At 70.8% G+C, this 57,671-nt stretch carries 45 protein-coding genes (1 of these 45 only partly in view); 32 read left to right on the top strand and 13 right to left on the bottom strand.

Annotated elements, in window-relative coordinates; genetic code table 11:
- Positions 1–5 precede the first annotated feature (5 nt).
- Entirely contained in the window at positions 6–896 is an 891-nt protein-coding gene (locus tag F4558_RS12185) for an AurF N-oxygenase family protein (RefSeq protein ID WP_167944067.1), read from the top strand.
- Between the two features lie 148 nt (positions 897–1,044).
- Here the strand turns inward: F4558_RS12185 and F4558_RS12180 are convergent, their stop codons facing one another.
- Positions 1,045–1,611, bottom strand: a complete 567-nt coding sequence (locus F4558_RS12180) for a winged helix-turn-helix domain-containing protein (protein ID WP_312877322.1) — start codon at positions 1,609–1,611, stop codon at positions 1,045–1,047.
- A gap of 288 nt (positions 1,612–1,899) precedes the next feature.
- Between F4558_RS12180 and F4558_RS12175 the strand changes: the two genes are divergently transcribed.
- Positions 1,900–6,309, top strand: a complete 4,410-nt coding sequence (locus F4558_RS12175; protein WP_167944065.1) for a S8 family serine peptidase — start codon at positions 1,900–1,902, stop codon at positions 6,307–6,309.
- Between the two features lie 135 nt (positions 6,310–6,444).
- On the opposite strand, the gene F4558_RS12170 is transcribed toward F4558_RS12175, so the two are convergent.
- Entirely contained in the window at positions 6,445–6,951 is a 507-nt protein-coding gene (locus F4558_RS12170; protein ID WP_053653721.1) for a winged helix-turn-helix domain-containing protein, read from the bottom strand.
- Positions 6,952–7,253: 302 nt separating this feature from the next.
- Here F4558_RS12170 and F4558_RS12165 point away from each other — a divergent pair, with 302 nt between their 5' ends.
- Genes F4558_RS12165 through F4558_RS12150 form a run of 4 tightly spaced genes read left to right on the top strand, consistent with a single transcriptional unit; the run spans position 7,254 to position 10,912 of the window.
- Entirely contained in the window at positions 7,254–8,237 is a 984-nt protein-coding gene (locus F4558_RS12165) for a phosphatase PAP2 family protein (RefSeq protein ID WP_167944064.1), read from the top strand.
- A 16-nt stretch (positions 8,238–8,253) separates the two neighbouring features.
- Positions 8,254–8,949, top strand: coding sequence for a response regulator (locus tag F4558_RS12160; RefSeq protein WP_167944063.1), 696 nt, complete (start codon positions 8,254–8,256; stop codon positions 8,947–8,949).
- Positions 8,946–10,409: an ATP-binding protein gene (locus tag F4558_RS12155; protein ID WP_167944062.1), complete on the top strand. Its 1,464-nt coding sequence runs from the start codon at positions 8,946–8,948 to the stop codon at positions 10,407–10,409. The genes F4558_RS12160 and F4558_RS12155 overlap by 4 nt, the downstream gene beginning before the upstream one ends.
- Complete coding sequence (locus F4558_RS12150) at positions 10,406–10,912, top strand: hypothetical protein (RefSeq protein WP_312877321.1); 507 nt, start codon at positions 10,406–10,408, stop codon at positions 10,910–10,912. The genes F4558_RS12155 and F4558_RS12150 overlap by 4 nt, the downstream gene beginning before the upstream one ends.
- Positions 10,913–10,991: 79 nt before the next feature.
- Here the strand turns inward: F4558_RS12150 and F4558_RS12145 are convergent, their stop codons facing one another.
- Genes F4558_RS12145 through F4558_RS12135 form a run of 3 tightly spaced genes read right to left on the bottom strand, consistent with a single transcriptional unit; the run spans position 10,992 to position 14,304 of the window.
- Entirely contained in the window at positions 10,992–12,002 is a 1,011-nt protein-coding gene (locus tag F4558_RS12145) for a D-alanine--D-alanine ligase family protein (protein WP_167944061.1), read from the bottom strand.
- Positions 11,999–13,132, bottom strand: a complete 1,134-nt coding sequence (gene alr / locus F4558_RS12140) for an alanine racemase (RefSeq protein WP_167944060.1) — start codon at positions 13,130–13,132, stop codon at positions 11,999–12,001. Before alr ends, F4558_RS12145 begins: the two co-directional genes overlap by 4 nt.
- Positions 13,129–14,304: an acyltransferase family protein gene (locus F4558_RS12135; RefSeq protein WP_312877320.1), complete on the bottom strand. Its 1,176-nt coding sequence runs from the start codon at positions 14,302–14,304 to the stop codon at positions 13,129–13,131. The genes alr and F4558_RS12135 overlap by 4 nt, the downstream gene beginning before the upstream one ends.
- 148 nt (positions 14,305–14,452) lie before the next feature.
- Between F4558_RS12135 and F4558_RS12130 the strand changes: the two genes are divergently transcribed.
- Positions 14,453–15,328 (top strand): LLM class F420-dependent oxidoreductase, encoded by an 876-nt coding sequence (locus F4558_RS12130; RefSeq protein ID WP_167944059.1) that lies wholly within the window; start codon positions 14,453–14,455, stop codon positions 15,326–15,328.
- Positions 15,329–15,400: 72 nt separating this feature from the next.
- Here the strand turns inward: F4558_RS12130 and F4558_RS12125 are convergent, their stop codons facing one another.
- On the bottom strand, positions 15,401–17,662 hold the full coding sequence (locus tag F4558_RS12125) for a catalase (protein WP_053653734.1): 2,262 nt from the start codon (positions 17,660–17,662) through the stop codon (positions 15,401–15,403).
- A gap of 175 nt (positions 17,663–17,837) precedes the next feature.
- Between F4558_RS12125 and F4558_RS12120 the strand changes: the two genes are divergently transcribed.
- The 11 genes from F4558_RS12120 to F4558_RS12070 all read left to right on the top strand — a co-directional run bounded on the left by F4558_RS12120 (position 17,838) and on the right by F4558_RS12070 (position 29,974).
- Positions 17,838–18,737 (top strand): alpha/beta hydrolase family protein, encoded by a 900-nt coding sequence (locus tag F4558_RS12120; protein ID WP_312877319.1) that lies wholly within the window; start codon positions 17,838–17,840, stop codon positions 18,735–18,737.
- 156 nt (positions 18,738–18,893) lie between these two features.
- Positions 18,894–19,694, top strand: a complete 801-nt coding sequence (locus F4558_RS12115; protein WP_167944057.1) for an ABC transporter ATP-binding protein — start codon at positions 18,894–18,896, stop codon at positions 19,692–19,694.
- Entirely contained in the window at positions 19,691–20,413 is a 723-nt protein-coding gene (locus F4558_RS12110; RefSeq protein ID WP_306271699.1) for an ABC transporter ATP-binding protein, read from the top strand. Before F4558_RS12115 ends, F4558_RS12110 begins: the two co-directional genes overlap by 4 nt.
- A gap of 29 nt (positions 20,414–20,442) precedes the next feature.
- Positions 20,443–21,321 carry a branched-chain amino acid ABC transporter permease gene (locus F4558_RS12105; protein ID WP_053653740.1) on the top strand — a complete coding sequence of 293 codons (879 nt, stop codon included), beginning with the start codon at positions 20,443–20,445 and terminating at the stop codon, positions 21,319–21,321.
- On the top strand, positions 21,318–22,430 hold the full coding sequence (locus F4558_RS12100; protein ID WP_053653742.1) for a branched-chain amino acid ABC transporter permease: 1,113 nt from the start codon (positions 21,318–21,320) through the stop codon (positions 22,428–22,430). Before F4558_RS12105 ends, F4558_RS12100 begins: the two co-directional genes overlap by 4 nt.
- Before the next feature lie 85 nt (positions 22,431–22,515).
- Positions 22,516–23,805 (top strand): ABC transporter substrate-binding protein, encoded by a 1,290-nt coding sequence (locus F4558_RS12095; protein WP_167944056.1) that lies wholly within the window; start codon positions 22,516–22,518, stop codon positions 23,803–23,805.
- A 167-nt stretch (positions 23,806–23,972) separates the two neighbouring features.
- Positions 23,973–24,740, top strand: a complete 768-nt coding sequence (locus F4558_RS12090) for an SDR family oxidoreductase (RefSeq protein WP_167944055.1) — start codon at positions 23,973–23,975, stop codon at positions 24,738–24,740.
- A gap of 94 nt (positions 24,741–24,834) precedes the next feature.
- Complete coding sequence (locus F4558_RS12085; protein ID WP_053653746.1) at positions 24,835–25,446, top strand: TetR/AcrR family transcriptional regulator; 612 nt, start codon at positions 24,835–24,837, stop codon at positions 25,444–25,446.
- A 51-nt stretch (positions 25,447–25,497) separates the two neighbouring features.
- Positions 25,498–28,284, top strand: coding sequence for an AAA family ATPase (locus tag F4558_RS12080; protein WP_167944054.1), 2,787 nt, complete (start codon positions 25,498–25,500; stop codon positions 28,282–28,284).
- A gap of 59 nt (positions 28,285–28,343) precedes the next feature.
- Positions 28,344–29,492, top strand: coding sequence for an acyl-CoA dehydrogenase family protein (locus tag F4558_RS12075; protein WP_053653750.1), 1,149 nt, complete (start codon positions 28,344–28,346; stop codon positions 29,490–29,492).
- A gap of 17 nt (positions 29,493–29,509) precedes the next feature.
- Complete coding sequence (locus F4558_RS12070) at positions 29,510–29,974, top strand: MaoC family dehydratase (RefSeq protein ID WP_053653752.1); 465 nt, start codon at positions 29,510–29,512, stop codon at positions 29,972–29,974.
- Positions 29,975–29,996: 22 nt separating this feature from the next.
- On the opposite strand, the gene F4558_RS12065 is transcribed toward F4558_RS12070, so the two are convergent.
- Positions 29,997–30,977 (bottom strand): LacI family DNA-binding transcriptional regulator, encoded by a 981-nt coding sequence (locus tag F4558_RS12065; protein ID WP_209274173.1) that lies wholly within the window; start codon positions 30,975–30,977, stop codon positions 29,997–29,999.
- Positions 30,978–31,264: 287 nt separating this feature from the next.
- Here F4558_RS12065 and F4558_RS12060 point away from each other — a divergent pair, with 287 nt between their 5' ends.
- From F4558_RS12060 to F4558_RS12045, 4 genes are read left to right on the top strand one after another with little or no spacing between them, the layout of a single operon-like run.
- The gene (locus F4558_RS12060; protein ID WP_231639989.1) at positions 31,265–32,449 is read left to right on the top strand and encodes an extracellular solute-binding protein; all 1,185 of its coding nucleotides are present in this window, start codon (positions 31,265–31,267) and stop codon (positions 32,447–32,449) included.
- Positions 32,446–33,444, top strand: coding sequence for a carbohydrate ABC transporter permease (locus tag F4558_RS12055; protein ID WP_053653758.1), 999 nt, complete (start codon positions 32,446–32,448; stop codon positions 33,442–33,444). Before F4558_RS12060 ends, F4558_RS12055 begins: the two co-directional genes overlap by 4 nt.
- Positions 33,441–34,307: a carbohydrate ABC transporter permease gene (locus F4558_RS12050; protein WP_053653760.1), complete on the top strand. Its 867-nt coding sequence runs from the start codon at positions 33,441–33,443 to the stop codon at positions 34,305–34,307. Before F4558_RS12055 ends, F4558_RS12050 begins: the two co-directional genes overlap by 4 nt.
- Positions 34,308–34,345: 38 nt before the next feature.
- Entirely contained in the window at positions 34,346–36,670 is a 2,325-nt protein-coding gene (locus F4558_RS12045) for a beta-xylosidase/alpha-l-arabinosidase (RefSeq protein ID WP_167944053.1), read from the top strand.
- Positions 36,671–36,757: 87 nt separating this feature from the next.
- Here the strand turns inward: F4558_RS12045 and F4558_RS12040 are convergent, their stop codons facing one another.
- Positions 36,758–37,618: a PhzF family protein gene (locus F4558_RS12040; protein ID WP_053653764.1), complete on the bottom strand. Its 861-nt coding sequence runs from the start codon at positions 37,616–37,618 to the stop codon at positions 36,758–36,760.
- 58 nt (positions 37,619–37,676) lie between these two features.
- Positions 37,677–38,468 carry an aminoglycoside adenylyltransferase domain-containing protein gene (locus F4558_RS12035; RefSeq protein ID WP_167944052.1) on the bottom strand — a complete coding sequence of 264 codons (792 nt, stop codon included), beginning with the start codon at positions 38,466–38,468 and terminating at the stop codon, positions 37,677–37,679.
- A gap of 94 nt (positions 38,469–38,562) precedes the next feature.
- Between F4558_RS12035 and F4558_RS12030 the strand changes: the two genes are divergently transcribed.
- Positions 38,563–39,504 carry a nucleoside hydrolase gene (locus tag F4558_RS12030; RefSeq protein ID WP_167944051.1) on the top strand — a complete coding sequence of 314 codons (942 nt, stop codon included), beginning with the start codon at positions 38,563–38,565 and terminating at the stop codon, positions 39,502–39,504.
- Positions 39,505–39,556: 52 nt separating this feature from the next.
- On the opposite strand, the gene F4558_RS12025 is transcribed toward F4558_RS12030, so the two are convergent.
- From F4558_RS12025 to F4558_RS12015, 3 genes are all read right to left on the bottom strand, one after another.
- Complete coding sequence (locus F4558_RS12025) at positions 39,557–40,858, bottom strand: cellulose binding domain-containing protein (protein ID WP_376767515.1); 1,302 nt, start codon at positions 40,856–40,858, stop codon at positions 39,557–39,559.
- Between the two features lie 168 nt (positions 40,859–41,026).
- On the bottom strand, positions 41,027–42,037 hold the full coding sequence (locus F4558_RS12020) for an acetylxylan esterase (RefSeq protein ID WP_167944050.1): 1,011 nt from the start codon (positions 42,035–42,037) through the stop codon (positions 41,027–41,029).
- A 55-nt stretch (positions 42,038–42,092) separates the two neighbouring features.
- On the bottom strand, positions 42,093–43,127 hold the full coding sequence (locus F4558_RS12015) for a LacI family DNA-binding transcriptional regulator (RefSeq protein WP_053653772.1): 1,035 nt from the start codon (positions 43,125–43,127) through the stop codon (positions 42,093–42,095).
- Positions 43,128–43,439: 312 nt separating this feature from the next.
- Between F4558_RS12015 and F4558_RS12010 the strand changes: the two genes are divergently transcribed.
- From F4558_RS12010 to F4558_RS11980, 7 genes are all read left to right on the top strand, one after another.
- Complete coding sequence (locus tag F4558_RS12010) at positions 43,440–45,842, top strand: beta-xylosidase/alpha-l-arabinosidase (protein ID WP_167944049.1); 2,403 nt, start codon at positions 43,440–43,442, stop codon at positions 45,840–45,842.
- 10 nt (positions 45,843–45,852) lie between these two features.
- Positions 45,853–46,842, top strand: coding sequence for an ABC transporter permease (locus F4558_RS12005; RefSeq protein ID WP_053653777.1), 990 nt, complete (start codon positions 45,853–45,855; stop codon positions 46,840–46,842).
- Positions 46,839–47,747, top strand: a complete 909-nt coding sequence (locus F4558_RS12000; RefSeq protein ID WP_231639991.1) for a carbohydrate ABC transporter permease — start codon at positions 46,839–46,841, stop codon at positions 47,745–47,747. Before F4558_RS12005 ends, F4558_RS12000 begins: the two co-directional genes overlap by 4 nt.
- A 39-nt stretch (positions 47,748–47,786) precedes the next feature.
- Positions 47,787–49,424 carry an ABC transporter substrate-binding protein gene (locus tag F4558_RS11995; RefSeq protein ID WP_053653779.1) on the top strand — a complete coding sequence of 546 codons (1,638 nt, stop codon included), beginning with the start codon at positions 47,787–47,789 and terminating at the stop codon, positions 49,422–49,424.
- A 109-nt stretch (positions 49,425–49,533) separates the two neighbouring features.
- Positions 49,534–51,075: a GH39 family glycosyl hydrolase gene (locus F4558_RS11990; RefSeq protein WP_167944048.1), complete on the top strand. Its 1,542-nt coding sequence runs from the start codon at positions 49,534–49,536 to the stop codon at positions 51,073–51,075.
- Positions 51,072–51,758 (top strand): DUF624 domain-containing protein, encoded by a 687-nt coding sequence (locus F4558_RS11985; RefSeq protein WP_167944047.1) that lies wholly within the window; start codon positions 51,072–51,074, stop codon positions 51,756–51,758. Before F4558_RS11990 ends, F4558_RS11985 begins: the two co-directional genes overlap by 4 nt.
- Positions 51,759–51,790: 32 nt before the next feature.
- A complete protein-coding gene (locus F4558_RS11980; protein ID WP_167947396.1) occupies positions 51,791–53,887 on the top strand; it encodes an alpha-glucuronidase in 2,097 nt (698 codons plus the stop codon).
- Positions 53,888–53,900: 13 nt separating this feature from the next.
- On the opposite strand, the gene manD is transcribed toward F4558_RS11980, so the two are convergent.
- Positions 53,901–55,109 (bottom strand): D-mannonate dehydratase ManD, encoded by a 1,209-nt coding sequence (gene manD / locus F4558_RS11975; protein WP_167944046.1) that lies wholly within the window; start codon positions 55,107–55,109, stop codon positions 53,901–53,903.
- Positions 55,110–55,424: 315 nt separating this feature from the next.
- Between manD and F4558_RS11970 the strand changes: the two genes are divergently transcribed.
- Together F4558_RS11970 and F4558_RS11965 are read left to right on the top strand one after the other, a co-directional pair.
- The gene (locus F4558_RS11970; protein WP_167944045.1) at positions 55,425–56,801 is read left to right on the top strand and encodes an extracellular catalytic domain type 1 short-chain-length polyhydroxyalkanoate depolymerase; all 1,377 of its coding nucleotides are present in this window, start codon (positions 55,425–55,427) and stop codon (positions 56,799–56,801) included.
- 42 nt (positions 56,802–56,843) lie between these two features.
- On the top strand, positions 56,844–57,671 hold the 5' portion of the coding sequence (locus tag F4558_RS11965) for a glycoside hydrolase family 10 protein (protein WP_053653789.1). The gene runs 582 nt beyond the window's last position; only the first 828 of its 1,410 coding nucleotides appear in the window; it begins with the start codon at positions 56,844–56,846; its stop codon lies beyond the right edge, outside the window.

The following is a 57,671-nucleotide window of genomic DNA, read 5'->3' as shown; positions in this document are numbered from 1 at the left end:
GCGCCATGGAGACGACGGAACCCGAGAGCACGGCGGTCGCCGATCGACTGCTCACGTCGTCGCTGCGGACCAGCTACGACCCCGTCGTCGAGATCGACTGGGACGCACCGCACACTCCGGGCGCCTACTGGCTCCCGCCGCATCGCAGCAGCCTCTACGGCACTCCACTCTGGTCGGGACTGACCGAGGAGCAGCGCGTCGAGCTCACCAAACACGAGGTGGCAAGCGCCGCCAGCGCCGGGCTGTGGTTCGAGACGATCCTCATGCAGATGCTGATCCGGCAGTACTACGACGACGACCCGACCAGCCGACACGCCCAGTACGCGCTGACCGAGGTCGCCGACGAGTGCCGGCACTCGATCATGTTCGGTCGACTGATCGAGGCGATGGGCTGCCCCGTCTACCGGGCGAGCGCCGTCGACCACTGGCTCGGCCGGTTCCTCAAGACCACCGCCAGCGGCCCTCGGATGTACGCCGCGATCCTCATCGCCGAGGAGATCCTCGACGCGTTCCAGCGCGAGATCATGGCCGACGAGTCACTCCAACCGCTGATCCGGATGGTCTCGCGCATCCACGTCGTGGAGGAGGCGCGGCACGTCCGCTTCGCCCGCGACGAGTTGGCCCGCCAGGTCGCCGCCGCCGGTCCGGTCGGCAAGGCGTACGCCCGGCTGTTGATCGGTCGCGCCGCCTACACGATCGCCAACCGCCTGGTCCACCCGAGCGCCTACGCGGCGGTGGGCATCGCGCCGCAGGTGGGCCGGGCGGCCGCCCGTGCAAACCCGCACTGGCAGGCCACCCTGCGCTGGTCGGCAGCCCGGGTGCACGACCACCTCGCGGACGCCGGTCTGGTGGCCGGGCCGGGTCGGCTGCTGTGGGTACGCGCCGGGCTGATCTGACGGCGCCGTCGCCAGCCGTCGCAGCGCTGTCGTCGCGCGCTGGCGTCGGTCGTGGTGCGCCTTCGTCGGTGCGGGGCACTGTCGTCGGCGTTGCGCGCTGTCGTCGGGCGTGGTGCCGCGCTGACGAACTGCCTACATCAGGCAGACGTCAGGCGCGCCCGATCCGGGGCTCCTGCCTGTCGCTGAGCAGCAGGCCGACGCCACGTACCGCCTCGATGGTGGCAGCCGTGCCGAGGTCGAGCAGCTTGCGCCGCAGGCGTTTCACGAGCGACTGCACGTCGGCCCTGCGCTCGCGTCCCTCGTCGTGCCAGACGGTCCGGTGCAGTTCGGCGTAGCTCCACACCCGGACCGGCTCGGTGGTCAGGCAGGTCAGCAGGTCGTGCTCAAGGCGGGTCAGGTCGACCTCGCGCCCGCCGTACCGTGCGGTGGACCGGGTCGAGTCGATGACCAGGACGGCGTCGGCCGGCACGGCGGGCGGCGGCGCGGTCGGTGACGGCGCGGTCGGTGACGGCGCGGGTGACGCGGCCGCCGGTGACGGCGCGATCAGCCGGCGCAGCTCGTCCAGGTCGGCCACCAGCAGCAACGGTGCGATGCCGTCGAGGCGCTCCGCGAGGCGGATGCGCTCGGTCGGCGACGGGGTCACCGCGATCAGCAGCGGAAAGGGTTCGTCGGCCGTCGCGGCCCCGCCCGTCGCAGCTTCGTCGTCCTCGGCCACCACACCCGCCCGGGATCGATGGAAATCTTTGCCCAACTTCAGTCATGGCCCTGACAGTGATTGGCAAGCGCGCCGCCGGCAGGGCAACCGTTAGCGACAAGTTGCTCACGGCAAGTTCTTGATCGTCCTTTCCTCTCGATCATAGTGTCCACTCGGGCAACCGGCGTGACCCGCGCGGTGCATGGAGGGGCATGAAGGGTTGGTCTGCTCGACTCCGTCGAGGCGGACCCTCCGCACCCTCACCATGGCCCATCACACCCCTGGGTCGTTCTGAGGGAGGCAGCACCGATGTTCAGACGTCCACGATGGAGGCGCACCGCCAGATCACTGGTGAGCGCCGGCGCGGCGATGATCCTCGCCGCGACGGGTCTGGTCAGTATCGGCACGGGCGCGCAGGCCGCGCCCGGGATGGGAGTGGGCACCGCTCCGGGAGACAAGATCCGGCCGGACCTCGCCAAGCAGCTCCAGGCCAAGAGCGCTGGGGACTTCTGGATCCGGTTCAAGGACCGGGCGGACCTCAGCAAGGCCAGCTCCATCAAGGACTGGACGAAGCGCGGCGCGGCCGTCGCCGAGGCGCTGCGCACCACCGCCGCAGCGAGCCAGGGCAAGATCCGTGCCGAACTCGACAGCTCGGGCACCAAGTACCAGACCTTCTGGGCGACAAACGCCATCAAGGTGAACAGCGGTTCGCTCGACATGGCGCAGAAGTTCGCCGCCCACACGGAGGTCGAGGGGCTCTACGCCCCGGTCGAGTACAAGGTCCCGGAGACCATCAAGGGCGCCGACGAGAAGACCGTCAACGCGCTCGAGTGGGGCATCGCCAACATCAACGCCGACGACGTCTGGTCCCAGTACGGCGTCACCGGTGAGGGCATCACCATCGCCAACATCGACACCGGCGTGCAGTTCGACCACCCCGCGCTTGTGAACTCCTACCGCGGCAACAACGGCGACGGCACGTTCGACCACAACTACAACTGGTTCGACGCCGCCGGAGAATGTTCGACCGCCCCCTGTGACAACGATGGCCACGGCACGCACACCATGGGCACCATGGCCGGTTCCGCTGGCGCGAACCAGATCGGCGTCGCGCCCGGGGTCAAGTGGATCGCCGCGAACGGTTGCTGCCCCAGCGATGCCGCCTTGATCGAATCCGGTCAGTGGATGCTCGAGCCGACTGACCTCGGCGGCCAGAACCCGGACGCCAGCAAGCGGCCGAACATCATCAACAACTCCTGGGGCACCCGGCTGCCGTCGAACGAGCCCTTCATGGAGGACGTGACGCTGGCCTGGACGGCGTCGGGCATCTTCGGTGTCTGGTCCAACGGCAACAGCGGGCCGGCCTGCCAGACCAGCGGTTCGCCGGGCAGCCTCGCCAGCAACTACTCCACAGGCGCGTACGACGTCAACAACAACGTCGCGGGCTTCTCGGCACGTGGCGCCGGGCAGAACGGTGAGATCAAGCCCAACATCTCCGCGCCGGGCGTGAACATCCGGTCGAGCATCCCGGGCAGCACGTACGGCAGCATCAGCGGCACCTCGATGGCAGCCCCGCACCTCGCGGGCGCCATCGCGTTGCTGTACTCGGCCGCGCCGTCGCTCGTCGGTGACGTCAACGCGACCCGTACCCTGCTCAACGGCGCCGCCATCGACAAGGCCGACAGCCAGTGCGGTGGCACCGCGGCGGACAACAACGTCTACGGCGAGGGCCGGCTGGACGCCCTCGCGCTGCTCGACGCCGCACCGACCGGCGACGTCGGCACCCTCGCCGGCACTGTCACCGACGCGGCCACCGGCGCCCCGATCGCCGGCGCGACCCTCACGCTCACCGGCCCGGCCGCACGCGAGGTGACCACCGGGGCGGACGGGACGTACTCGACGCAGCTGCCGACCGGTGACTACCAGGTCGTCGTGTCCGCCTTCGGCTACGGCACCACCACGAAGTCGGCGACTGTCACCAACCGCGCCACCACGACGCTCGACGTCGCGCTGACGGCGGTGGCGAGCGTCAACATCACCGGCGCGGTCACCGACGGCTCCGGTCACGGCTGGCCGCTCTACGCCAAGGTGACGGTCACCGGCGTGTCGGGTGTCTACGACTACACCGCGCCGTCAACCGGCCGCTACACCATCAAGCTGCCGGCCGGGCAGACGTACACCCTGAGGTACGAGTCGCAGTACCCCGGCTACCCGGCAGTGACCAAGGAGGTCGTGGTCGGCACCCGGAACGTGACCGCCAACGTCGCGATGCCGGTGGACACCACAAGGTGCACGACGGCGCCCGGCTACGCGTTCGGCGCGGACGGCGAGTACGAGACCTTCGACGGCACGACCACGCCGGCCGGCTGGACCGTTGTGGACAACGCGGGGACCGGCCAGGTGTGGAAGTTCACCGACGACGGCGGCCGGGGCAACCTGACCGGCGGCGCCGGCAACTTCGCGATGATCGACAGTGACGACTACGGCGCCGGCAACAGCCAGGACACCTCGCTGGTCAGCCCGGTGGTCGACCTGACCGGCGTCACCGCCCCGGTCATCCGGTTCAACCAGGACTTCAACCAACTGGACGAGGACACCGCCGACGTCGACCTCAGCATCGACGGCGGCACCACCTGGACGAACGTGCTGCGGCAGGAGACCGACGTACGAGGGCCACGGGTCACCGAGGTCCCGATCCCGCAGGCCGCCGGCCAGGCGCAGGTCCAGGTGCGGTTCCGCTACTACGACGCCTCGTACGAGTGGTGGTGGGAGGTCGACAACGTCCTGATCGGCAGCCAGGTCACCTGTGTGCCTGTCGACGGTGGCCTGGTCGTGGGCAACGTCCGCGACAAGAACGACAACAGCTACCTCAACGGCGCCACCGTCACCAGCAGCGACCGGCCCAGCGAGAAGGCCGTCACAGTGGCGACCCCGGACGACCCGGGGCTTGCCGACGGCTTCTACTGGCTCTACTCGTCGCTGACCGGTACGCACAAGTTCACCGCGACGGCCGGCAACTACGTCAGCCAGAGCAAGCAGGTCGACGTGGAGCCCGACTGGGCGACCACAGCGAACTTCGTCCTCGCGGCGGGTCAACTGTCGGTGACGCCCACCGAGCTGAGCGCGACGCTCCAGATGCCCGGGGGCAAGACCAGCAAGAAGTTCACTGTGACGAACACCGGCGGCGCGCCCGTCGAGGTCGGCTTCAGTGAGCGGGACAACGGCTTCGAGCTGCTGCGGGCGGACGGCTCCCGGGTGACCCGGCAGCAGGTGCTCGGTGCTCCCGGTGCGCCGGAGCAGCGGCTCACCGTAGCGACGTCGTTCGCCGCGAAGGCGTCCGGCAAGGCGCCGACGGCGGTGCCCGCCGCGGTCGGTCCGCAGGCGGCGCCGTGGACGGACATCGCCGACTACCCGGCCAACATCATGGACAACCGGGTGGTGACCCTCGACGGCAAGGTGTACTCGATCGGCGGTGGCGACGGCAGCGCCTCCACCACGAAGAACTACGCCTACGACCCGACCGCGCAGACCTGGACGGCGATCGCCGACCTCCCCGGCGCGCGCAACGCCCTGACGGTGGGCGTCGTGGACGGGAAGATCATCGCCTCGGGTGGTTGGGGTGACAACGGCCCGGACGCGGCCACCTGGTCCTACGACCCGGCGGCCAACACCTGGACGGCTCGGGCCGCCAACCCGGCGCCGCGGGCCGCGGCCGGGCAGGCCGTCGTCGACGGCAAGCTGTACGCCATCGGTGGCTGCACCACAGCTAACTGCCTGCCGATGTCGAACACCGTCGTCCGGTACGACCCGGCCAGCAACGCCTGGGAGACGCTCGCCAACTACCCGAAGTCGGTGGCGTTCGCCTCCTGCGGCGGGATCGACGGTGTCGTCTACTGCACCGGCGGCAACGACGGTTCGGTGGCGCAGAAGTCCAGTTACGCCTTCGACCCGGGTGCCAACACCTGGACCGCCATCGCCGACGCGCCGGCCGACAACTGGGCCAGCTCGTACGCGGTGGCAAGCGGCAAGCTCCTCGTGGTCGGCGGCTCGCAGGGTGGGGCCATCACCAACGCGGGCTTCGCCTTCGACCCGGCCACCAGCTCGTGGTCGAACCTGCCGAACGCCAACACCGCCCGGTACCGGGGCGCCGCGGCGTGTGGCTTCTACAAGGTCGGCGGCTCGTCGGGCAGCTTCAACGCGGCTGCCGACAGCGAGGTGCTGCCGGGCTTCGAGGGCTGCGCCGAGGCCGCGGCCGACGTCAGTTGGATGACTATCGACAAGTCGTCGGTCACCCTCGCACCGGGTGCGAAGGTCACTGTCACCGTCGGGATGACGGCGAACGTGGACCAGCCGGGCACCTACTCCGGCGCGGTGGCGATCAAGGAGAACACGCCGTACTCGGTGGCGCCCGTCGAGGTGACGATGACCGCGACGCCCCCGAAGACCTGGGGCAAGCTGATGGGTACGGTGACCGGCACGAGCTGCCAGGGCGCGACCTCGCCGATCTCCGGCGCGGTGGTCCAGGTCGACTCGTGGGCGATGTCGTTCACGTTCGCGACGGACGCGGCCGGCAAGTACGCCTACTGGATGGACCGGCGCAACAACCCGCTCACGATGATCGTCGCCAAGGACGGCTGGAAGCCCCAGACCCGGCAGGCGAGGATCGACACCACCACTCCGACGGTGGAGGACTTCGGGTTGTCTCCCATCCGGTGCTGACGCCTGATCGGTAGTGCACAAGATCCGGCCCGCCTGGTCACCGACCAGGCGGGCCGGACCCGTTCCGAAGGCCGGCGCCGCACAGCCGCTGGCCGGCCCTGCCGCAGGGGGCGGCGTTCGTGTCGGGGTGATGCCTCAGACGGCTACGAGCCGAAAGCCGACCCCGCGGACCGAGTGGATGGTGGCTGCGGCGTTGAGCCTGGCGAGCTTGCGACGGACCCGCCGGACGACCGAGTGCATGTCCGACCCGCGGCCCAGGTGCCGGTTGCCCCAGACCTCGAGGTGCAGCCGCTCGTAGGTCCAGACCTGCCCGGGGGCGTCGACCAGGCAGAGCAGCACGTCGTGCTCCAGCCGGGTCAGGTCGATCTCCTGGTCACGCCAGCGCAGGACCCGACGGTCGGAGTCGACGGACAGGTCGGGTGGCGGCGGCTGCGGAGCAGGCACCACCTCGGCGCGGACGGTCTGTGCCGGCAGCGCGGCGACAGGCGGCATCTCGACCACCCCGAGAAACTCCCGCGCCTGGTCGACGTTCGAAACGATGAGAAAGGCGTCGCTTCCGCCGAGCAGCCGAGCCAGTTGCCGGCGCTCGGCTGCCGACGACGCGATGCCGATGACAAGCGAGGCGACTGGGATCCCATGCATTGCCCCACCCCTTCCGGTTCCCCACACTCACTCCGGATGGTTTCGTGCCGCCGACCGAAACATCGATCAGCATCTTGACCCTAGTGGCGGTGCGTCTCGGCAAGGTAAAACATAGTTGCATGTAAGCATGTGGATGCAGCTCGGGGTCGTACCTCGTCGGTCGGTTGGGCGACAACGGCGAGTTTCCGGGCGGCTCCCTGGTGGGATCGCCCGGTTTGTTCCGGGACGAGCGCCGGCGGTTGTGACAGAACCAAGACACAGCGCGGACGGCGTCCGGACCTGGCCGGCCGACGATGGCCGGCATGTCCATCGGATCGTCGTACCCCGTCGGCCGGTCGTCGGCCGCCCCCGCGCCGGTCGGCATCGCGCGACCGGAAGCGCCCGACCGCGTGTCCACGCCGCTGGTCCTTCGGCTGCTCGGTGCGGCAGTGTGTTTCCTTCTCACACTGGCTCTCACCGGAGCGCTGTTCGTGTGGACGTACCCCGGTCAGTGGTGGGACGGTCTGCTCCTGCCGCGCGCCGAGTCAGGTGGAGGTTACGAGCAGCAGACCGATCTGGTGGGGCCCGCGCAGGCCGTGCTGGCGACATTCGGCGACCCGCTGTTCCTGGCCGCCCTGCTCGGCGGGGTGCTGCTGGTGGGCCTGCTCGGCCGACGGCTGCTGGCCGGCGTCGTCGGTGTCGTCATGGTGCTCGGCGCGGTCGTGGCGGCCGGCACGGCGAAGTCGGCACTGCCCCGCCCGGATCTGGCGATCCCGAGTTCGACAACACACAACAGCTTCCCCAGCGGCCACGTCGCTGTCGCGGCGGCCATTCTGCTGGCGTACCTGCTGGTGCTGCCCGGACCGGCTCGGCGGTGGCTGGCGCTGCCCGGCGCGGCGGGCGTCTCGGTGATCGGCGCGGCCACGATGATCGCGGGCTGGCACCGGTTCAGCGACGTGCTCGGCGGCGTCCTGCTGAGCGTGACGCTGTTCTGCCTGGCGGCGGCCGTCCTGGCCGGCAGGCAGGGTGGTGCCGTGCCCCGCCCGCCTGATGGGCTGGCGGCCGTCGGACGCCTACTGGCCGAGGCCGCGGCTGGGCTCGTCGTCCTCGTGGGGGTGTCGCTGGCGGTGGCGCCCGGTCTGGCCGCCGAGGTGCGGCGGGGTCCGTTGCTGGCCATCGGCGCTGCCACCGGGTTGACGATGCTGGCGGTGGGCGCGGCGGTGTTCGTGGTGCGGTCGGTCGATTTCGCGGCACCGATCCGCCCGCAAACGAGCCGTCCGCAGGCGAAAGGCAGGATATTTCCGTGATGGGATACTTGGCGGCATGTCCCAGGTCCTGCTGATCGAAGATCACCAGACGGTCCGTGACGGGTTGCAGTTGGCGCTCACCCGACAGGGCCACACTGTCGACGCCGTGGCAACCGGTGAGCAGGGGTTGGAACGACTGCGCGCGGCCACTGCCGACGTCGTGGTCCTCGATCTCATGCTGCCCGGTATGGACGGGTTCGAGGTCTGCCGGCGGATCCGCCAACTCGGCGACCTGCCGATCATCATGCTCACCGCCCGCAACGACGACATGGACGTGGTGGCGGGCCTGGAGGCCGGCGCCGACGACTACGTGGTCAAGCCGGTGCAGCCCCGGGTGCTGGAGGCACGCATCCGCGCGGTGCTGCGCCGCACGACAGTCGAGTCGCGGCGCGCCGACACCGAACGGCCCGGCCTGCGCCAGCACGGCGCCCTGACCATCGACCGGGCCGCACTGGTGGTCAGCAAGGACGGCAAGCCGGTCAGCCTGGCCCCGACGGAGCTGCGCCTGCTGCTCGAACTCTCCCACACGCCGGGGCAGGTGCTCAGCCGTCAGCAGCTGCTGGAGGCGGTGTGGGAGCACGGCTACCTGGGCGACTCGCGCCTTGTCGACGCCTGCGTGCAGCGGCTGCGCGCCAAGATCGAGGACGAGCCGTCGGCCCCGGTCTTCATCCAGACGGTCCGCGGGTTCGGCTACCGGTTCGGGCCCCTGTGACGCTGTGGCGGGCCGGCGCCAGGGCTTCGGGCCTGCGGCTCCGGCTGGTCCTGGCGTTCGCCCTGCTGGGCGTCACCACCACGGCCGTGGTGGCCAGTGGAAGCTACGTCCAGGCGCGTACCGTGATCCTCCAGCAGGCGCAGGACGCGGCGGTGGCGTCGCTCACCGACCGGATCGCGAAGGTCTACCCGATCACCAGCCTGCCGTCCAACCCGCAGGAGCTAGACGTGTTGGCGCAGCGCCTCACCGACCGGAACGAGACCACGCTCATCCACTACCGGGGCGTGTGGTCGCAGGGCATCCAGGCGCCCGACCCCGTCACCCCGGAGCTGCGGGAGGCGGTCGCCGATGGTCGCATCGCCTGGCAACGTGTCGTTCGCGACGGTGTGCCAGTGCTGCTCATCGGCACCCAGCTGAGGATCGAACGCGCCGACGGTTCCTCCGTGCCGTCCGGGCTGGAGGTCTACTCGACACGCAGTCTCGCGTCCGAGCAGCAGAGCATCGACCGGCTCGCCACCTTCGCGTGGCTGACCGGCGGGCTGTCCCTGATCCTCGCGGTCCTGCTGGCGCTGCTGGCCGCGCGGGGCGTGCTGCGGCCGGTACGGGAGCTGGGTCAGGCGGCCCGCCGGCTCGGCGAAGGCGACCTGTCCACCCGGCTGACCGTCCGGGGCGTGGACGAGTTGGCCGACGTGGCGCGGACCTTCAACGACACCGCCGGGAGACTGGAGAGGCAGGTTGGTGAACTGCGGCGGATGGAGGCCGACGCCCGGCGCTTCGTCGCCGACGTGTCACACGAACTGCGCACACCGCTGGCCGCGATGACAGCGGTCACCGACGTGCTCGACGAGGAGGCCGACCGGTTGCCGGGGGATGCCGGCCGGGCCGCCCGGCTCGTCAGTCAGGAGACGCACAGCCTCACCCAACTGGTGAACGACCTCATCGAGGTGAGCAGGTTCGACTCGGGCACGGCGCGGCTCGCCCTCGACGACGTCGACGTCGCCGCGGCGATCACCGCGACCCTGCGGGTGCGGGGCTGGGCCGAGCGGGTACGCACGGAGCTGGCACCGGGAGTGGTCGCCCGGCTCGACCCCCGCCGGCTCGACGTCATCGTCGCCAACCTGGTCGGTAACGCCCTCCGGCACGGTGCCGAACCGGTGTCCGTACGCCTGGACGCCGACGCGGACTGGCTCACCCTCGAGGTCAGCGACCATGGCCCGGGCTTGGATCCGCAGGTGCTGCCGCACGTCTTCGACCGCTTCTACAAGGCCGACACGGCCCGGACCCGCTCCGAGGGCAGCGGACTCGGCCTCGCCATCGCGTGGGAGAACGCGCGCCTGCACCGCCGCGACCGCCAGACGGGCAGCCTCGTCGCCGGTAACGGCCAGCATGGCGGCGCGGTGTTCACGCTCCGCCTGCCGCGCCTGGCATCGGAGACGGCAGCCGACGGAGACGTACGGTGAGCCGCCGAGCACCGCTGATCGCGGGAGGGCTCCTGTTCGCGCTGCTCGCCACGGGCTGCGGGGTCCGGCCCACCGACGTCATAAACGGCCGCCCCGCGGTGAGCGGCCCGGCCGAGGGCACGGGGATCTACCTGCTGTCGCAGGGACAGGTCGTGTTGGCGATCCGGTCGATGAAGCCGCCGTCGCCGCCGCTGTCCCTGTCGCCGGCCGAGGCGCTGGCACTGCTCGCGCAGGGACCCACCGAGAGCGAGCGGAGTGGGGGGATCACCAGCGACGTGCCGACCGACCTGGTGCCGGCCAACGTGGGCCCGACAGCCGACGGAAACGGCGTCACAGTGACGGTGGCGAGTGCGGTGAAGCCGCTGTCGCCACTCGCCGTCGACCAGATCGCCTGCACAGTGGCCGATGCCTTGGCGCGCAGCGCGCAGGGCAGGAGTTTCGCCCCGGTCACGCTGGCCGGGCCGGACGGCACCCGCCCGGCCCGGACCTGTCCCGTGACGTGACAGCGGCTGGCTACGCCGGCGACCGCGGCTGTCTACGCCGGCGACCGCGGCTGTCTACGCCGGACGTGACCGTGGCTGTCTACGCCGAAGCGACAGCCTGCGGCAGTCCGCCGGACGCGCGTCGGCCCGTGTCGGCCAGCGCGCCGTCGATCAAAATGTCGAGCAGAGCGGGAAACCCGATGCCGGCCCGCCGCCAGATCTGCGGGAACTGCGACGCGGCCGTGAACCCGGGGAACGTGTTGACCTCGTTCACGATCGGCTCCGCGCCCTCGCCGGGCAGGAAGAAGTCGACCCGGAGCAGCCCTCGGCAGTCGAGGGCGTGGAAGGCGCGGATCGCACGGTCCCGCAGAACCTCGGTGGTGGAGTCGTCGAGCGGGGCGGGGATCTCGAAGACCGCCCCGCCGTCGTACTTCGCGTCGTAGTCGAAGAAACCATCGCCGGCCACCCGGATCTCCAGGGGCGGCCCGGCCTGCACCCGGCCGTCGGGGTGCTGAAGGACCGCCACGTCGATCTCGCGGCCCCGCGCGCCCTGCTCGACGAGCACCTTCGGGTCGACAGCGCGGGCGCGCTCCAGCGCCGCCGGGAGGCTCGCCCAGTCCGTCACCTTGACCACGCCCAGGCTCGACCCCGCACGGGCCGGCTTGACGAAGACCGGCAGACCGAGACGCCGCTGGTCGGCAGGCGACAGGTCCTCCCCGGGCCGCAGGGTCACCCCAGGGCTGACCCGCAGGCCCTCCGCCGCGAGGAGGCGCTTGGTGACGCCCTTGTCCATGCCCGCCGCGCTGGCGAAGACACCGTTGCCCACGTGCGGCACGCCGAGCCATTCCAGCAGCGACGCGACGGTGCCGTCCTCGCCGTACGGGCCGTGCAGGGCCGGGAACACCACGTCCTGGGCGCGTACGACCCGCAGCGCCTGGGGCAGCGGTGTCGGACGGCCGTCGACGTGCCACGCGCCGTCGGTGCCGATGAGCACTTTGGTGATCTGGTACCGCTCGCGGTCCAGCGCGGCCAGGATGCTCTCGCCCGACCGGCGCGACACCGCGTGCTCGCCGCTGCGCCCGCCGTACAGCACTGCCAGTCGTGTGGTCATGAGATGTGTGCTCCCTCGTGGATGTGGTGGCGGCCCACCCGGGCCCCGATGCCGGTCAAGATCTCGTGTGGGTTGGTGCCGGCCCACCGCGCCCACTCGGTGACGCTCGGCGCGGCGTCGTCGGCGCCGAACACCACGACCGGATCTCCGATGGCCACGGGCAGGTCGCCGACGTCGACGACGCACTGGTCCATGGCGATGCGACCGACGATCGGACGGCGTCGGTCGCCGAGCCACACCTGGGCGCGACCCTCGGCGGCGCGGGGCAGGCCGTCGGCGTAACCGAGCGGCAGCAACGCCAGCGTCGTGGCCCGGCCGGTCACGTACTCCGGTCCGTAGGACACGCCGGTGCCGGCGGGCACCCGTTTGACGTTGACCACCGCTGTCCGCAGCGTCAGGGCGGGCCGCAGCCCGAACGCGCCGGACCCGCTCGCGCCGAACGGGTCCACGCCGTACAGGGCGAGCCCGACCCGGCACAGGTCGAAGCGGGTGTCGGCCGCCGACAGCGCCGCCGCCGAGTTGGCAAGGTGCACGAGGTCGGGGTGCAGGCCGGCGTGCCGGGCTATCCGCAGTGCCTCCTCGAACGCTGCCACCTGGCGGGGCAGGCACTGACTGCCGGGTACGTCCGCGTCGGCCAGGTGGGACCACACGCCGCGAACCCGGACCCCGCCCTCCACCTCGTACTTGCGGGCCCACGCCACCATTTCCGGCCAGTCGTCACCGCTGGCCCCGTTGCGGGACAACCCGGTGTCGACCTTGAGCTGCACCGTCGCGGGCACGCCCACCCGGCGGGCCGCGTCGACGATCGCGTGCAGGTGGGTTGTCGTCGACACGCCGACGTCGACATCCGCGCTGATCAGCGCGGCGAAATCGTCGTCCGGGCGATGCAGCCAGCTCAGCGTGGGCGCGGTGATGCCGGCGTCGCGCAGGGCCAGCGCCTCGGCCGCCGAGGTCACTCCCAACCATCCGGCGCCGGCACCCAGCGCTGCCCGCGCCACCGGCACCGCGCCGTGACCGAACCCGTCCGCCTTCACCACGGCCATCAGGTCGGTGCCGGTGACCGCCGCTACCGTCCGGACGTTGCCGGCGATCGCTGCGAGGTCGACCACCGCCTCGGCCAGCGCGCTCATCTGGCGGGCTCTGGGTGGGCGGCGACCGGGGCCGCCGGCCGGCGGGGGCCGGGGAGCGCGAACAGCCAACCGGCGCGTACCGCCAGCAGCCAGCGGTGGATGGCCAGGCTCAGACCGATGACGAGCCCGGTCAGCACTATCGGATAGCCGAGCACCACCAGGCCCTGACCGATTCGGCCCAGCCCGGACACGGGGGAGTGCAGCAGTCGGTGCAGCAGCGCCAGGACGGGCATGTGGATGACGTAGATGGGCAGGGTGATGCGCCCCAGGGTGGCCAGCCAGTCGCCGAGGACACGCCACCGGCACAACCGGGCGGCGGCGGTGACGCCAAAGGCCACCGCCACGACGGAGACCACCGGCCACACGCCGAACCACCGCTGGGCGCCGGCCGCCGCCATCGCGACGAGAACCACGGTGTACGCCCCGCAGGTCAGCACCAGCCGGCGTCGGGTGGCGGTCGCCGCCCACTCTTCGATCAGGGGTCGCAGGTGCAGGCCGGCGAGGAAGAAGACCAGGTTCTGGTAGAGGCCGGCCCGGTTGCCCGGGGTGTTCAGCAGGCCGGCCGCGGCGACGGCCGACAACACGGCGGCGGGTACGAGCACCAGCGCCCGGGGCACCCGCCTGGTCACCTTGGCAAGCGTGAAGTAGAGCGCCAGGGCGTACAGGTACCACAGGTTCGACGGGGTGATCGTGAGCTGTTCCAGCAGGCCGCGGGCGGAGGTGGCACGGTCGGTCGGGAAGTCCGGTGCCGCCGCGAGGACCACTGTGTGGATCAGCAGCCAGAGGGCGTACAGGTAGAGGAGGCCGGCGACACGACTGCGGGCGACGCGTCGCCAGGGCCGCGTGACGGCGTTCGCCGCGAAGACCCCGGAGATGGTGAAGAACAGCGGCATCCGCAGCGGCAGGAACTGCTCGCCGAGCGCGCCCCACAGGCCCGGCACAGGTACGTCGAGGTGCCAGTCGATCTGCAGGTAGTCCTTGACGATCACGTGCCAGGCGACGACGAGGATGATGCAGACGCCCTTCGCGGCGTCGGCCCACCGCACCCGTCCCGACGCCGCCGGTGCGGCTGCGGCCAGAGCCATTGGCCGGCGGTGACGGAATCGGTCACGCGGCGCGTCGGGCTGGTGCTCGGCGGGCCGGGCGACGGTGGAGGTAAGCGTTCGGGTCACCCACCAGAAGCTGCCAGCGGGATATCCACGCATGATCCACGAGATGTCATGAACAGGTAATGGCTGTCGCCGGATCCGTCGCGCGGACACCGCCGACAGCCGTGCCGGTGACGCCGCGGGCCACTAGGCTCGCTCCGGAGGTGCCCAGATGAAGCTTGGTCTGCACTACTGGAGTTTCTCGAACCCGGCCGATCCGGCCATGATCGCGCCGACACTCGCGGAGGCGGCCACCACCGCCGAGCAGGCGGGCGTCGCCTCGTTCACAGTGATGGACCACTTCTTCCAGATGGACGCGGTGGCCCCGGCCGAAGAGCCGATGCTGGAGGCGTACACGACGCTCGGCTACGTGGCGGCGAACACCCAGCGGATGACACTGGGCGTGCTGGTCACCGGTGTGATGTACCGGTATCCGGGTCTGCTCGCCAAGACCGTGACGACCCTCGACGTGCTCTCCGGCGGTCGCGCCCGCCTCGGCATCGGGGCGTCCTGGTACGAGCGGGAGCAGCGCGGCCTCGGCGTGCCAGTGGTGCCGGTGGCCGAACGGTTCGAGCGGCTGGAGGAGACGCTGCGCATCTGCCTGCAGATGTGGAGCGACGACAACGGGCCGTTCGAGGGGCGGCACTACCAGCTCGCCGAGACGATCAACTCGCCGCAGCCGTTGAGCCGTCCCCGCCCGCCCATCATGATCGGCGGCGGGGGAGAGAAGAAGACCCTGCGCCTGGTGGCCCGGTACGCCGACGCCTGCAACCTGTTCGGCACGGCCGAAGGCGCCGGCGAGGTGGCGCGCAAGTTGGACGTGCTGCGCGAGCACTGTGCCGCCGAGGGCCGCGACTACGACAGCATCGTCAAGACGGTTGTCGCCCACCGGCCGCCGTTGGACGACGTCGAGGCGTTCCTCGCCGAGGTCGCCGAGTACGCCGCGCTCGGTGTCACCGAGGTGCAGGTAACGCCGGACCGGCGCCCTGTGGAGTTCGCGCAGCGGCTCGGCGACGAGGTGGTGCCCCGGCTGGCCGACCTCGGCTGATCCGCGACGGCGACAGACAAGGGGCTGCCCTCCACCGGCGTGGAGGGCAGCCCCTTGTCGAGCCGTACGAGGTCAGGCGACAGTTGCGGGGAACCTCTCCCACACCCGGTGCGCGGCCAGCAGCTGCTGCACCGCCGTCAGCGCCTCCGGACCGGAGTCGGCTGACACGACGCCCGGGGCGCCGGCCACTCCGGCCTGCTCCAGGACGCCGACACCGGCACCCCAGGCGCCGATCGCCTTGGCGTGCCGCCAGCACTCCTCGACGAGCAGCAGCACGCGGGGGTCGACGGCAGTCGGGCCGGGTTTGCCGGCCTTGGCGTCGCGGGCGGGCAGCGCGTCCGGCGCGGGAGCCGGGGCGCCGGCCAGCAGGAGCGCGTCCAGCTCGACCGACCGGCCGGTGGCGAAGGTCCGCTGCACCGGCATGTCGCCGACCAGGCCACCGTGCGGGGCGATCAGCAGCGGCACCATGCCGGCCGCGAACACGGCCAGGCGTACCTCGTGCAGGTCGTCGAGGCCACCGTCGGGGTCGACGACGATCCCGACCATCCGGCCGTCGGCCGGCCACTCCTGGCCGACCTGCGACAACGCGGGGCTCGGCGTGACGTCGGCGAGCGGCACCGTCGGCTGCGGCGCGGGCAGGCCGAGACCGGTGGCGACCTGCTCGCACAGCACCGGGTCGATGTTGGCCAGGCACTGGAGCTGACGCTCCTTGATCGCCTGGTGGTAGCACTTGCCCAGCTCGAAGGTGTACGCCCTGATGATGTGCTCCTTCTCGACAGGCGACATGCTCAGCCAGAACAGGCGTGCCTGGCTGTAGTGGTCGTCGAAGGAGACCGGGTTCGCGCGTACCTTGGGCGCCTGCGCCACAGTCACCGGTACGTCCAGGAAGGCGTGCTCGGCGTCACCGGCCGGGAAGGGGTTGCCCCCGTCGAGCGAGTTCGGCCGGTACGGCGCCACCCCGGCGTGGACGGCGTGCTGGTGGAAGCCGTCGCGCAGCATGTCGTTGACGGCGGCGTGCGGCCGGTTGATCGGGATCTGCGTGAAGTTCGGGCCGCCCAGTCGGGTGAGCTGCGTGTCGACGTACGAGAACAGCCGGCCCTGCAACAGCGGGTCGTTCGTGACGTCGATGCCCGGCGGAAGGTGGCCGAGGTGGAAGGCCACCTGCTCGGTCTCGGCGAAGAAGTTGGTAGGCGTCCGGTTGAGGACGAGCCGGCCGACGGGCTGCACCGGCGCGAGTTCCTCCGGCACGATCTTGGTCGGGTCCAGCAGGTCGATCCCGGCGAAGGTCTCCTCGGGGGTGTCGGGGAAGACCTGGATGCCCAGCTCCCACTCGGGGAACGCGCCGGCCTCGATGGCGTCGTAGAGGTCGCGGCGGTGGAAGTCCGGGTCCATGCCGCTGAGCATCTGCGCCTCCTCCCAGTCCAGGGAGTGCACGCCGAGCTTCGGCTTCCAGTGGAACTTCGCAAGCGCCGTCTCCCCGGCCTCGTTGACGAGGCGGAAGGTGTGCACGCCGAACCCTTCCATGGTCCGGTACGAGCGCGGGATGCCCCGGTCGGACATGTTCCACAGGGCGTGGTGCTGCGCCTCGGTGTGCAGCGAGACGAAGTCCCAGAAGGTGTCGTGGGCGCTCTGCGCCTGCGGGATCTCCCGGTCCGGGTGCGGCTTGCCGGCGTGGATGACGTCGGGGAACTTGATGGCGTCCTGGATGAAGAACACCGGGATGTTGTTGCCGACCAGGTCGAAGGTGCCCTCGTCGGTGTAGAACTTCGTCGCGAAGCCCCGGGTGTCGCGGACCGTGTCGGCCGAGCCCCGCGAGCCGAGGACCGTGGAGAACCGGACGAACACCTCGGTCTCCCGGCCCTTCTTGAGGAAGCCGGCCCGGGTGACTGCCTCGGCGGTGCCGTAGGCGGTGAACAGGCCGTGCGCGCCGGCGCCCCGGGCGTGCACCACGCGCTCCGGGATCCGCTCGTGGTCGAAGTGCGTGATCTTCTCGCGCAGGTGGTGGTCCTGGAGCAGGACCGGCCCTCGCGGCCCGGCCTTGAGGGAGTGGTCGGTGTCGCGCAGCCGCGCCCCGTTCGCCGTGGTGAGGTACGCGCCCTGCTGACCCTTCGCGGTCTTCGGCACCCCGGTCTCCGCGCCCGTGGGCGTACGGGTCTGCGGCGCGCCCTGCTCCGGTTTGGGCGGCAGCGGGTCGCGGGGCGTCGTCGGTTCGTCGACGGTCGGCGGCGCGCTGCCGGGTGCGCCGGGCACCTCCGGCGTCAGGGCGTCGGTGATCTTTTCGGTGGCGGTCTTGACGACGTTCTTGACCGCGTCGGCGGGCTTGCTGGAATCCACGGAACGGAACCCCTCCGTTGAGCGTTATGAGCGGGCGTCTGCCCTGCTACCCCTGGTCAGGGGGTCAAAACACAACAGCGGTGGGCGGGACTGGTGATTTCGCCGATGCGGGGGGCGCGCCGAGCGGACAACACTGACGGACGTCGATATCGCTCGACTCTAGGGAGTGCCCGACGTGCCGTCACCAACCACCACCCGTCCCCGTTCCGTGGCAGCCCGAGCCGTCCGGTTCGCGCTGGTCGCCACCCTCGTCGCCGGCGGCGTCCTGGCCGGACCCTCCGGTGCCGCCCAGGCGGCGAGCCCGTACGAGCGGGGCCCCGCCCCGACCACCGCGATCCTGGAGGCCAGCCGCGGCCCCTTCACCACCGCCTCGCAGAGCGTCTCCTCGCTGAGCGTGACCGGCTTCGGCGGCGGCGTCATCTACTACCCGACCAGCACCAGCGAGGGCACCTTCGGCGCCATCGCCATCTCGCCCGGCTACACGGCCTCCTGGTCCAGCATCAGCTGGCTCGGCCCGCGGATCGCCTCGCACGGCTTCGTGGTGATCGGCATCGAGACCAACACCCGGCTGGACCAGCCGGACAGCCGGGGCCGGCAGCTGCTGGCCGCGCTTGACTACCTCACCGAGCGCAGTTCGGTGCGGAGTCGGATCGACAGCAGCCGGCTCGCCGTGGCCGGTCACTCGATGGGTGGCGGCGGCAGCCTGGAGGCGGCCTCGTCCCGGCCGTCGTTGCAGGCCGCCGTGCCGCTGGCGCCCTGGAACCTGGACAAGAGCTGGTCCGAGCTGCGGGTGCCGACGCTGATCATCGGTGGCGAGAGCGACTCGGTCGCGCCGGTCTCGTCGCACTCGGTGCCGTTCTACAACAGCATCCCGGCCTCCGCCGAGAAGGCGTACCTGGAGTTGAACGGGGCGAGCCACTTCTTCCCGCAGACGACGAACACGCCGACCGCGCGGCAGATGGTGGCCTGGCTGAAGCGGTTCGTCGACGACGACACCCGCTACGAGCAGTTCCTCTGCCCGGGCCCGAGCGGCTCGCAGATCCAGGAGTACCGCAACACCTGCCCCAGCTACTGAGCACGTCAAACCGGGGCGGCCACCGCTGGTGGCCGCCCCGGTCGCGTGCCGGCCCGACGGCGTGCTGGTCGGGGGCATTGAAGGTATTGACGCCGTACCCGAGAAACGTACACTGCGAGTGTAAATAACACCCCGCCACGACGCGAGGGATGGGTGATGGAACGCGGGCTCGAACTGCACCACATCGGCGTCCGTTTCGGCGGCCTCACCGCCCTCGACGACGTCTCGCTGCGGGTGCCACCCAACCGGGTGGTGGGCGTGATCGGGCCCAACGGCGCCGGCAAGACCACGCTGTTCAACGTGATCTGCGGTTTCGTGACGCCGGAGACGGGTTCGCTCACCCTGGACGGTCGGCCGCTGCGACCACGGCCGCACGGCCTGACCCGGCTGGGCATCGCGCGGACCCTGCAGGGGACCGGGCTCTTCGCCGGGCTCACCGTGCTGGAGAACGTGATGACCGGCGCTTCGCACACCGCTCGTGCGGGTTTCGCCTCCGCCCTGTTCGGGCTGCCCCGCAGTGACCGCGACGAGCAGCGACTGCGCCGGCAGGCAGTGGACATCCTCGACGACCTCGGCATCGCGGGGCACGCCGACGCCGCGCCGACCACGCTGCCCTTCGCCGTACGCCAGCGGGTCGCCCTGGCCCGCGCGCTCGCCGCACGGCCGCGGCTGCTGCTGCTCGACGAGCCGGCCGGTGGCCTCGGCGCCGACGACATCACCGAGCTGGCGGAGTTGGTCCGGCAGCTGCCCCGCCGCGACGCCGACCCGTGCGCGGTGCTGCTCGTCGAGCACCACATGGACCTGGTGATGGCGGTCTGCGACGAGATCGTGGTGCTCGACTTCGGCCGGGTGATCGCCGCCGGCACGCCGGACGAGATCCGCGACGATCCGGCGGTCACCGACGCCTACCTGGGCGCCGCGATCGAGGACGCCGCTGTCGACGGTGTCACCTCGTGAGCGCGCCCGATCTGCTCGTGGTGCGCGGGCTGGTGGCCGGCTACGGTGCCGCGCCGGTGTTGCAGGCCATCGACCTGACAGTGCCCGCCGGCACCATAGCGGCGGTGGTGGGCGCCAACGGCGCCGGCAAGACGACACTGCTGCGCGCGCTCTCCGGCATGATCCGCCCGTCCTCCGGCCAGGTCGTCCTCGCCGGAGAGGACCTGCGGGGTACGCCGGTGGAGCAGCTCGTCCGACGCGGCATGGCGCACGTGCCGGAGGGGCGGGGCGTGATCAGCGAACTCACCGTCGACGAGAACCTGCGGCTCGGCGGCCTGTGGCGGCGGGACCGGGCCGACGCCGGCCGCGCCCTCGACGAGGTCTACCAGCTCTTCGAGCCGCTCGCCAGGCGTCGTCGGCACCTCGGTCACCAGCTGTCCGGCGGTGAGCGGCAGATGCTCGCGCTCGGTCGGGCGCTTGTCGGCAGGCCACGACTGCTGCTGCTCGACGAACCCTCGCTCGGCCTGGCCCCACGGGTGGTCGCCCGGACCATGGCCCTGCTGCGGCAACTGCGCGACAGCACCGGCCTGACAGTGCTGCTCGTCGAGCAGAACGTGCGCAGCGCGCTCGCCGTCGCCGACCAGGGCGTGGTGATGTCGCTGGGCCGGGTCGTGATCGCCGCCCCGGCCGCGACGCTGCGCGACGACGACGACCTGCGCCACGCGTACCTCGGCTTCTGACCACCACCTCGTTTCCGAAGGGAGGACTGTTGGACCGCTTCGTCTTCCTCACCATCGACGGCCTGTCCCGGGGCGCGGTGTACGCCGCGTTCGCGCTGGCCCTGGTGCTCATCTGGCGGGCGGCGCGGGTCGTCAACTTCGCCCAGGGAGCGATGGCCGTCGCCGCCGCGTACGTCGCGTACACAGTGTCCGCCGCGACCGGCTCCTACTGGGTGGGCTTCGTTGTCGCGATCGTCGCCGGGCTTGTGCTCGGCGCGCTCGTGGACCGGGTCGTGATGCGCCACGTCGACCACGCCTCACCGCTCAATCCGGTGATCGTGGCGCTCGGGCTGGTGCTGTTGATCCAGGCCGTGCTGGGCATGGTGTACGGCAACGAGTTCCGTCCCGCCGAAGCGCCGTTCAGCCGGTCCGCCCTCACAGTGGGCGGGGTCGCCGTGCTGTCGCCGTACGACCTGTTCGTCTTCGCCACGATCGGTGTGGTGGTGAGTGCGCTGGCGTGGATGTTCGCGCGTACACCCGTGGGGTTGCGGATGCGGGCGGCGGCCTTCGCGCCGGAGGTGTCCCGCCTGCTCGGTGTCAACGTGGGCGGGATGTTGACGCTCGGCTGGGCGCTCGCCTCCGGCGTGGGCGCGCTGGCCGCGATGCTTGTCCTCCCCACCGAGCTGGGTCTGCATCCGCACGCCATGGACCTGGTGTTCGTCTCGGCGTTCACGGCGGCGGTGGTCGGTGGGTTGGACAGCCCACCGGGCGCGGTTGTCGGAGGATTGGTGGTGGGTCTGCTGCTGTCCTATGTGAGCGGCTACGTCGGCAGTGACGTCACCCCCCTGGCGGTGCTGGTCCTGCTGCTGGCGGTGCTGCTGGTCCGGCCCGGTGGGCTGTTCGCCCCGGTCGCTGCGAGGCGGGTGTGAGCGCCACCCGGGCGGCAGTGCCGCCGAAGCAGCGATCCGCGGGGGTCGGTGACCGCCCGGTCGACGGTCGGCGCGGCTCGACACTGCTGCGGCATCTCGCGGTGGCGCTCGCCGTGGGGCTGGCGCTGGTGGCGGTCAGCTACGCCGTCGAGCCGTTCCGCAACTTCCAGCTCGCCACAGTGGCGGCGTACCTCTGCGCCACAGCCGGGCTGACCGTCCTCACCGGGCTCAACGGTCAGCTGTCGCTGGGGCACGGGGCCTTGATGGCCGTCGGCGCGTACACGGTGGCTCTGTGCCAGACCGCGTTCCTCGACAGGGGGATGACCGGCGGTTGGCTGTTGGCGGTCTCGCTGGTCGCGGCGATCGTCAGCACGGTGGCTGTCGGCGCGGTGGTCGGTGTGGCCGCCGCCCGGCTGCGGGGTCCCTACCTGGCCGGTGTGACCCTCGCCGTGGCCGTCGTCGTGCCGGCGCTTGCCGTCACCTTCGACGGGGTGTTCAACGGGGAGCAGGGGCTGTCGGTGCCTGTGGAACCGCCACCGATGGCGCTCGGCGCGTACTTCCCCTACGAGCGGTGGCAGCTCTGGCTCTCGGGCGCTGCCACCCTGCTCGCCCTGGTGCTGCTGGCCAACCTGATCCGCAGCCGGTACGGGCGCACGTTCCGGGCGGTCCGCGACGACGAGGTGGCGGCCCGCCTCGCCGGCATCCACGTGGCGCGTACCCAGGTCCTCGCGTTCGTGGTCAGTGCCGCCACGGCCGGGCTCGGCGGCGCCCTGCTCGCGGTGCTCGCGCAGAGCGTCTCGCCGGGCGCGTTCTCGCTGACGCTGTCGCTGTTCCTGCTGATGGCCGTGGTGATCGGCGGCCTCGGTCGGCTCGCCGGAGCGTTGTGGGGGGCTGTCCTGCTTGTCGCCCTGCCGGACCTCACCCATTCGGTGACCGAATTGTTCACCCTCTCGCCCGCGGTGGCGCAGCGGCTGGAGGGCAACCTCCCGCTGGCGATCTTCGGCATCACGCTGATCGTCGTGATGATCGCCGCGCCGGGCGGCGTGCAGGGCGTGCTGTCCCGTCTCGGCCGGGCCCTGCTGGCCCGATGGCCGGCACGGCGTTCCTGAGCTGTTCTCGGCCCGGCCTCGGCCGGGCGCCCCACCACACCACACCGTTCCCCGAGAATCGGACCGAGAAAGGTCGGTGTTCCTCATGCACCGTACGGCACAACGCGGTCTCGCGATCGCCAGCACAATAGCCCTGCTCATCGCCGCCGCCGGTTGCAGTGGCGACGACGGCGGCTCCTCCTCCGGCGGGGCATCCGTGCCGGGGGTCACCGACACTGAGATCGTCGTCGGTACGCACATGCCGCTCACCGGGCCGGCCTCGGCCGGCTACTCCAAGATCGCGCCGGCGACGAAGGCGTACTTCGACTACGTCAACGCCAACGGCGGTGTGCACGGCCGGAAGATCACCTACAAGATCATGGACGACGGCTACAACCCGGCGAACACCCAGCAGGTGGTCCGGCAGCTCGTCCTTCAGGACAAGGTCTTCGCCGTCCTCAACGGGCTCGGCACCCCGACGCACACGGGCGTTCTCGACTTCCTCAAGACCAACAGGGTGCCCGACCTGTTCGTGGCCTCCGGCAGCCGCAGCTGGGACCAGCCGGACAAGTATCCGGGCACGTTCGGGTTCAACCCGGACTACACGGTCGAGGGCAAGATCCTCGCCAACTACGTGAAGGCGAACCACGCCGGCCAGAAGGTCTGCTTCCTCGGCCAGGACGACGACTTCGGCCGCGACAGCCTGGTGGGCGTGGAGAAGGTGCTCGGCGCCGGGGGCGTGGCGGTCAAGCAGACGTACGTCACCAGCAACACCAACGTCGCGCCGCAGATCGGCGCGTTCAAGGCCGCCGGCTGCCAGGTCGTCGTGCTCGCCACGGTGCCCGGCTTCACCGCGCTGTCCGTCGGCACCGCCGCGCGGCTGGGCTTCAAGCCGCAGTGGCTGGTCTCGAATGTCGGCGGCGACCACCCGACCCTTGCCAAGCAGCTCGGCGAGGCGGCTCCGCTGCTGGAGGGCATGGTGGGCGCCAACTACCTGCCGATGCAGAACGACACGGCGAACCCGTGGATCCAGCTCTTCACGAAGATCAACAAGGAGCACAACGGTGACGCGCCGTTCGACGGCAACACCGTCTACGGCATGTCCGTCGGCTACCTGTTCGTGCAGGTGCTGCTCGCCGCCGGCAAGGACCTCACCCGGGAGAAGGTGCTCACCGCGGTGCAGAAGGGTGGCTTCCAGGGGCCGGGCCTCGCGCCGCTGCGCTTCTCAGACAAGGACCACTCCGGGTACGGCGGTCAGCGCCTGACCCGGGTGAGCGGGGGAGCGCAGACCTACTTCGGGCCGACGTACGAGACCGACGAGGAGGACGGCCCGGTCACCGAGTTCTCGACCGCCCCGGTCGCGCCGCCCGCCAACGGGGTGCCGACCGTCTCCTGACGACTCGTACACCCGGCCGTCGACCGGGCGTGGTCACCGTCGACCGCGCCCGGTCGTACGGCTGCGTCCGGCGGCGCGTCGGGACTCTCGGCGGTGCTGGCGGTCCTTCGGCGGCGCTGCCGGGAAGGCGTTGACCGACACCGATCACCACTCCTACTATCTGCACTGTGGATGCAGAATCACGAAGGCTCGTCGGTCGGGTCGCCATCGTCACCGGCGCCAGTCGGGGGATCGGCCTGGCCATCGCGCGGCGGCTGGTGGCCGAGGGCGCGCGGGTGGGTCTCACGGCCCGCCACACCGAGGCGCTGGACGAGGCCGTCACCGCCCTCGGCGGTCCCGCGTACGCGGTCGCCGTTGCCGGCCGGGCCGACGACGCCGCGCACCAGGCCGACGCGGTACGCCAGGTCAGTGCGGCGTTCGGGCCTGTCGACCTCCTGGTCAACAACACAGGCATCAACCCGGTGCACGGCCCGCTCGTCGATCTGGACCTGGCGGCGGCCCGCAAGATCCTCGACGTCAACCTGGTGGCCGCGCTGGGCTGGGTGCAGGCGGTCTGCGCCGCCGGCATGACCGAGCGCGGCGGCTGCGTGGTCAACGTGTCGTCGATCGCCGGTCTCGCACCGGCACCCGGCATCGCCTTCTACGGGGTGAGCAAGGCCGCGCTCAACCACCTCACCGCGAGCCTCGCCGTGGAGTTGGGGCCGACGGTCCGGGTCAACGCCGTCGCACCCGGCGTGGTCAAGACCCGCTTCGCCGCCGCCCTCTATGAGGGCCGGGAGGAGGAGGTCGCCGCGCGGTACCCGCTGGGCCGGCTCGGCGTCGCCGACGACGTGGCGGGCGCTGTCGCCTTCCTGGCCTCCGCCGACGCCGCCTGGATCACCGGGCAGACGATCGTCTGCGACGGTGGCGTCACGCTTGGCGGCCGGTCGGGATGACGCCGCCACTGGTCGCCCGAGGTCGCCTGATCATCGCCTGTCTAGACTCGGCGGTGCGTCGGGGGACGCCATGGCGGTGAGGGGGCGGGGGCGGATGAACAAGGTCGAGGCCCCGGGCCGCGTCGACGGGCGTACGGCCCGAGCCGAGCGCACCCGGGCAGCCATCGTCGAGGCGCACCTGGCGCTCATCGCCGAGGGTGACCTGCGGCCGACCGGCGAGCGCATCGCCGAGCGGGCCGGCATCTCGCTGCGGACGCTCTGGACCAACTTCAAGGACATGGAGACGCTGTTCGAGGCGAGCGGCGCGGAGGTGCTGCGTCAGCAGGACGCCGCGTACCGGCCCATCTCGCCAGCGTTGCCCCTGGCCAAGCGCGTCGACGCGTACTGCCGGCAGCGCGCCCGGCTGCTCCAGCTCATCGCGCCGTCGGCGCGGGCCGCGCAGATGCGCGAGCCGGTCTCCGAGCAGCTGCACCTCAACCGCCTCAAGCACATCGACCGGGTACGCGACGAGGTCGAACAGCTCTTCGCCACCGAGTTGGCGCGGGCCGGGCGAGGGCGCGAGCAGTTGCTCAACGCGCTGGTCGCGGCGAGCATGTGGCAGGCGTGGTCGATGCTGCGGTACGGCCTCGGGCTGGGCGTGGACCAGGCCCGGGGGGTCATGACCCGGACGGTCGGCGCGCTGTTGGCGGAGGTGGCGGCCGACTGATCCCGGCCTGTCCTCTTTCCTTCCGCTTATCGATGAGTGACACTGTGACGCATGGTTACTGCATCACGAGTGCAAATAACTGTGCTGCGCGGCCGGGATGACCAGTGCCGGGCCGTCCGGAGCCTTCTCGACGGCGTGACCGACGGCGGTGGGGCGCTGCTGCTGCACGGCGAGCCGGGGTCGGGGCGCACGGCTCTGCTCACCTACGCCCACCGGTACGCCGAGAACTGTGTCGTCCTGGCCGGGGCCGGGCTGCCCGCCGAGGCGACCCTGCCGTACGCCGGGCTGCAACGCCTGCTCGACCCGGTGCGCGACCGGACAGCCGACCTGCCGGAGCCGCAGCGGCACCTGCTGCGTCGCGCGCTGGACGGGGAGGGCTGCCCGCCCGACCGTCGGCTGGCCCTCTCGGTGGCCGTACTCGGGCTGCTCGGCGCCGCCGCCCGGGAACGCCCGCTGCTGGTCACGTTGGACGACCTCGACAGGGGTGACGGGCAGACCGCGCAGGTGCTGGCGTTCGTGGCCCGCCGTCTGCGCCACCTGCCGATGGCCGTGCTGCTCACCGCCGACGTCACCGCCACTGTCGACGGGGTCGCGACGTGCCGGCTCGGGCCGCTGAGTGAGCGGGACAGCGTTGCGGTCCTGGCCGACCGGCTGCCCGAACCACCTGCCGAGCCGGTGGCGGCCACCCTCGCCGTGATCGGCGGCGGCAACCCGCAGGCGCTCGTGGACCTCGCCGACGCGCTGAGCCCGGGGCAATGGCGGGGGGAGGAACTGCTGCCCGCCACGCCACCGGCCGACGGCGCGCTGGGCCGCGCCTACCGGGCCCGCCTCGACCGCCTGCCGCCGGACACCCGCCGGATGCTGCTGCTCGCCGCGCTCGACGAGTCGAACGAGCCCGCGACACTGGCCCGCGCGGCCGACGCCGCCGGTGTGGTCGTCGAGGCGCTCGCCCCGGCGGAGGCCGCCGGCCTGGTCCGGGTCGAGCCCGGGGGCGTCACGTTCCGGCAGCCGCTGGTCCGGGCGATGGTCGCGGCCAGCGCACCGCTCGCGCAGCGACGGCAGGCGCACCGGCTGCTCGCCGGGGTGCTCGACGCGGACGCGCAGCGGCTGCGCCGGGCCATGCACCTCGCCGCCGCGACGGCGGGCACCGACGCTGCCCTCGCCGACGAGTTGGAGCGCGCGGCGGTAGGCGTACCGACCGACTGGGCGATGGCCTCGACCGCGCTGTGTCGGGCAGCCGAACTCAGCGACCGCCCGGACGACGCGGCCGGCCGGCTGCTGACCGCCGCCCGGTACGCGTGGACCGCCGGCCAGCCCACCGAGGCACGTCTGCTGCTCGACCGGCTTCGCGCCACCTCCGCCGACCCGGCCGTCGCCGGGCACGCGGACCTGCTGCGCGGTGAGCTGGAGTTGCGCTGCGACGCCGCCTCGGGCGCGGCGTCCACGCTGCTGGCCGCCGCCGGGACTGTCGCGACCACCGACCGCGCGCTTGCCGTGCAGGCGTTGGCGCGGGCCGGCGAGGCAGTGTGCTTCGCCGGTGACCAGTACCGGTACGCGGAGGTCGGCCGCCGGGCCGCGGAATTGCGCCGCCCGCACGACCCACCGGCTGTCGAGTTGACGAGTTCCCTTGTCGCCGGTGTGGCGGCCACGCTGCGGGGCGACCATGAGCGGGCAGGTCCTGCGCTGCGCCGAGCTGTCGTGCTCGGTGGCCGGTTGAACGGGTCGGAGCTGACCCCGACCGCGCTCGCCTGCGCGGCGGCGGCCGGACTGGTGGTGGCGGTGGACGGCGCGGCGCACCGGCTCGCCGAGCGTGCCGTCGGGTTGGCCCGCGAGCGGGGCGAACTGTCAATGCTGTCCCGGGCGTTGGAGCTGCGGGCGGTCGCCGAGTACTGGCTGGGTCGGCACGAGGCGGCGGCGGAGACGTCCCGCGACGGACTGCGGGTCGCCCGTGCCACAGGCCAGGTCAACTGTGCCAACGTCCACCTGGGCATGCTCGCCGTGCTGGCCGCCGTACGAGCGGACCGGGAGACCAGCCTGCGGCGGATCCGGGAGATCGGGGAGGCTCCGACACCGGGCAGCCGGCCGCACGCGCTCGCCGGGTGGGCGCGGGCAGTCCTCGACCTGGCCGACGGCAGGCATGCCGAGGCGGCGACCAGGCTGGCGTCGCTGGCCCGACTCGGCACCGGGCGAGGTCAGGTGCTCGTCCAGGTGATGGCAACCCCGTACCTGGTGGAGGCCGCCGCCCACCTGGCGCACCGGCCGGCGGCGACGGCCGCGCTCGCTGTCTTCGACAGATGGGCAAGCAGCACCGCCAGCCCGCTGCGGCGGGCACTGTCGGCCCGGTGTCACGCGCTGCTCGCGCCACGGGGGAGCGGCGAGGCGGAGCGCGAGTTCCGGACCGCGCTGCGACTGCACCCGACCGAAGCCGGCACGTTCGAGCGTGCGCGCACCGAGTTGCTCTTCGGACAGGAGTTGCGACGCAGCCGTCGTCCGCGCGACGCCCGGGAGTACCTGCACCAGGCCCGGGAGACGTTCACGCTGCTCGGGGCGAGCCGTTGGGCCGAGCAGGCGACTGCGGAGCTGCGGGCCGCCGGAGAGTCGGTCGGCCCACCGGACCTGCCGGCCGCGCGGCTGCTGACCGGCCAGCAACTGCGGATCGCCCAACTGGTCGCCGAGGGGGCCACCAACCGGGAGATCGCCGCCCGGATGTTCCTGTCCACCCGCACTGTCGACCACCACCTGCGCAACGTGTTCCACCGGCTGGGCATCCGATCACGTACCGAACTGGTCCGTGCGTTCGCCACCGACCGGCACGTCGGTCTGGCCTCCGACAGGTGAGCGAGGTCGGTAGCCGTCCGCTCTGGACGACGTAAACTATCACCGCTAGTTTATTCGCCATGGAGCTGACCCTCACCGCCGAGCAGGCAGCCGTCCGCCAGCTCGCCGCCGAGTTCGCCGACCGGGAACTGCTGCCGTACGCCGCCGAATGGGACCGGCGCGAGTCGGTCGACCCTGCCATCGTCGGCAAACTCGGCGAGCTGGGCTTCCTGGGGCTGACAATCGCCGAACACGACGGCGGCTCCGGCGGCGACCACCTCGCGTACTGCCTGGTCCTGGAGGAACTCGGCCGGGGCGACTCGGCGGTGCGCGGCATCGTCTCGGTCTCGCTCGGCCTCGTCGCCAAGTCCATCGCCGCCCACGGCTCGGCCGCGCAGCGGGCCGAGTGGCTGCCCCGGCTCTGCTCCGGCGACGCCCTCGGCTGCTTCGCGTTGACCGAACCGGACAGCGGCTCGGACGCCGCCGCGCTGCGCACGCGCGCCGTCCGCGACGGCGACGACTGGCTGCTCACCGGCACCAAGATGTTCATCACCAACGGCACCACCGCCGACGTCGCACTGGTCTTCGCCCGCACCGGCGGCCCCGGGCACCGCGGCATCACCGCCTTCCTGGTGCCCACCGACAGCCCCGGCCTGACCCGCCGGGAGATCCACGGCAAGCTCGGCCTGCGCGGGCAGGCCACCGGCGAGCTGGGCCTCGACGAGGTACGCGTCCCCGACGCGGCCCGCCTCGGCGACGAGGGCAGCGGCTTCCGCCTGGCCCTCGGCACGCTTGCCAAAGGCCGGATGTCGGTTGCCGCCGGCTGCGTCGGCATCGCCCAGGGCTGCCTCGACGCGGCGGTCGGCTACGCCGGGCAGCGGACCCAGTTCGGTAAGCCGATCGCCGCCCACCAACTCGTCCAGCAGTTGCTCGCGGCCATCGCCGTCGACACCGCCGCCGCGCGGCTGCTGGTCTGGCAGGTGGCCGACCTGATCGACCGCGGCCAGCCGTTCGCCACCGAGGCGTCGATGGCCAAGCTCTTCGCCAGCGAGGCCGCTGTCCGCGCGGCAAACAACGCGGTCCAGGTCTTCGGTGGGTACGGCTACATCGACGAGTACCCGGTTGGCAAGTACCTGCGCGACGCCCGCGTCGCCACCCTCTACGAGGGCACCAGCCAGATCCAGCAGCTCCTGATCGGACGCGCGCTCACCGGCGTCAACGCCTTCTGACAGCTAAGGACATCCGGATGCGAGTCTTCACCTCCCTCGACGACCTGACCGCCGCGGTCGGCGAGAGCATCGGCCCCGGGCCCTGGCGGCAGGTCGAGCAGAGCCGGGTGGACCTCTTCGCCGAGGCCACCGACGATCACCAGTGGATCCACGTCGACCCGGTACGGGCGGCGTCGGGGCCGTTCGGGGGCACCGTCGCGCACGGCTATCTGACCCTGTCGCTGCTGCCGGCGCTGGCCGGGCAGCTCTACCGGGTCGAGGGGATCGCGATGGGTGTCAACTACGGGCTGAACCGGGTGCGCTTCCCTGCGCCGCTGCGCGTCGGTACGGCCGTGCGGGCCACCGCCACCATCGCCGAGGTGTCCCAGGTGAGTGGCGGTGTGCAACTGGTGATGGCGGTCGCCGTGGAGGCCGAGGGGGGCGCCAAGCCGGTCTGCGTCGCCGAGACGATCAGCCGCCTCTACCCCCGTACGGATCGCTGACCCTCGCGCCGCCGTACGGGTGTCAGTGGCGCGGGCGGCAGGACGAACGGATGACCAGCTCGGTGGGGAGCCTGATGTGGGTGTCGCGTTCGACGCCGGCGATCAGGTCGATGAGCAGGCGCAACGCCTCGGCGCCCATCCGCTGCAGCGGTTGCATGATGGTCGTCAGCGGCGGGTTGACCAGCGCCGACTCCGGTACGTTGTCGAAGCCGATCACCGACAGGTCGTCGGGCACCGAGAGGCCCATGTCGCGGGCTACGTCCATCGTGGATATCGCGGAGAGGTCGTTACCCGCGAAGATCGCGCTCGGCCGGTCGGTGAGGGCGAGAAGCTCCGCGGCCGTGCCGGCGGCGCTCTCGATCCGGAACCCGCCGACGCGGACGAGCCGCTCGTCCACCGGCACGCCGGCGTCGGCCATCGCACTGCGGAAGCCTGCCTCGCGCAGCTGCGCCGACTTCAGGTCGGCTCGTCCACTGATGTGCCCGATCCGCCGGTGCCCGAGGGACAGCAGGTAGTTGGTGGCCAGCACCGCGCCGGCGAAGTTGTCCGAATCGACGGTGGGCAGGTCGGACGGCCCGGTGTGCGGGTCGACGGCTACGACGTGGAAGCTGTGTTTGGTCTCGACAACGGTCGGCGTGACGATCACGGCCCCGTCGATGAGAGTGCCCGAGAGGCGGGCGAGCGAGCGCCGCTCCCACCCCACGGCGGCGCCCTCGCCGTCGCCGCTGGAGTAGGCCAGCAGCTGGTATCCGCTGCCCGCGACCTCCTGGGACGCCCCCTTGAGCAGCTCGGTCGAGAACGGCTCGAACTCGGCGACCAGGATGCCGAGCACGTTTGTGCGGTGGCTGCGCAGGCTCTGCGCCCCCAGGCTCGCCTCGTAGCCAAGCTCGTGGATGACCTGCTGGACGCGCTCCACGGTTGCCTGGGCCACGCCGTATCGTCCATTGACAACCTTCGATACGGTGGCAACCGAGACGCCGGCAGTGCGTGCGACATCTGACATCTTGACGCGCTGCTGAAACACCACGCCGATGATGATAGGGCCGTCGGCGGCGACCCGTCGCGAGTGAATCGAAAACGTTATCGATACCGATTGACATCAAGTTACGTGACTGTAAAACTTCGCCGCAGGCCGAGTACCGCGACTGACTAGTCGAGGAGACATCGATGGCAACGAAGCGCCGCGCAGGTGCCGTTCTGGCAGTACTAATGACAAGTGTTCTCGTAGTCGCCGGGTGCAGCGGCGGCGGCGAAGAGGCAGCCCCTCAGAGCGAGCTGTACAAGGACCCGGTGACCCTGACCTGGTGGCACAACGCCTCACAGGACGGGCCCGGCAAGACCTACTGGGAGAAGGTCGCCAAGGACTTCTCCGCGCTCCACCCGACCGTCAAGATCGAGATCGAGGCGATCGAGACGAACCAACTCCAGCGCACCCGGCTCCCCGCCGCGCTGCTGAGCAGCGACCCGCCGGACATCTTCCAGGCCTGGGGTGGCGGCGAGATGGTCGAGCAGGTGGAGGCCGACTACCTCAAGGACATCACCGACCAGGTCAAGACCGAGGTGGGCAACATCGGTAGCGCCGCCGAGATCTGGCAGGTCAAGGGCAAGCAGTACGGCCTGCCGTTCCGGATGGGCATCGAAGGCGTCTGGTACAACAAGGACATGTTCGCTCAGGCGGGCATCGCGGCGCCGCCGACCACCTTCGCAGAGCTCAACGAGGCGGTCACCAAGCTCAAGGCGATCAACGTCGTCCCGATCGCGGTGGGCGCCGGTGACAAGTGGCCGGCCGCGCACTGGTGGTACAACATGGCGCTGCGTGCCTGCTCGGTCGACACGCTCAAGAAGGCGTCCACCGACAAGGTCTTCGACGACCCGTGCTTCGTCAAGGCCGGCCAGGACCTGAAGGCGTTCATCGACACCAAGCCGTTCCAGCCCAACTTCATCGCCACGCCGGGCCAGAACGACCCGACCAGCGCCAACGGCATGCTCGCCAACGGCAAGGCCGCGATGGAGCTCATGGGTGACTGGAACCGCGGCACGCTCGACACCGTCGCCACGGACAAGGCGAAGCTCGCCTCGTTCCTCGGCTGGTTCCCGGTGCCGGCGATCGAAGGTTCCCCGGGTGACCCGAAGGCGGCCCTCGGTGGTGGCGACGGCTTCTCCTGCGCCAAGAACGCCCCCGCCGAGTGCGTCGAGTTCCTCAAGTACATCGTGAGCCCCGAGGTGCAGAAGGGCTACGCCGAGACCGGCACCGGCCTGCCTGTGGTCAAGGGCGCGGCCGACGGTGTGACGGACCCCGCGCTCAAGTCCATCCTGGAGGCCACGGCCAACGCGAGCTACGTCCAGCTCTGGCTGGACACGGCCTACGGCAGCACCGTCGGCACCGCGATGAACGACGCGGTCGTCGCCATCTTCGCGGGTAACGGGACTCCTGAGAAGGTCGTCTCGGCGATGAAGGCGGCCGCAAGCAAGTGACCTCCGCCAACCAGATCCGTACGTCCGCCGGCGACGCTTCCGCGTCGCCGGCGGGCCCCCACCGCGCGGGGCGTCCATCCGCCCGCCAAGCCGACACACGCCGCAAGTGGTACGAGATCATCGGGCTCACCGCGCCGGCCATCGCCGTCTACGTGATGTTCGTGCTGGTGCCGATGGGCTTCGCGGTCTACTACAGCCTCTACCGGTGGCGTGGCGTCGGGCCCCCCACCGAGTTCGTCGGCCTGCGGAACTACACCCTCGCCTTCCAGGACCCGATCTTCCTGGACGCGTTGCGCAACAACGCCATCATCGTGTTCGGGTCGCTGCTGATCCAGGGCCCGATCGCCCTGGCCATCGCCCTGCTGCTCAACCGCCGATTCCGTGGGCGCTCCGTGTTCCGCCTGCTGGTGTTCGTGCCGTACGTGCTCGCCGAGGTCACCGTCGGCATCATGTGGAAGCTGCTCCTGACCGGCGGCGGCACGGTCGACGCGATGCTGGAGTCACTGGGACTGGGCAGTCTGGTGCAGCCCTGGCTCGCGGACCTGGACCTGGTCATCTGGACGCTGCTGGCCATCCTCACCTGGAAGTACGTCGGCTTCGCCATCATCCTGCTACTCGCCGGGCTGTCCAACGTCCCCGACGAGCTGACCGAGGCGGCGGCCATCGACGGCGCGAGCTGGTGGCAGATTCAACGGCACGTCACGATTCCGCTGCTCGGCCCGACGATCCGGATCTGGATGTTCCTGTCCATGATCGGCTCACTGCAGATCTTCGACATGATCTGGGTGACCTCGGTGCCCGCGGTGCGGTCGCTCGGCGCGTCGGCCACCATGGCGACCTACATGGTGGACAACGGGTTCTTCGCCCGCTTGTGGGGCTACGGCAACGCTGTGGCTGTCATCCTGTTCGCCATCTCCTTCGTGGCGGCACTGCTGTTCCAGCGGTTCCTGCTCCGCCGCGACATCGAGGGCGCCATCACCGGAAAGGTGAAGTGACGATGGCTGTGAACTCCGTTCCCTCCCCGTCCGCCGGGCGCCGTCAGGTGTCCTGGGGCACGCCGCTCACCTACGCGATCGCGCTCGCGATCGCGGCCGTGTCGATCGCCCCGGTCGTCTACGTGGTCATCGGCGGCTTCCGCACCACCCCGCAGATCGTCGCGAACCCGGCCGGCCTGCCCGACCCGTTCGTCTGGGACAACTACGCCAGGGTGCTGACCCAGAGCAACTTCTGGCAGCAGGCGTTCAACAGCGCGGTCATCGCCCTCGGCACCACACTCGCCGTCGTCGTGCTCGGGCTGGCCGCCGCGTTCGTGCTCGCCCGCTACAGCTTCCGTGGGCGCGAGGGGCTCTACACCTTCTTCACACTCGGCCTGCTGTTTCCGGCCGGCGCGGCGATCCTGCCGCTCTACCTCATGCTGCGGGACCTGAACCTGACCAACTCCTACTACGCGGTCATCCTCCCGCAGGTGGCCTTCTCCCTGCCCCTGACGATCGTCATCCTGCGGCCCTTCCTGGCGGCGATCCCGAAGGAGTTGGAGGACGCCGCCGCCATCGACGGTGCGAGCCGGCTCGGGTTCCTCTGGCGCATCGCGATGCCGCTGTCGCGGCCCGCGCTCGTCACCGTCGGCGTCCTGGCGTTCGTGGCGAGTTGGAACGCGTTCCTGCTGCCGTTGCTCGTCCTCAGCGACGTCAGCCTGCACACCCTGCCGCTGGGGGTGCAGAACTTCTCCAGCCAGTACACCACCGACACGGCGGGCGTCCTCGCCTTCACCTCGCTGGCGATGCTTCCGGCGCTGCTCTTCTTTACGCTCGCGGAGAAGCAGATCGTCGGTGGCCTTCAGGGTGCGGTCAAGGGCTGAGCGGCAGCGGTACGAGCACAACCAGAGGAAGGCACAGCATGACTGAGGTCCACGCACTGGTGGACGGGCCGGCGCCGGCTCAAACAGGTCCGGACCACGGTCGACCGAATGGGCACGACGGCGGGGCACGCGTACGCGATCTCCTCGGCCGGATGACGATCGAGGAGAAGATCGCTCAGATCGTCGGCTTCTGGGAGAAGGAGGACGGCGAGGCCGTCGCGCCGTTGCAGGGGGAGTTCGGCGAGGACGTGAAGCTCGGGGACTTCTCCCGGCACGGGCTCGGTCACCTCACCCGCGCCTACGGCACCCGCCCGGTGGACGCGGCGGCACGCGCGTCCTGGCTGTGGAAGTTCCAGCGGGAGCTTGTCACGGGGACCCGGCTCGGCATCCCGGCGATCGTCCACGAGGAGTGCCTCACCGGGCTGTCGGCGTGGAAGGCGGCCACCTTCCCCACGCCGCTGGCCTGGGGCGCCGCGTTCGACCCCGAACTGGTCACCGAGATGGCCGCGGCGATCGGCGCCTCGATGCGGACCCTGGGTATCCACCAGGGGCTCTCTCCGGTACTCGACGTCATCCGTGACCCCCGCTGGGGTCGGGTGGACGAGTGCATAGCCGAAGACCCGTACCTGGTCGGCACCATCGGCACGTCGTACGTGCGCGGGCTGCAGTCGCAGGGGGTGCACGCCACCCTCAAGCACTTCGCCGGCTACTCCGCGTCGCAGTCGGGGCGCAACTTCGGCCCGGTGCACATGGGCCGCCGGGAGTTGGCCGACGTGCTGCTCGTCCCGTTCGAGATGGCGATCCTCGACGGTGACGCCCGCAGTGTCATGCACTCGTACGCCGAGATCGACGGGGTACCCGTCGCTGCCGATCCGACGATGCTGACCGGCATCCTGCGCGACACGTGGGGCTTCGACGGCACGGTGGTGGCCGACTACTACGGGGTCGCGTTCCTGAACCTGTTGCACCACGTGGCGGGCGACCACGCCGAGGCGGCCGGCCAGGCGCTGACGGCAGGTGTCGACGTCGAACTGCCCACCGGCGACGCCTATCTGACCCTGCGGGAGTCGGTGCGGGCGGGTCGGATCGACGAGGCGCTCCTCGACCGCGCGGTGCTGCGGGTGCTGCGCCAGAAGCAGGACCTGGGTCTGCTCGACGCCACGTTCGACGACGAGCCGCCCTCGGCGATCGACCTCGACTCGCCCGAGCACCGGGCGATCGCCCGCAGGCTCGCCGAGGAGTCGATCGTGCTGGTCACCAACCGGGACGCGCTGCCGCTGCCGGCGGGGCGACGGGTGGCAGTCATCGGCCCGAACGCCGACCGGCAGGGCGCCCTCTTCGGGTGCTACTCCTTCCTCAACCACGTCCTCGTCCAGCATCCCGGCGTGGAGACCGGCATCGAGGTGCCCACCGTGCTCGACGCCGTACGGGCCGAGTTCGGCGACGATCTCGTCACCTGGGCACGCGGCTGTGACGTGGACACCGACGACAGGTCCGGCTTCGACGAGGCTGTCGCCACGGCCGCCGCCGCCGATGTCGCGGTCCTGGTCGTCGGCGACCACGCCGGCCTCTTCGGGCGCGGCACGGTCGGGGAGGGCTGCGACAGGGACGACCTGGAGCTGCCCGGCGTCCAGCGCGACCTGGTCGAGGCGGTGCAGGCAACCGGCACGCCGGTTGTCCTCGTGCTGCTCACCGGCCGGCCGTACGCCCTCGGCTGGGCGCTCGCGGGCTGTGCGGCGGTGGTGCAGGCGTTCTTCCCGGGCGAGGAGGGCGCCGGCGCTATCGCGGGGGTGCTCTCCGGGCGGGTCAACCCGTCGGGCCGGCTGCCGGTCACCCTGCCCGGGTCGGCCGGCGCGCAGCCGTACTCCTACCTGCACCCCACCCTCGGTGCGGGCAACGAGGTGACGAACCTGCCGGCGACTCCCGTGGCGCCGTTCGGCCACGGCCTGTCGTACACGACCTTCGCGTACACCGACCTCACCGTGCCCGCCACGGTGCCCACCGACGGGGCGGTGGCCGTGACGGTGCGGGTGACGAACACCGGCGCGGTCGCCGGCGACGACGTGGTCCAGCTCTACGGTCGCGACCTGGTCGCCTCGGTGACCCGGCCGGTGGCGCAGCTGCTCGGCTACCGGCGGGTCCACCTCGCACCGGGCCAGTCCGTCACGGTCGAGCTGACGGTCCCCACCACCCGCCTGGCGTTCTCCGATCGCAGTTTCACCCGCGTCGTGGAGCCCGGCGACATCGAAGTCTGGGTCGGTACCAGCGCGCAGCGTGCCACCGAGGCGGTGACCACGCTTGTCGGTGACACCGTCGCAGTCACCAACGCATCCCCCCGCTGGAGCACCGCCGACATCCGCTGAGGCCGGTCCGCCGACGTCTGGGGGACGTCGGCGGACCGCTTCGGACGTCCGGCGTCGCTGACCGGGACCGACGGGCGTGAAATCAGGTCAGGCCCCGCTCGTCAGGACGTCAGGGAGGGCAACGGCGGTGCCTGTCACCGCGATCCCGCTGCCGGTTTCGGCGGGGATCCCTACCGCGAGAAGGCTTGGACGGCCCATGTCGTCGCCCTGCCGCACGGTGACCGTCGCGGGCGGAGTCACCAGGTGCAGCTCGCGCAGGTAGCCACCCAACGCCGCAGCGGCCGCACCTGTCGCGGCGTCCTCGACGACGCCACCGGGTGGGAACGGGTTGCGCGCATGGAACACCAGCGGCGATTCGCGGTAGACCAGGTCGATGGTTGTCCAGTCGCGCTCGGCCATCAGGCTGCCCAACGCCGCCATGTCGTAGTCCAGGTCGGCCAGGCGCTGCCGGCTCGCGGCGGCCACGATGGGATGCCATGCTCCGGCGAACGCGATCCGCGGCGGCAGCGTCGGGTCGAGGTCGTCCAGCTTCCAGCGCAGCGCGTCGAGCAGCGCCGCGAGGTCGCCATGGGCGATGGGTCTGCTCTGCGGTTCGACGCTGATCAGCGTGGCGGTGGTGGTCCCGTCCGCCCGTACCTCGGTGGTGACCTCAACGAGGCCGGCGCGGGTGTCCAGACGCAGGGCTCCCGGACCGTGCCGCTCGGCGTAGGCGACTGCCGACGCGATGGTCGCATGACCGCAGAAGGGAACCTCTGCCTTCGGGCTGAAATAGCGCACCGTGAAGTGCCCATCGCGGCCGGGCGTGAGGAATGCCGTTTCGGAGTACCCGACCTGGGCCGCCACCCGCTGCATCTCCGCGTCGTCGAGCCCTGTGGCATCGAGGACCACACCGGCCGGGTTGCCACCGGCTGGGTCGGTGGTGAAGGCGGCGTACCGCAGGATTTCCATGATCGGATTCTAGCTTCGGCCGGCGTCAGCGTCGGCGCACCGCATCACCATGACGAGATCATCGGGGAAGACCGGCATTGGTGGGTGGTTCCGAGGCCAGGATGGTGGAGCTGATCTCGTGCACGAACGTGTGGATGTCGTCTGCCCTGCCGGTGTCGGTGTCCTTGCCGCCGTCGTACCACCAATCGCGCGCCCAGGTGATCAAGCCGTCCCACTGTGGAAGGGCGGCGATGGTCCGGTCGGCGGCCCGTCGCTTGGACAGTTGCCGGCCGTTCTGAAGACGATGCAGGGCCCGGCAGAGGGTGAGTACTGCGTAGGACTGAGCTCCGGGGGTGGTCATCCGGGTCACCCAGATCGGCCAGTCGCGGACGTGCGCCAGCAGAGCCGATCGGACGAGGTCGGGGGCGACGGCGGGTAGCAGTGCGACGGCTGAGGGCCCCACGAGCACGCGGCCGTGATCGCGGACGGCCGACCAGGTGACGACGCGATGGATGGTGGCGGGTAACAGGTGCAACGATTCGCCGGGGCTGATCCGGGCGATGGCGTGGGTCTGGCTGGCACGGCCGAGCGCGGCGTCGCGCGTGGCGCCAAGGGACACGTACTCCACCTCGATCCTGCCGGCCCACTGCGGGTGCCGTCGACCAAGGTCCGCGTGCAGACCGGCGAGCACGGCGAGTAGCGTCTCGTCCGGGTCGCTGTCGAGTACCGCGAGCAGATCAAGGTCGCTGCGATCCGGGGCGAAGTCGCCGGCGACCAGTGAGCCGTGCAGGTACAGGCCCAGAAGCGTGCGGGACAACGAGGCACTCCACGCGTCACGAAGATCGGCGAGAACCATTTCGGGCGATGCCATCAGGTCATCCTCCGCTGCGGACCGTCCGCCCCACCAGAAGGTGCGGCTCGTGGTCGACGCCGGGCGGCGATGTTCAGGCGATAGGGTCCTGCGCGTGACTCGCCCAGTGTTGCTCGACTGTGACCCCGGCATCGACGACATGGTCGCCATCCTCACGGCGGTGGCCAGCCCGGAGGTGGAACTCGTCGGGGTCACCACAGTGGGCGGCAACGTCGGAATCGACATCACCACCCGCAACGCGCTGGACGTGCTCGCCCTGGCCGGCCGGGCCGACATCCCCGTTGCCCGTGGCGCGGACCGCCCCTATCTGCGGTCGACGGGCGACCGCACCGCGTCGGTGCACGGGGACCGGGGGTTGGGCGGCATCACGCTGCCGACCTCCGCCGTCGGCCCGGTCGACGCCACCGCGCTGGAGTTGATCGTCGAGACGGTACGCTCCTGCGCCGAGCCGGTGACGCTGGTGGCGACGGGGCCCCTGACGAACGTGGCGCACCTGTTCGCGGTGCACCCCGAGGTGGCGTCGCGGTTGGCCCGGCTGGTGGTCATGGGCGGCTCGATCGGCGCCGGCAACCGGACTCCGGCCGCCGAGTTCAACATCTGGGCGGACCCGGAGGCCGCCTACCGGGTGCTCACCGAACCGGGGTTGCCCCGGCCGGTGCCGACCACGCTTGTCGGGCTGGACGTCACGTACCGCACCACCTACGGCCCGGACGACCTGCGGCGGCTCCGCTCGGCCGGCAGCGTCGCCGCTTTCTGCGCGGACGCGCTCGAGTACTACCTCGCGGGTTACCGGCGCGACCACGGCATGGACGCCGTGCCGCTGCACGACCCGCTGGCGATGGCGGAGGCGATCCGGCCGGGTTTGGTCACCGCCGAGCCGGCGTACATCGAGGTGGACACCACGACCGGGCCGAGCCGCGGCAACACCCTCGTGGACCTGCGGGGTCAGCCGACCGCCGAGGTGGCGGTGGACGTCGACGTGCCGTCCGCGTTGGAATTCATCACCTGTCGGCTGGCGTCGCTGACGATCAGGTGACCTGGACGCGGTGCCGGGCAGCCGTTGCCGCCCGGCACCGCGACACGGTGTGTCAGGCGACCGCGCAGGCGGCGCCGTTGAGGGTGAAGGCCGACGGCCGACCGGCGTTGCCGCTGTGGGTGGCCTGGAAGCCGATGTCGACAGCGGTGTTCGGGGCGATCGTGCCGTTGTAGGAGACGTTGCGTGCGGTCACCGCCCCGCTGGTCGGGGAGTACGTGGCGTTCCAGCCGCCCGTGATGGTCTGCCCGCTCGGCAGCGTGAACGCCAACGACCAGCCGTTGATCGGCGCGCTGCCGGTGTTGGTCACCGAGATGGCCGCCGTGAGGCCGTTGTTCCAGGCGTTGACCGTGTACGAGACCTGGCACCCACCGGCCGGCGGGGGCGTGCTCGGCGGGGGAGTCGTGGGCGGGGCTGTGGTGGGCGGGGGAGTCGTGGGCGGGGCTGTGGTGGGCGGAGGTGTCGTGGGCGGCGTGTCACCGCCGATGCTGCCGGGCACCGCGCGGAGCGCCGTGTACCAGGCGTCGGCCATCTTGCGGTAGCCGGTGGCGTTGGGGTGGACGCCGTCGGCGAGGTCGCTCAACGTCAGGGCGCGGTACATGTCGACAAGGTGGACGCGCTTGCCGGCGGCGGCTCTGGTCTGGACGATCCCGGGGATCGCCGCGTTGTATCCGCGCACCTGGTTGTCGGCGCCCGACTTCGGGACGATCGTCGCCACGAACACATCGGCGTTCGGCGCGTTGTTGGTGATCTTGTCGACGAGTGCGGCGAGCCGGCCCGGCGCGCCGGACGTGTCGCCGTACATGTCGTTGGTGCCGATGTGCAGCAGCACCGTCCGGGGGGTCGTCGCCCGCAGCCAGTTGACGACGTTGGCGTCGATCTGGGCGATCGTCCAGCCGGAGTGACCTTCGTGGTCGTGGTCGCCGAGGCTGGCCGGGCCGTTGAACTGGGAGCCGACGAAGTCGACCCGGTATCCGCCACTCGTGAACCGCTGCCAGAGTTCGATGCGGTATCCGCCGGGGACGTTGAAGCCGTCGGTGATCGAGTCGCCGAGCGGCATGACGCGTACCCCGCCGTTGGATTCGGCGCTGGCGGGCATCGTCGCCACCGGGACGGCGGCGGCGACGGCCGCGACGGCGGCCAGGGCCGCCCACCACAGGCGGGCCCGTCGGGGCCTCGGCGTCGTGGCGGTGGTCGCGGGTGTCGGAGGGACGGGGTGGTCGAGTTGCGGGACGTTCATGGGCTTCCTCCGGTGGTGGGGGAGCGTGCGCCAGCGGGCGGCGCCGTGCGGGGTCGCCACCACTTCGCGGTACGCGGGAGCGAGCTGGCAGGCGACCACGAGCCCGGACGTCAGCACTGCTGGTCGAGGTTGCCATGGTCGTCGACGGGCCGGCTGCGACGGATCGACGAACCGCGACGGAAGTGTGCCCTGCACCCCGTCGGTCGTACGATAGCGTGTTATCGCTAACAAAGGCAATCGATCGACATGCGACTATGGCAGTGTCGGTTCGGGCTGGCGGTGCGGTCAGTGCGGGCTGGCGGTGACCGTCGCGTCGAGTATCGACGCGAGCCAGCGCAGCTGCCGCCGGACGTGGACGGCCTCACCGCCCTCGTGCCCGTTGAACGGGTAGACGTGCATCTCGCGCTCCGGTGGGGTGGGCCGACCGGTGGCCGCGCCATACTGGTTGTAGGCGGCGAAGCCGGTGCTCGGCGGGCACACCGTGTCGCGCAGGCCGACCCCGAAGTGCGCCGGAGCCGTGGCCCGGCGGGCGAAGCTCACTCCGTCGACATAGGACAGCGTGCGTCGCACGGCCTCCTCGGCCTCGCGGTGCACCGACAGGTAGCGCGCGATCTCCCCGTACGGCGAGGCGTCGGTGAGCGAGACGGCCCGCTGGACGTCACAGAGGAACGGGGCGGTGGTCAGTACCGCCGCGAGGTCGTCGACGAGACCGGCCACCGCCAGGGCGAGACCGCCGCCCTGGCTGTTGCCGACCACGGCGACCCGGCCCGCGTCGACCCCGGGCAGGGCGCGGACCGCGTCGACGGCCCGGACGGCGTCGGTGATCAGGCGACGGTAGTGGTAGTCGTGCGGGTCGAGGATTCCCCAGGTGGCGGGCCACGGGCCGCCGGGCGCGCCGTGCGGGTCCGTGGTGTCGCCGGCGCCGTACTGCCCGGCCTGCCCCCGGTTGTCCATCAGCAGGTGGGCGTACCCGGCGACCGGCCAGGTCAGCCGCTCGTGCGGTAGGCCCCGGCCGCGTCCGTAGCCGGCGTACTCGACCACCGTGGGCAGCGGGTCCAGCACGCCCGCCGGGCGCGTGTACCAGGCCCGCACCGGGTCGCCTGCGAAGCCCGCGTACGTGACGTCCCACGAGTCGAGCAGTCGCAGGTCGGTGGGCTCCGGTCGGACGTCCACGAGCGCCGGTCGGGCGGCGGCCTCGGTGAGGGTGTCGCGCCAGAACCCGTCGAAATCGTCGGGCTCGACGACGGTGGGCGCGTAGCGCCGGAGTTCGTCGAGCGCGGGGGTGAAGTCGGTCATGGCTCCTCGTGGGTCCGGGGGCGCGGATCGGGGCGGTTGTCGCGGCGGCGTGGGGTCAGCGCGGGTGGGCCGGCGGGGCGGTGCTCTCCCGCACGATCAGCTCGGTCACCAGGTCGATCCGGCTGGTCGCCAGCTCGTTGCCCTTGGCCATGTCGAGCAGCATCTGGGTGGCGATGCCGGCCATGTCGCCCAGCGGCTGGTTGATCGTGGTCAGGGCGGGGTCCGTCCAGGCCGAGACCGGCAGGTTGTCGTACCCGATGACCGAGAGATCCTCGGGCACTCGCAGGCCGCACTTGCGGGCGGCCCGCAGCACCCCCATGGCCTGGATGTCCGAGCCGGCGAAGATCGCCGTGGGCCGGTCCGGCCGGCTCAGCAGCCGCAGGCCGTGGGCGTGCCCGGCATGCGCGGAGAAGCTTCCGTAGCAGACCAGCTCGCGGTCGACGGTGACCCCGGCCTCCTCGTGGGCGGAGTGGAAACCGGCGGCGCGGGCCCGGCTGCACAGCATGTCGGGTGGCCCGGAGATGACGGCGATCCGCCGATGGCCCAGTTCCAGCAGGTGTCGGGCGGCCAGCAGACCGCCATTGAAGTTGTTGGAGCCGACGGTGGGCACCGAGGCGGAGGTGGCACTGTCGGTGTCGACGACGACGAACGGGATGCCCTGCCGCCGCAGGTGCTGCTGCTGGCTGTCGGTCAGGTGGCAGAGCACCAGCAGTACGCCGAGCGGACGGTCGGCGAGCAGCGCGTCCATCCATCGCGACGGCGGTCGGTGCGCACCGTCGAGCTGGGACACGGCGAGGCCGATTCCGGCGGCGGCGGTCACCGCCTCGGCCCCGCGCAGGATCTCCAGTGCCCAACCGGTGTCGAACTCGTGGAACACCAGGTCGATCCGGCGCTGGCCGGTCGACGGCCGTCGGTTGCGGCGCTGGTACTGGTGGCGGTCGAGGCTCGCCTCGACCCGGGCCCTGGTGGCGGGCGCGACATCTTCGCGCCCGTTGAGGACCTTGGACACCGTCGCGACGGACACGCCGACGTCGTTGGCGATCGTCGCGATGGTGGAGGCCTGTGGGCCGAGCGGGCGGTGCTCTGTCATCGCAGCCCCATACAGCATCCGAAAATTTCGGACGACCATAACACGACTGATCGGACGGCCTGGTGCACGCCATTCGGTATGTTCGATGCCTTGCTCCGGTATGTCGGTCGGCAGTGGATCGCGGAGGTTCGGTGTCACCGGCTGGATGGCCGAGCTGACCATCGACGCATCGAAGGTCTTGACACGCTCAGACGGTGCACTTAGGTTGCCGAAAAGGTTACGCGGGTTTCCGGAAAGTTTCGGCTCGTGGTCACCCGCCACGGAACCGTCCCACGGGGGTGCGGGACGTGGCCGGAGCTAAGGGGTCTCGGCATGAGAAGTAACGTGCCCGTCGACGGCGCACCGGCGGCGTCCCGCGACGTCACGCCCTGGCGCGACGCACGGCTGTCGCCAGCCGAACGGGCCGAGGCGCTGCTGCCGCAGATGACGCTTGAGGAAAAGCTCGCCCAGCTCGTCGGGGTGTGGGTGGGCGCCGACGCGTCCGGCGAGGGCGTCGCTCCCCACCAGGCCGACATGCTCAACGAGCTGCCGCCGTGGAGCACCGTCATCCGGTACGGGCTGGGCCAGCTCACCCGACCGTTCGGCACCGCACCCGTCGACCCGGTACGCGGCGCGCGATCGCTTGCCGCGTCCCAGGCGCAGATCGTGGCGGCCAGCCGGTTCGGCATCCCGGCGCAGGTGCACGAGGAGTGCCTCACCGGTTTCGCCGCCTGGCGGGCCACCGTCTACCCGACCCCGCTGAGCTGGGGCGCCGCCTTCGACCCGGAGCTTGTCGAGGAGATGGCCGCCCAGATCGGCCGGTCGATGCGCGCCGCAGGCGTACACCAGGGGCTCGCACCGGTCCTCGACGTCACCCGCGACTACCGCTGGGGACGTACCGAGGAGACGATCGGCGAGGACCCGTACCTGGTGGGGACGACCGGCGCGGCGTACGTGCGGGGGCTGGAGAGCACAGGCATCGTGGCCACCCTCAAGCACTTCGCCGGATATTCGGCCTCCCGGGGCGGGCGCAACCTCGCGCCGGTGCCGATGGGCCGCCGGGAGTTGGCAGACGTCATCCTGCCGCCGTTCGAGATGGCGCTACGGCTCGGCGGTGCCCGCTCCGTGATGCACTCGTACGCCGAGATCGACGGCCTGCCCGTCGCCGCCGACGAGGAACTGCTGACCGGGCTCCTGCGCGACGAGTGGGGCTTCACCGGCACCGTTGTCGCCGACTACTTCGCCATCCGGTTCCTGCAGACCCTGCACGGGGTGGCCGAACGCTCCGCCGACGCCGCCGGGCTCGCTCTGCGCGCCGGAATCGACGTCGAGCTGCCCACAGTGGACACTTTCGGCGACCCGCTGTTGGCGGCGGTCCGTGCCGGCGAGGTCGACGAGGCGCTCATCGACCGGGCGCTGCGACGTGTGCTGATCCAGAAGATCGAACTCGGCCTGCTCGACGACGGCTGGCAGGAACTGCCCGACGACGTGGCGGACCTGCGCCTCGACGACGAGGCCAGCCAGGACGTCGCCGTACGCCTGGCCCGGGAGTCAGTGGTGCTGCTGCGCAACACCGGTGTGCTGCCGCTGCCTGCCGGTCGCCGGGTCGCGCTCGTAGGCCCGGTCGCCGACGATCCGATGGCAATGCTCGGCTGCTACACCTTCCCCAACCACGTAGGTGTCAAGCACAGCGAGTTCGAGATGGGCGTCGACATCCCCACGCTCCGCGACGAGTTGGCCCGGCACGTCCCGCAGCTCAGCTACGAGCCCGGCTGCGCCATCACCGGCGACGACAGCTCGGGAATCGCTGCTGCGGTCGCCGAGGCCGCTGCCGCCGACGTGTGCGTGCTCGCCGTCGGCGACCGGGCGGGCATGTTCGGCCGGGGCACCTCCGGTGAGGGCTGCGACGCCGTCGACCTGACACTGCCCGGGGTGCAGTCCGACCTGGTCCGCGCCGTGCTGGCCACCGGCACCCCTGTCGTGCTGGTGCTGATGACCGGCCGGCCGTACGCGCTCGGCACGGAGTTCGACGCGGCGGCGGCAGTGGTGCAGGCGTTCTTCCTCGGCCAACGGGGCGGGCAGGCGCTCGCCGAGGTGCTCACCGGCGCGGTGAACCCGTCCGGACGGCTGCCGGTAAGCGTGCCCCGCGACGCGGGTGGCCTGCCGGGCACCTACCTGGCGCCACCGCTGGGGCACCTCAATCAGGTGTCCTCGATCGACCCGACGCCCGCCTACCCGTTCGGCCACGGGCTGAGCTACACGAGCTTCGACTGGTCCGACGCCTCGGCCGTCGGGCCGGCCGGCGAGGCGTACGCCGATCCCACCGACCCGGTCACCTGGCCGGTCGACGGCGAGGCGCGGGTACGTGTCACAGTCCGCAACACCGGCTCCCGATCCGGCACCGAGGTCGTGCAGCTCTACCTGCACGACCCGGTGGCGCAGACCACCCGACCGGTGACACGGCTCGTCGGGTACGCCCGGGTGCCGTTGGAGCCCGGCGCGGCTGCCGACGTGACGTTCGACGTACCCGCCGATGTCACGTCGTTCACCGGGCGGTCCGGGCGGCGCATCGTCGAGCCCGGCGCCGTCGAGCTGCGGCTCGGCCGGTCCAGCGGCGAAACGGTGGCCGCCCTCGCGCTGCGGCTGACAGGCGTCGAACGCCAGGTGGGCCACGACCGGGAGCTGCTCACGTCGGTGCGGATCGAGCACCTCCTGGCCGTCCCGCACTCCGCATAGGAGGCCGCTCATGACATCCGAGACGCTGCGGCCGCCGCCGGCACCGCCTCCCGCTCCGGCGGCCACTGTCGCACCCGCCCCGCGCTCGCGGCGACACCGTCGGACCTGGCGGCAGGCGCTGCGCCGGGACTGGCAGCTCTACTCACTCGCCGTCCTGCCGCTGCTGTTCTTCCTGATCTTCCGCTATCTGCCGATGATCGGGAACGTCATCGCGTTCCGCCGGTTCAAGCCGGGCGGCAGCATCTTCGGCGAGTACTGGGTCGGGCTGCGGTACTTCCGGATGTTCTTCACCGACCCCACGTTCTGGGAGGTGTTCACCAACACGCTCGTGCTCGGGGCGTTGACCCTGCTGTTCTGCTTCCCGCTGCCCATCGTGCTGGCGCTGCTGCTCAACGAGGTGCGTGCCCGCCGGTTCAAGCGGTTCGTCCAGTCGGTGTCCTACCTGCCGCACTTCCTGTCGATCGTGATCGTGGCGGCGATGGTCATGCAGTTGACCTCGGTCGACGGCACCGCCAACCAGCTCGTCCGGCTGGTCGGCGGCGACCCGGTGGCGTTCCTGCAACAGCCCGAGTGGTTCCGCACCATCTACGTCTCCTCCGAGGTCTGGCAGACCGTCGGCTGGGGCACCATCCTCTACCTCGCGGCGCTCACCACGATCGACGAGGACCTCTACGAGGCGGCCCGGATCGACGGCGCCAACCGGCTGCGGCAGACCTGGCATGTGACGCTGCCCGGGATCCGGCCGACGATGGTGACGCTGCTGATCCTCAACATCGGCAGCTTCATGGCCGTCGGGTTCGAGAAGATCCTGCTGCTGTACAACCCGTTGACGTACCCGACGGCGGACGTGATCTCCACGTACCTGTTCCGGATGGGTTTCCAGTCCAGCAACTTCAGCTACGCGGCAGCGATCGGCCTCTTCGAGGCGGTGATCGGGCTGATTCTGGTCCTGTCGGCGAACCTCATCTCCCGTCGCACGGTGGGGACGAGCCTGTGGTGATCCTCGGCCGGAAGGCGGACGCCCCGACCACGCGCGGGCCGGTGGACAGCCGTGGCTACCGGGTCTTCCGGGTCGTCAACGCGGTGGTCCTGACCGGCGTGGTGATCGTGACGCTGTATCCGTTCCTCACCATCGTGGCCCGTTCGCTCAGCGACGAGGCGTACATCATCGCGGGGAAGGTGACCCTGGTCCCGCGCGGGTTCGACGTGACCGCGTACAAGCTGGTCATGTCGGATGCGATGTTCTGGACGAACTACCGCAACACCGTCGTGTACACGGTGGTCGCCACGATCATCTCGATAGTCCTGACCACCTGCTACGCGTACGTGTTGTCGAAGCCGCAGCTCAAGGGGCGTGGCCTCCTCGTCGGCATCGCGCTGTTCACAATGTTCTTCTCCGGTGGCCTGATCCCCAACTACGTGCTGGTCACGAGCCTGGGGATGAAGAACACCATTTGGGCCGTGGTGATCCCCAACGCCATCAGCGTGTTCAACCTGCTGGTCATGAAGGCGTTCTTCGAGAGCCTGCCGACCGAGTTGGAAGAAGCGGCGGCGGTCGACGGGCTCAACACGTACGGCATCCTGCTGCGCATCGTGCTGCCGCTGTCGAAGGCGATCATCGCGACGATGGTGCTCTTCTACGCGGTCTCCTTCTGGAACTCGTGGTTCAGCGCGTTCCTCTACTTCGACCGGCAGGACCTGCTCCCGGTCACCGTCTACCTGCGCAACCTCATCGCGGGCGCCACGAGCGCCGAGTCGGCGGCCGCCGACGCCGACAAGGTCCAGGCGGCGGCGACCTTCCAAGCCGTGACGATCGTGCTCACCACCCTGCCCATCCTGGCGGTCTACCCCTTCGTCCAGCGGTACTTCGTCCGCGGCGTGATGCTCGGCGCGGTCAAGGGCTGAGCCGCCGAACCCCCCACCCCACCACCGAAAGGACCAGCCATGCTCCACCAGACGTGGCGCCGCGTGGCGTTAGCCACCGCGGGTCTGCTCGCGCTCAGCCTGACCACCGCATGCTCCGAGGACCCCGGCGAGTCGACGGACCTCTCGGAGAACCGTGCCGGTGCGATGGCGAACTACGGTGTCGGCGACCAGTTCAAGGCCACCGAGGCGCTCTCCTTCTCGACCCTCTACAACAACCACACGTTCTATCCGCTCAAGGAAGACTGGCTGTTCTGGTCGGAGTTGACCAAGCGGACCAACGTCAAGATCGATCCGGTCGCCGTACCGCTGAGCGACTACGAGCAGAAGCGCAGCCTGCTCATCGGCGCTGGGGACGCGCCACTGATCATTCCCAAGACGTACCACCCGCAGGAGGACCCGTTCGTGTCCTCCGGGGCGATCCTTCCGGTGAGCGACTACCTGGATCTGATGCCCAACCTCAAGGACAAGATCGCCAAGTGGAACCTGAAGCCGGAGATCGACAACCTGCGGCAGTCCGACGGCAAGTTCTACCTGCTGCCGGGCCTCCACGAGAAGCCCACGCAGGACTACACGGTGCTGGTGCGCACCGACATCATGGAGGAGCTGAACCTCCCGGTCCCGAAGACCTGGGACGACCTGTACACGGTGCTCAAGGCGATGAAGGCGAAGTACCCGAACGTCTACCCGTACTCCGACCTGTTCAGTAAGCCCACACCGACCGGCGCCCTGCTGAACATCCTCAGCGCGTCCTTCGGCACGCGGGCCGGTTGGGACTACCAGCACGCCACCTGGGACCCGGCGGCGAAGAAGTTCACCTACACCGGCGGGTCCGAGCAGTACAAGCAGATGCTCACGTACCTGCACAAGCTCGTCGCCGAGGGCCTGCTCGACCCGGAGAGCTTCACCCAGACCGACGACCAGGCCCGCCAGAAGCTCGCCAACGGCAAGTCCTTCGTGGTCACCGGCAACGCACAGACGCTTGTCAACAACCACCGGCCCGACCTGGCCAAGACCCTGCCGAACGCGAAGATGGCCAAGATTCCACTGCCGGTCGGGCCAGCCGGCGAGATCAACCCCTTCTCCCGCCTGGAGAACGGCATCATGATCTCCACGAAGGCCCGGGAGAGCAAGAACTTCGTGGCAATGATGCAGTTCATCGACTGGCTGTGGTATTCGGACGCCGGCCTGGAGTTCGCCCGCTGGGGCGTCGAGGGCACCACGTTCACCAAGGACGCGTCCGGGAAGCGCACGCTCAACCCCGGCGTCGACTTCCTCGGCCTCAACCCGAAGGCGCCCAAGCACCTGCAGAAGGACTTCGGCTTCCAGAACGGCGTCTTCGCCTACGGCGGCAGCCCCGACCTGGTCCGCGGGTTCTTCTCCCCGGAGGAGTTGGAGTTCCAGAAGGTGATGGACGCGCGCACCCCCAGGGAGGTGGCCCCGCCCGCTCCGCTGACCGATGAGGAGCGCGAGCAGGTGTCGCTCTGGGAGACGCCGCTGAAGGACTTCGTCTCGCAGAACACGCTGAAGTTCGCCCTGGGTCAGCGGCCGCTGAGCGAGTGGGACGCGTACGTGGCCGAGCTGAAGGCCAAGAACGCCGACCAGTACATCGACACGGTCAACAAGGCGTACGAGCGGTTCCAGAAGAAAAACGGCTGACCAGCGGGGAGTCCGGTCGGGCGGCTGATCGCGGCCCGACCGGGCATCCCGGCGACCACGGCCGGCGCGGTGCGCGTCACCCGCCCGGCAGGACGACCAGAGGACAGCGATGCGCATCACCGTTCCCGACCAGCCCGCCGGCCGGCTCACGGACGCCTGGCGACGCTGCGTCGGCACCGGCCGTTTCGAGCTGGCCCTGCGTCGCGACTACCAGGACTCGCTGGCCCTCGTCCAGGCCGACATCGGGTTCCGGCACATCCGTGGGCACGGTCTGCTCAGCGACGGCGTCGGCGTGCACCGCCCGTACGAGCACGACGGCAAGCGTCGCGTGCACCACTCCTTCACGTACGTCGACCAGGTCGTCGACGCGTACCTCGACCTGGGCATCCGGCCGTTCGTGGAGCTCGGGTTCATGCCGTCGGGCCTCGCCTCCGGCGACCAGACAGTGTTCTGGTGGAAGGGCAACGTCACGCCACCCGCGTCCCTGTCCGAGTGGGCCGACCTGGTCCGCGCCACAGTGGCACACCTGGTCGACAGGTACGGCCTCAACGAGGTGCGCGGCTGGCCCATCGAGGTGTGGAACGAGCCGAACCTGGAGCCGTTCTGGCAGGGCGCGGACCGCGACGCCTACCACCGCCTGTACGAGGCCAGCGCGCACGCCGTCAAGGACGTCGACGCGTCGTTGCAGGTCGGCGGGCCGGCGATCTCCCCGGGCGCTGACGACTGGCTGGCGTCGTTCGCCGAGTTCGTCACCGACAGGCAGGTGCCCGTCGACTTCGTCAGCAGGCACGCGTACACCTCCGGGCCGGCCCAGCACGTGCCGTTCGGCACTCACCAGACCCTCGCCCCGGCGGCGGACCTGCTGACCCAGTTCGCCGCTCCGCGCCAGCACCTTGCCGGCACCCCGTTGGCGGACCTGCCGGTGCACATCACCGAGTTCAACTCGTCCTACCGACCGGACAACCCGATCCACGACACCGCTTTCCACGCCGCGTACCTGGCACCCGTGCTCGCCACCGGCGGCGACCTTGTCGACTCGTTCTCGTACTGGACGTTCAGCGACGTGTTCGAGGAGGTGGGGGTGCCGACCGCGCTGTTCCACGGCGGGTTCGGCCTGCTCACCCACCGCCAGATCAAGAAACCCACCTACCACCTGTACGCGTTCATGGCCCGCCTCGGCGGCGACGTGCTCGCCCGCGGCGACGACCACCTGGTCACCCGGCACCGCGACGGGCGGATCGCCGTGCTGGCGTGGGCGCCCGTGGACGTCACAGGCCGGTCACCGGCACCCGACCGGCACCCGCTGGCGCTGTCCATCCCACTCGGCCCGCCCGGAACGACGTCGGCGTTCCTGCTGCGCTCGTCGGTAGGCGAGGAGGCTGGCAACGCATGGGCGGCGTGGACCGAGATGGGTTGTCCCCGCTCGCCGTCCCTACGGCAGCTCCACGCCCTGCGGGAGGCGGCCGAGCCGGCGCGTACGCACCGCGCGCTGCCGGTCGCCGCCGGCCGGGTCGAGGTGGACCTCACCCTCGGCCGGCACGAGGTCACCCTCCTCGAACTCAGCGCGGTCGAGGACGAGACCCCACAGTGGTGGAACGCCGACCGTCTGCTCGGGCACCCGGTCGCGGCCGACCGGAAGGAGCAGCAGTGAGCAGCACACAAGCCCTGCGACAGTTCGGCGACGGGCCACTGTCGCGGATCACCTCCCGCGTCTACATCCTGCTCGTCGTCGAGTTGCTGTTCCTGCTCACCACACTGCCCGGCCTGCTGCCGTTGGTGCTGCTGGGCCGCGACCCCAGCAACCTGCCGCTGGTGGCGGCCCTCCTGGTGCCTGTCGGTCCCGCCCTCTCGGCAGCCCTGTACGCCCTGCGCCACCAGCGCTGCGACCTGACCGACCTGCGACCCGCAGCGCTGTTCTGGCGCGGCTACCGGGCCAACCTGCGTGCCGTGCTGCGCGTCTGGGTGCCGACGCTGCTGTGGCTGACAGTGCTCGCCGTGAACCTCTCCTACCGGGACGCGGTAGGCCTGGCCACCTGGTGGACGGTGCCGCTGCTCCTGATCGGTGCGGCGGTGACGCTCTGCGCGGCGAACGCCCTGGTGATCACCTCGCTGTTCGACTTCCGCACCCGCGACGTGCTCCGGTTGGCAGTGCACTTCCTCGTGCGTACCCCCGGGGTTGCCGTCGGCAACGCCCTGCTGGTGGCCGCGGCGGCCGGGATCACAGCGGTCTTCTCCGAGGTGGTCCTCGCGATGCTGGGGTCGATCGCGGCCCTGGCGCTGCTGCGCGTCGGCGACCCGATGGTCCGGATGATCCGTGAGGAGTTCACACCGTGAGCACGCCGGAGTTCGTGGACGTGGAGGGGCCGATGTTCGTGGCGGATCCGTTTGACGTCGAGGAACCACAGGTGCACGCCGCCTGGCTGCCGCCGGAGGCGTTCCGGTCGCTGGGCGCGCGCCGCGTTCTCGTGCACGGCGACGGGCCGCTCGTCGACACCGTCCTCGACGAGGTGGCCCGCGCCTGCGCACGCTACGGCGGGCGGATGTGGCACTCACCGTCCTGGGACGTCGACGTCGACCTGGTGCTGACGTTGCGCCGGGCGGACGCGCTGCAGAGTTCGACGGCACGGGCGGCGCGGGCGGCGGGCGAGGCGGCGCTGATCGACGACGGCCGGACGCTCGGCGACGAAGGATTCCTGCTGGCGCGGGCCGGCGACGTGACTGTCGTGCTGGCCGACGCTCCCGCCGGCCTGCTGTACGGGCTGTTCCACGTGGTCCGGCTCTGCGCGGCGGCGTTCGATCCGGCCCGCCCACCGGAGCTGCACCGGCCCGCACTGCGCCGCCGGATGCTGAACCACTGGGACAACGTGGCGGTGCACCCGGTGATGGGCCAGGTCGAGCGGGGATACGCGGGCGGCTCGATCTTCTGGCGCGACGGCCGTCCGCGCGGCGACCTGGCCCGACTGCGGGCGTACGGGCGGCTGCTGGCGGCCAGCGGGATCAACGCGATATCGGTGAACAACGTCAACGTGGCACGGGCCGAGGCGCGGCTGCTCACCGACCGGCTCGGCGACGTCGCCGAGATCGCTGACGTCCTGCGCCTGTACGGCATCCGGGTGCACCTGTCGGTCACCTTCGCCGCGCCGGTGGCCCTCGGCGGCCTGAGCACCGCGGACCCGGCCGACGAGGCGGTGCGGGCGTGGTGGGCCGCCACGACCCGGGCGGTGTACGAGCGCATCCCCGATTTCGGCGGCTACGTGGTGAAGGCGGACTCCGAGGGGCAACCCGGCCCGTTCACCTACGGCCGTGACCACGCCGACGGGGCGAACCTGCTCGCCGAGGCTCTCGCCCCGCACGGGGGAGTGGTGCACTGGCGGGCGTTCGTCTACGACCACCACCAGGACTGGCGGGACCGGTCCACCGACCGGGCGCGCGCCGCCTACGACCACTTCACGCCGCTCGACGGGCGGTTCCGCACCAACGTCGTCCTCCAGGTGAAGTTCGGCCCGGTGGACTTCCAGGTGCGCGAGCCCGTCTCACCGGTGCTCGCCGCGCTGCCCGCCACGCGGGTCGCCGTGGAGTTCCAGGTCACCCAGGAGTACACGGGCCAGCAGCGGCACATCTGTCACCTCGGCCCGTGGTGGAGCGAGGTGCTGCGGTTCGCGCCGTGGGGGCCCGGCGGGCGGACGATCGCCGACGTGGCCACCGGCGAGAAGGGGGAGGGCGGCGGCCTGGTCGCCGTTGCCAACACCGGCGACGACCCGTTCTGGACCGGGCATCCGTTGGCACAGGCCAACCTGTACACGTTCGGTCGGCTCGCCTGGGATCCCCGGCTCGATCCCCGGGCCGTCCTCGACGAGTGGATGACGCTTACCTTCCCGCCGTCGGCGACCGCCGACCCGGAGCTGGTGCGGCGGACCCTGCACGAGATCATGGACGACTCCTGGCGCACCTACGAGCGGTACACCGCCCCGCTGGGCGTCGGTTTCATGGTCCACCCGGGTGACCACTACGGCCCCGACGTCGACGGGTACGAGTATTCGCGGTGGGGCACCTACCACTTCGCCGACCGTGACGGTGTCGGCGTGGACCGCAGCCGGGCGTCCGGCACCGGCTTCGCAGGCCAGTACCCGCCGTACTGGGCGGACGTGTACGAGTCGCCCGAGCGTTGCCCGGACGAGCTGCTGCTGTTCTTCCACCACGTGTCGTACACCCACGTGCTGCACAGCGGATCGACGGTCATCCAGCACATCTACGACACCCACTTCGCGGGGGTCGAGGAGGTGGAGGCGATGCGGCGGCGCTGGCAGACGCTGAACGGGATGATCGACCCGGCCGTGTACGTGCGGGTGGCCGAGCGCCTCGACGAGCAGGTGCGTTCGGCAATCGAGTGGCGCGATCAGATCAACACGTACTTCCTGCGCAAGTCGGGGGTGCCGGACGCGCACGGCCGGCGCATCTACTGACCCCGCTGCCCGCTCACCAGGGGTGCACGGTGCCGTCCTCCAGCCGGTTCACCGGCAGGTACGCCGGGGCGTACGGGTAGCGGGCCGCCGCCTCCTCGTCGATGTCCACCCCGAGACCCGGGGTCTCGGCGGGGTGCAGGTAGCCGTCGGCGTAGTGGTAGCCGTGGGGGAACACCTCGTCGGTCTCGGCCGTGTGCCGCATGTACTCCTGGAGGCCGAAGTTGGGGATCGAGATGTCGAGGTGGAGCGCGGCGGCCATGCAGACCGGCGAGAGGTCGGTGGCGCCGTGCGAGCCGCTGCGTACGTGGTGCAGCGCCGCCAGGTCGAAGATGCGACGCAGGTGGGTGATCCCGCCGGCGTGCACGACTGTGGCCCGGATGTAGTCGATGAGCTGTTCCCGGATGAGCTGGGCGGCGTCGTGGATGCTGTTGAAGACCTCGCCCACGGCGATCGGCGTGGTCGTGTGCTGCCGGATCAGCCGGAAGCCCTCCTGGAGGTCGGCCGGGACCGGGTCCTCCATCCAGGTCAGCGCGTACGGCTCCAGGCTGCGGCCGAGCCGGGCCGCCTCGATCGGGGTGAGCCGGTGGTGCACGTCGTGCAGCAGCCGCAGGGTGGGGCCGAACTCGTCGCGGACACGGGCGAACACCGTCGGCACGTGCGTCAGGTAGCGGGCCGTGGACCAGGTCGCCTCGCTGGGCAGCGCCGCGTCGGCCGGCTCGTAGAAGAGCTTGTCGGCGCTGACCCCGTACGTCTTGGGTAGGCCCGGCACGCCGCACTGGACCCGCACCGCCCGGTAGCCGAGGTCGAGGTAGCGGGCAACCTCCACCAGCACCTCCTCGACGGACTCGCCGTTGGCGTGGCCATACACCGTGACGCCCTCGCGGGACCGGCCACCCAGCAGTTGGTAGACCGGGAGGCCGGCGACCTTGCCCTTGATGTCCCACAGGGCGGTGTCCACCGCCGCGATCGCGCTCATGGTGACCGGGCCGCGCCTCCAGTACGCGCCCTGGTACAGGTACTGCCAGGTGTCCTCGATCCGCGCCGGGTCCCGGCCGATCAGCAGCGGTGCCACGTGGTCGCGCAGGTACGACGCGACGGCCAGTTCCCGGCCGTTGAGGGTGGCGTCTCCGACGCCGGTGACGCCCTCATCCGTGACGATCTTGAGGGTGACGAAGTTTCGGCCCGGACAGGTCACGATGACCCGGGCGTCGACGATCTTCACTCGATCTCCTTCGGGCCCACGGGTCGGCTGTGGACGCCGCAGGGGGTGGCGCGAGGGGCGGGGAGAAGCGCGATGTGCTTATCGGGAACCTCCCGATAATAGCCCGCCGCCTGTCGACGATGGCCAATGCAGCGACGCCGCCTTCGTACGCAGGTCGCCCGCAATCCGTTGCACCGAAAGGTTTCCGGAATCCTTGACAATCGAGTGCGCTCGATTGAAGCTGACTTGGTCACGCGAGCCGCGGTCATGGTCGGGCGAAGGGCAGTCCTCGACTAACCCCCCTTCCATGCGTCATTTCCCGAGGAATCGCGAACGATGACACTGAAGACAAGGATGCTCGGCGTCGTCATGGCGGTCGTGACACTGGCCGCAGCCGCTCTGACGTTCGCCGCCCCCGCGTCCGCGGCGACGCTCACCCAGGTGACCGGCTTCGGCACCAACCCCACAAACCTCCAGATGCACCTGTACGTCCCGGACCGGGTGGCGTCCCGACCGGCGGTCCTGCTGGCCCTGCACTACTGCACGGGAACAGGCCCGGCGTTCCACTCCGGCACCCAGTACGCGTCACTCGCCGACAGGTACGGGTTCATCGTGATCTACCCGTCCGCGACCCGCAGCAGCAAGTGCTGGGACGTGGCCTCGCCGCAGGCGCTGCGTCGAGGCGGCGGCAGCGACCCGGTCGGGCTGATGTCGATGGTCGACTACGTGCGGCAGCGCTACGCCGCCGACCCGGCCCGGATCTTCGTCACCGGCACGTCGTCGGGCGCGATGATGACCAACGTCATGCTCGGCGACTACCCCGACGTGTTCGCGGCGGGCGCGTCCTTCGCCGGGGTGCCCTTCGGCTGCTTCGCCACCGGCGGCAGTTCGGAGTGGAACAGCGAGTGCGCCAACGGCCAGCTCATCAGGACTCCGCAGCAGTGGGGGGACCTGGTACGCGGGGCGTACCCCGGCTACACCGGGCCGCGACCACGGATGCAGATCTGGCACGGCACAAACGACGAGACTCTGCGCTACCCGAACTTCGGTGAGCAGGTCAAGCAGTGGACGAACGTGCACGGGCTGAGCCAGACCCCGACGTACACCGACTCGCCGCAGTCCGGTTACACAAGGACCCGGTACGGCAGCAGCGGGCCGATGGCGCCGGTCGAGGCGATAAGCATGCAGGGCGTCTCGCACAACCTGCCTGTCGACGCCGCCCAGGTGATCCGCTTCTTCGGCCTGGACGGAACCACGACGCCGCCTCCGACGACGCCGCCCCCGACCACCCCGCCTCCGACCACCCCGCCTCCGACGACGCCACCCCCGACCACGCCGCCTCCGACCACGCCTCCGCCGACCACGCCGCCCCCGACCACGCCGCCGCCATCGGAAGGCTCCTGTCGGGTCGGCTACACGGTAAACGCCTGGAACAGCGGTCTCACCGCCAGCGTGACCATCACCAACACCGGGACCGCAGCGGTGAACGGATGGGCGTTGACCTTCACGCTGCCCGCCGGCCAAGCCATCACCAACGGCTGGAACGCGCAGTACACCCCGACCAGCGGAGCCGTGACCGCCCGCAACGTCTCCTACAACGCCACCATCGCGCCGAACACCTCGGTCGACATCGGCTTCCAGGCCACCCACAACGGCGGCACCGGCAAGCCCACGTCCTTCGCCCTCAACGGGGCGACCTGTTCGGTCTCCTGACCCACCTCTCCCACACCACCAGCACAGAAACGGAGTGGCACGATGAGAAAACCGAAATGGAGGGCGGCAACGAAGGCCGCCCTCGCGCTTACCGGCGCGGGCGCCCTCGCCGCCAGCATGGCGATGATCCTGCCCGGCACGGCGAGCGCGGGCACCACGTTGGGTGCCTCCGCCGCCGAGAAGGGCCGGTACTTCGGTACGGCGGTGGCCGCCAACCGGCTCTCCGACGGCGCGTACACGACGATCCTCAATCGTGAGTTCAACTCGGTGACGCCCGAGAACGAGATGAAGATCGACGCGACTGAGCCGCAGCAGGGTCAGTTCAACTTCACAAACGCCGACCGGATCGTCAACCACGCCCGCAGCCAGGGCATGAGCGTGCGTGGGCACACGTTGGCCTGGCACCAGCAGCAGCCGGGCTGGATGTCGAGCATGAGTGGCAGCGCGTTGCGGCAGGCGATGCTCAACCACGTCACCCAGGTGGCGACGTACTACCGGGGCAAGGTGGTGGCCTGGGACGTCGTGAACGAGGCGTTCGCCGACGGCAACTCAGGTGCCCGCCGCGACTCCAACCTCCAGCGCACCGGAAACGACTGGATCGAGGCCGCGTTCCGGGCCGCCCGCGCCGCCGACCCGGGCGCGAAGCTCTGCTACAACGACTACAACACCGACAACTGGACCTGGGCCAAGACCCAGGCCGTCTACAACATGGTGCGCGACTTCAAGTCCCGTGGTGTGCCGATCGACTGCGTGGGCTTCCAGTCGCACTTCAACAACGACTCGCCCTACGTGAGCAACTACCGCACCACGCTGTCGAGTTTCGCGGCGCTCGGTGTGGACGTGCAGATCACCGAGCTGGACATCCAGAAC

Source organism: Micromonospora profundi (assembly GCF_011927785.1).
Lineage (GTDB): Bacteria > Actinomycetota > Actinomycetes > Mycobacteriales > Micromonosporaceae > Micromonospora > Micromonospora profundi.
Note: the sequence above shows the minus strand (reverse complement) of the source record. Positions and strands in the feature narration are given on the sequence as shown.

Excerpts from the sequence above, each read along its gene's own strand:
- F4558_RS12065 (WP_209274173.1), bottom strand. The coding sequence starts at position 30,977 with ATGTCAGATGTCGCACGCACTGCCGGCGTCTCGGTTGCCACCGTATCG.
- F4558_RS12095 (WP_167944056.1), top strand. The coding sequence starts at position 22,516 with ATGCACCGTACGGCACAACGCGGTCTCGCGATCGCCAGCACAATAGCC.
- F4558_RS12005 (WP_053653777.1), top strand. The coding sequence starts at position 45,853 with ATGACATCCGAGACGCTGCGGCCGCCGCCGGCACCGCCTCCCGCTCCG.
- F4558_RS12175 (WP_167944065.1), top strand. The coding sequence starts at position 1,900 with ATGTTCAGACGTCCACGATGGAGGCGCACCGCCAGATCACTGGTGAGC.
- F4558_RS12015 (WP_053653772.1), bottom strand. The coding sequence starts at position 43,127 with ATGACAGAGCACCGCCCGCTCGGCCCACAGGCCTCCACCATCGCGACG.
- F4558_RS11970 (WP_167944045.1), top strand. The coding sequence starts at position 55,425 with ATGACACTGAAGACAAGGATGCTCGGCGTCGTCATGGCGGTCGTGACA.
- F4558_RS12185 (WP_167944067.1), top strand. The coding sequence starts at position 6 with ATGGAGACGACGGAACCCGAGAGCACGGCGGTCGCCGATCGACTGCTC.
- F4558_RS12115 (WP_167944057.1), top strand. The coding sequence starts at position 18,894 with ATGGAACGCGGGCTCGAACTGCACCACATCGGCGTCCGTTTCGGCGGC.
- F4558_RS12085 (WP_053653746.1), top strand. The coding sequence starts at position 24,835 with ATGAACAAGGTCGAGGCCCCGGGCCGCGTCGACGGGCGTACGGCCCGA.
- F4558_RS12035 (WP_167944052.1), bottom strand. The coding sequence starts at position 38,468 with ATGGCATCGCCCGAAATGGTTCTCGCCGATCTTCGTGACGCGTGGAGT.
- F4558_RS12160 (WP_167944063.1), top strand. The coding sequence starts at position 8,254 with ATGTCCCAGGTCCTGCTGATCGAAGATCACCAGACGGTCCGTGACGGG.
- F4558_RS11980 (WP_167947396.1), top strand. The coding sequence starts at position 51,791 with ATGTTCGTGGCGGATCCGTTTGACGTCGAGGAACCACAGGTGCACGCC.
- F4558_RS12130 (WP_167944059.1), top strand. The coding sequence starts at position 14,453 with ATGAAGCTTGGTCTGCACTACTGGAGTTTCTCGAACCCGGCCGATCCG.
- F4558_RS12165 (WP_167944064.1), top strand. The coding sequence starts at position 7,254 with ATGTCCATCGGATCGTCGTACCCCGTCGGCCGGTCGTCGGCCGCCCCC.
- F4558_RS12045 (WP_167944053.1), top strand. The coding sequence starts at position 34,346 with ATGACTGAGGTCCACGCACTGGTGGACGGGCCGGCGCCGGCTCAAACA.
- F4558_RS12070 (WP_053653752.1), top strand. The coding sequence starts at position 29,510 with ATGCGAGTCTTCACCTCCCTCGACGACCTGACCGCCGCGGTCGGCGAG.
- F4558_RS11995 (WP_053653779.1), top strand. The coding sequence starts at position 47,787 with ATGCTCCACCAGACGTGGCGCCGCGTGGCGTTAGCCACCGCGGGTCTG.
- F4558_RS12010 (WP_167944049.1), top strand. The coding sequence starts at position 43,440 with ATGAGAAGTAACGTGCCCGTCGACGGCGCACCGGCGGCGTCCCGCGAC.
- alr (WP_167944060.1), bottom strand. The coding sequence starts at position 13,132 with ATGAGCGCGCTGGCCGAGGCGGTGGTCGACCTCGCAGCGATCGCCGGC.
- F4558_RS12040 (WP_053653764.1), bottom strand. The coding sequence starts at position 37,618 with ATGGAAATCCTGCGGTACGCCGCCTTCACCACCGACCCAGCCGGTGGC.
- F4558_RS11990 (WP_167944048.1), top strand. The coding sequence starts at position 49,534 with ATGCGCATCACCGTTCCCGACCAGCCCGCCGGCCGGCTCACGGACGCC.
- F4558_RS12080 (WP_167944054.1), top strand. The coding sequence starts at position 25,498 with ATGGTTACTGCATCACGAGTGCAAATAACTGTGCTGCGCGGCCGGGAT.
- F4558_RS12020 (WP_167944050.1), bottom strand. The coding sequence starts at position 42,037 with ATGACCGACTTCACCCCCGCGCTCGACGAACTCCGGCGCTACGCGCCC.
- F4558_RS12145 (WP_167944061.1), bottom strand. The coding sequence starts at position 12,002 with ATGACCACACGACTGGCAGTGCTGTACGGCGGGCGCAGCGGCGAGCAC.
- F4558_RS12170 (WP_053653721.1), bottom strand. The coding sequence starts at position 6,951 with ATGCATGGGATCCCAGTCGCCTCGCTTGTCATCGGCATCGCGTCGTCG.
- F4558_RS12075 (WP_053653750.1), top strand. The coding sequence starts at position 28,344 with ATGGAGCTGACCCTCACCGCCGAGCAGGCAGCCGTCCGCCAGCTCGCC.